Raw genomic sequence first — 57671 nt, forward strand, 5'->3', positions numbered from 1 at the left:
AGATCGAGACATCCCGCGAGATTCGTCTGATTCCACAGAAACGTATTCGACCGATCAATGATAACACGGCCAGTAACGTTGTAGCGTGCCGGTGAATGTCCAACCTGTCCATAGCTCTCGTACGTCGATTTGCCCGCAAGCTGCTGCCAGCCGGGGAGTCGGCCGAGCTCAAATTCCATATCGAGACGCTCTGCTTGCCGGTAGAGCGCCGGGATGAGGTCGCTCGTGTTTAGCATGAGCACGTCCGGATCAGTACGTGCAAGCCGATCAGCAATCGTTTCGAGCACTGCTCTCCCGCTCCCCGAGACGTGCTCGTCGTCGATCGTACATGCGGTAATGGTACCACTAGCGAGATCCGTTTCCACGACGGAGAGCTGGAGACACGTAAGATTGCGCTGAGGAACCGGCTTCACATCGGTTTCGAGACAATAGCGAAATTCACGGGAGAGATCGACGTTGTAGCAACGATACGTCCCCGGATCACCCCATTGGCGAACGATTCGGGCGATGCCTGTAACCGCATCCAAATCGACGACATCCACCTGAAGGACAGATTCGGGGTCATGACGGAATGATACGCGTTCCTCGACGACGCTCACGTGTGCGACGTCAGGGTGATCACCGAGCACGGACCGAACCTCGGCCAGTGAGCCATTCGCATGACCGGAAACGTAGAGCGTGGGCGTATAGGCGTCATCGATCGTGTACACTGCGCCATCGTCGGTGAGTGACCACCGGAGCACGTCGCCATCGTGGTAGTCTATTTTGTAGATGGTCGGCTCACTCATGTGTGTTGATCGTCGCTTTACGTATCGGGGTTCAGATCGGTTTCGAGGTGATCAAGCCGGTCGTCCAAATCATCGATTAGCAGCTGTTGTTCCAGCACAATGGACAGGAGGACGGTCTCTTCGATCGATGGATGGTTCTGCATCCCGCCTGCATCAGCGTGTGCCCGAGCGTGTTCGAACAGCCGGTCGAACGCCGCTTGGTCATCACGCCGGAGTGTCCGCCGATAGGCTGCCCACCGTTCCTCCATTGCCTGCACGAGATCGCGATACGTCCGGTTAGTTCGCCCCATGCGTGCTCACCTCTGGTGTTATAGTGAGTGGTGGGCGGTGAGTCGTGAGCACGCGCTGCCAATACGTCAGCACCGTCTGAACGGGGGCGAGCAAGTGCAACTCTCCGATCGAGTGGCTGTCTCCTTGACGGAAGATGAATTCTAGACCAAGCGTCGATCGTTCCGGTTGCGTTGGTTGTTCCATCATCACATGCTGACTAGTCACGACTGACTGCCATAGCCACGACCGAGTCGATTCCAAAAATTCCGAAACGAGGAATCAACGTAGACAGCACGTCTGGGTGTGATGTTTTTCGTCGGCGTGACTGAAGCGATGTTGGGATACCGTCATGGACGATGGTGATCGCATCGCAATTGCAGTTCCACTGATCAGCCTGTCGTGGGACGTTTCTGCGGCAACTGCTAGCGATATGTGCCTCCCCTGTTGTCACAGTAACAATCAGTTGGAGTACTAGTGTTCCGATACCGGATTCCGATAGTCCTCACTATGCTCGCGCTTGGTGGATCGTAAGACGTTCGTCGAACGGACATTTCCCGAAAGCGTGTCAATTTCGGTGGCATCGTGATGCGATTAATCCTTATGTAACAAAGTGGTCGAACACACCAGCAACTGTTACACAAGGCTCAAATGGACACAGTCGGCGCCCAATAGGCAGATATCAGCGTGCCTTTACCACGAAAGTACCGAAAACGGAGCGTTCGCGGCAATCAGGACAGGTATGGTCGCTCAATCCAGTGTGTGGCGCCGATAACGCCGAATCGCGTATCGATACGACCAGTATGACACGCCCACTGTCAGCAGGAGATACACGCCGAATCCGACACTGAACACAGCTGTTACGACGAGGTGGCCGGTGAGTGCGTACCATGTCATGAGTAGTCCGATAACTGTGCCGCCACCGACCACAAACTGATAGACCATCATCACGAGTGTCGACGGTACGACTGTCTCGGTTCCCCAAAACTCACGCTCTTCGTAGATAGGGTACGCCGATCCGAGTCCGACTGCGAAGTGGGCTGCGGCGAGACACATCCCGATGCCGACCGCTGCGAACGCAAGCCCGGACAACGGAGTCGTCCCAAGGAGTACCGAAATGAGTGGGACGAGCACTGCAACAGGTACTCCGACCGCACAGCCCGCGAGTAGCCGGCCTCGAATGATGGTTCGAGGCTCCGTTTCAGTGAGCAGGAGGAGGGGCAGCTGCGGCTGATCGTCACCGAGCGGATTCAGTCCAAAGGTCGCACCAGCAAGGTACGTCCCGAGCCCGACACCGATTCCGGCAACGAGTGGTCCGAGCGCGTCACCCGACGCCGACACGACGGTCGGGCCGAGCGGACCGATAAAAAACAAGATCATCACGAGGTGACTGAGTTCCTGCGGTTGTCGGACACCGCGGACAAGGAATCCCCAAGCGATTCGTCCAGATCTTGTCCATACGAATGGCCGCGGCGCGGTGAATCCACCAGTTGATATTTTCGTCCCTTGTGTTCCGTCACGACTTTCGACATCGGTGAACCAGAGTTTTGACGCCTGCCGTGCTGCGATGACGAGCCCAACGGGTGTGAGTGTAACCAGCGCTGTAAGAATTCCCAATGCATATGCCGATATTGGCTGTGCGAGTGGCGTCCCAACGAAGGCGAGAGCGATGTAGTCAGCGAGGGGTGCGAACGTAAGCGACGAGAGAAACGCCTGTATCGATAGGCCCTCCTCAGCGATGAAGTGACCGACGAACTGGGATGCCACGATGAGGCCAAGCATCGCGAGAACCCACCCTACTTTTAGAGCCCGATGGATGCCGGGCAGTCGCCGCAGAACACGGAGGACACCGATACCGCAGGCATACCCCCAGACAGCGGCCCAACAAATCAGAGGAAGCGTCACAATCCCAGTTGTTATGAGAAATGATGGAGACCCGAGCCCAAGTGTGAACGCGGCAGCGAACGCTACTAGCGGGACACCGAACCACGCCGCTAACCGACCAACCTCCGCACCAATGAGGCCGACGACAATAGCTCGTGGGTGAACACTCATCAAGAGGAGATCCTCGGCTTCGATGCTGCCGATGCGTTCGAGCGTTCGGAATGTTGCCAGAAACACGAGCATGACAGGTACCGCAGTTGCGCCAACGCCGAAGAACGGAATCGAAGCGACAGAGCGCGCAGTTCGGCCGATGGCGTACGCAGTTGGGAGCGCAAAGAAGAGATTCGCGCCGAAGAACAAGACGACAACACCGAGACCAATGAGTCGGCGTTCGTCTTGGATGGCTCTTCGAACACTACGGGTGAACTCGGCACGCCCGATACGCACGCCGATACACACGTCTCGCTGCAGACTCATTCTGTCTCAGCAGCCGCAGCTATTTCGCTCCCACTAGTGAGAGCGAGGAAGGCATCTTCGAGCGAGTCGCTTTCCCCGGTTTCCACGCGGGATGTCACCCCTGCAGGCGTTCCTTCGGTGACCAGTTTCCCATCGAACAAAACACCGAGCTCGTCGGCGACAGCCTCGACGACCGGGAGAATATGCGTCGAGAGAAAGACGGTCATTCCTGACTCGGCGAAGTCCGTGATCGCTTCACGGATACGGCGTGCAGCACGTGGATCAAGTCCCGATGTCGGTTCGTCCAAAAAGAGGACATCTGGGTCGTGCAGAACGCTCTGGATGAATGCAGCTTTCTGCTGCATCCCCTTCGAGTACGTACTGATGCGTTTGTCAGCATCGTCGGCAAGATCGAGTCGTTCGAGGTACTCATCGATGCGCTCGGTGGCTGTCTCTGTCGGAATTTCGCGGAGGTCTGCAACGTAGTCGAGGTGTTCGCGGGCGCTGAACTCCTCGTACAGCGGCGGGGTCTCCGGGAGGTAACCGACGTGCGAGGCGATCGCCCGTCGGTCATCGACGGGAGTGCCACAGACGCGGGCAGTACCAGCTGTTGGCTGTGTAAGTCCGGTCAGGAGACGCATCGTGGTTGTCTTCCCCGCGCCGTTCGGCCCGAGAAATCCGTATACCGTTCCCGTCGAAATCGAGAGCGACATATCATCGAGCGCAACTTCTGAGCCATACGTCTTCCGGAGATTCGTCGCATCAATGGCAGCGACATCTCGGTCTGTGGAGGGCATATATCAATGAATTTTCAGAGGATACTGCCTAACAGTTTCGGACTTGAGTCGGGAAGTTGTGTATATGAGATCTATTAGATAGTGTTTATTCGATCTCCTCCACCCGGAAGTACCACATTGTAGTTGAGCAACGGTCAGCTTGTCCTTAACTCCAGAACGCTGAATCTACATGCGATCGTTCATCCACCGAATTTCGGCCAGAAGACGAATCCACGAGTAACTTTATGGGAAACTGATACCCTCCGTGATGTCCGGAGCTTGTTTCAATTCCCGTCGGACACCCTCCACCATGTCCGAAGCTTTTCAGGGGACAGTGGTTCGGTCATTAATCCAAAAACCGATCAAACGGAGATCCGGTACATCCGAAGCTCGACGATCGAACCACTCCCAATACCCTCACCGGGCGGAGTTTGACGAGCAGTAGCTTAGTCAACAGACGGTGGCCACTCACAATCAGTATCTTTGGGTAGGGTGACGTGTCGATCCACTCTCTGCTCTTAGGCGACTGATTTCCTCTAAGAACCATCTTCCCGATTGTCAAGGTTTTCCCGCTTGGATTTCGGGGGAGTCCCCCTCCACTACGTCCGGAGCTTTCCCGAAAGAGTGGCTGACGAGACGATGGAAGATCACGGTAGAGACGAAAACCACCACACAGAACGACGATACTCAAAGTAAGGCAACAATGCCTAGATAAGTGACTATTGTTTGTCACTTTTTCTTTGGAACTACTACGGGTATGGTTGTCTGTGTTAAGACTTAGTTCTTTCTCTTATCTAGTATTGGTTTTGCCAACCTTCTACAGGAACAACGGGAAGCATCGGTCAGAGTGGAGGGGGTGTGTACTTAAATGAAACAAGCTCCGGACGCAGAGGTATATAAAACCGATTCGCTTGGGACGCATCGGATGCTCCGGACAGGTGGGTTTTAAGAGACTTGCGTGAGAGTGCCCGACCATGGGGATGTTCGAACGGACCGCGTCAGTATTCGACGACGCGATGGTCCTTGATGAAGAATACCAACCCGACAAAATCCGCGAACGGGACGAAGAACTCGAACAGTACCGCCAAGCCCTCCAACCCATCATTGACAACCGTCCGTTATCCAACATCTTCGTCTACGGGAAGACAGGAACTGGCAAGACCGTTGCGACCCGGTATATGATCGACCATCTTCAGGAAGACGCAGAACACTACGACGATGTCGCCCTCTCGATCACCTGGGTCGGATGTGAAAACCTCTCCTCGTCATATCAGGTGGCTGTTGCACTCGTGAACGAGCTTCGCTCCTCAGACCATCAGATTAGCACGACTGGTCACAGCCAACAGGCGGTTTTCAACATGCTCTACACCGAGCTCGACAAGATCGGCGGAACGGTCCTCATCGTGCTGGACGAGATCGACAACATCGGATCCGACGACGACATCCTCTATGGCCTTCCTCGGGCACGGGCGAACGGATATATCGAGGATGCCCGCCCGCTCGTTATCGGGATCTCAAACGACTTTCAGTTCAAAGAAAATCTCTCACCCAAAGTTCGTGATACACTGTGTGAAGCAGAAATTCTATTCCCACCCTACGATGCTACCGAACTCAATAGCATCCTCTATCCACGTGCTGAAAAAGCGTTTTACGACGATGTACTTGCGGACGACGTCGTTCCACTGTGTTCGGCATTTGCCGCTCAGGATACTGGCAGCGCTCGACAGGCACTCCGTCTTCTCTACCTTGCCGGAAAACGAGTCGCTGATAACGGCGAAACGAACGTCACCGGGGACCACGTTCGAGGAGCGAAAGAGGAGTTACACCAGTCTAAGGTTATCGAAGGAATGCAGAAGCTCACCACTCAGGGACACGCTGTGTTACTGACGCTAGCGAGCCATACAGCGAACAGTGAGACACCGGTGCGAACCCGAGACCTTTATGATCGCTACAAGACAGTTACCGAGAAAATCGACGCAGACACGATCGTTGAACGCCGTGTCCGGGCCCATCTCTCTGATTTGACAATGCTTGGACTCGTTACAGTCCATGAACGAAATGAGGGATTGAATGCTGGTCGATACCATGAATACGAACTTTCGGTACAGCTCGACAGTGTACTTGAGGTCCTTTCCGAAGAACAACGATTCGATGACATCGTAGAGATCGTCAAACAGCAAGTCCATGGTATGGACAGAACGTGAACATACTCGTCTTTCTATAGTTCGATTGAACCATGCTTGAAATAACAATCGAGAGGCTGACTCGCTCGATAGCTTCGGACGGGATGGAGGGTCTCCCGGCTTCCTTACCGTGTAGATGGATAAATTGAGTAACGTAGGTGGTGAGGATGCCATCTCTGAGGAGACCGGATCTGACGATGAAACCGCTGTGTCCGTTGCTCATTGATTTGCCGAAGATCAACGGATAAGTCTCTGTCTCCCTCGAAAGCTTCGGACAGGGTGGAGGGTCTTATACGGATTCACGCCTCTTTCATTTGAACAGGGAGTTGGAGCATGGCCTTGATTTGTGTTTGTACCTTCTGTACGATCGACGTTCTCCCCTCTATGGATACCACGCTATGCCCATCAGTTCATCTGGGTGTGAGTCGTATCATCTACTATGAACACTATCCACCGGTTCACGTTGGCAGTGGGATTTGTCGTACTCTCGGGTGTCTTGAGTCTCCTCGCTGCTCCGTCACTTCCTGCCGAGCTCATCACGAACTGGAATGCAGCCGGTGAGCCAAACGGAACGATGCCGAAACTACTCGTACTCTGGTTATTTCCCGGTCTAGCGGCAGGGATTCTCGTCGTGTTCGCCCTTATCCCACGGATCGATCCGCTTCGAGAGAACATCGCTGAGTTCCGGGCATACTACGACTGGTTCGTCGTCATCTTCACGGGATACATGTTCTCCGTTCACGCCGGAACCGTCGCGTTCAATCTCGGCTACGAATTCGACTTCACGGTCTTGATCTTGATCGCAATGGCTGGCCTGTTCTACTACGTCGGTGTCCTCCTCACACATGCTGAACAAAATTGGTTTGTGGGCATTCGGACGCCGTGGACGCTCAGCAATGAGGAAGTCTGGGAACGAACGCACGCGCTCGGAGGACGACTGTTCAAACTCACCGCAGTACTCACACTGATTGGGTTGTTGTTTGGCGACGATGCACTCTACTTTCTCCTCGTTCCGACGCTTCTAACAGTTGGCCTCACGATCGTCTACTCGTACTACCTGTACGAACGAATTGAGCGAGGATCAGATACCGCCTCCGGGTCGAATATATGAGACGCTGACTCTCGGTGGCTATCACTCTCCTCGTTCGATTACTATCCCATAATGATCAGAGAAAACGGCAGCTCTCTGAACACCGAGCTGATTTGGCCTTATGTAACAATCAGTCTTTGAATAAGGGCAATTTGTTACCTAAGGCAATAGTGAAAATGCCCGAGACTTCTGTAATATGATGGACTTCTTTTCCAAGCGCAATTTTGATTATCCTGGGAGTTTGCAAATTATGATATCGAACATTTTCCAAAAATGGCCGACTCTGCCGATGTTGTCAGTGTTCTCGTCGCGCTTGAATTCGTTGTGATGTCCTTAGTATTACTTCTCTTGGGGCCCATCGACAAGGTGTTCTCAGTCATTCCGCTTTTCGTAGTCTTCCTAATCGCTCTTTTGCTGTACCATATGTGAGTCAGTCAAATCTCAGTCGATATCAAGAAGAGAAAGATGAGGGATGCATCAACTAGTCCTCACTAACCTGTTGTACCTCATACGTTAGAACTGCAAAAACATCGCCATACTGTTGCACGTTAGCCAGTTTCAGAGGTGGAGCAGTAATCTTGCGTGGTAATAGTGGCGCACCTGAAGCGAGCGTAACAGGAGCAACGCTGAGGATAATTTCATCGAGGAGTGCATGATCATAGAATTGTCCGATAAGATCACCACCACCGACAAGCCAGATGTTCTTGCCGTCAGCGGCCGTTGCCATCTCCGCATGGACAGGCGCAACATCCCCTTGCGCAAAATGAATGTTCGCACCATCGACTATTGGTAATTCTCGACTGCTAAACACCCAAACTGGAACCTCATACGGCCAATTGTCCGGGTTCTCCAGTAAATTTTCATGTTCGATCATCCACTCGTATGTCGTCGAGCCCATGGCCGCAGCGCCAACCTGTTCTATGAACTGCGCCTGGTCGTCCTCCATCCCCTCGATCGCTCCGAACTGAAAGAGCCAGTCGAGTGAGTTATCTTCATCAGCGAGATACCCGTCGATACTCGTTGCTGTGTAGTATTGGGTTTTCATCCGTTCAACCACCGCTGAAGAAGCATTCTGACGGTATAAGTGTTGCACACGACTATCCTATCATACGCCATCTTCTACCCGTGGCTTCTATTTCGAACCACCGTACGTGTACAGTGGGATGGCATGGATAACAGCAGACAGCGGACTACCGACAATACTACCCTGAAAAGTGTTTGTTGCCGAGAATATCAAACAGAGGCACAAATTCTTAGGAAATATACAGTCAGAATGACAGTTGACCCGTTCTTTGGCGTATCGGGACTTTGTTTTCCTGTTTTCAGTCCGATAGTGATTAGGATTCGGTCCATAGAGTCCGCTAGTTGCACATCTGTAGTTCGGTTTCAAAATCACAAATCGCTTCAAGAGATTCGTGACTGACTGTCGTCAGCAGAACTGACCGCTTGGAAATGGACTACAGAGCCTCAGTAGCACGATATACCGAGATCGAGGTAACGCTTGTTTACAGAGAAGGTATTGTCTTCTGGCCAGAATGTTCATCACGGCACGCTAGCATCGTCATGTATGAGTCGGCGCGTACCCCTGTCGCTTGGTCTTGTCTGTCTGCTCGTACTGGCTGGCTGCAGCGGGTTCGGCGGATCGTTGAGGACGTCGCCCTCGCCCACCATCTCACCAGCTGACGTCCCAACTGATCGGACACCAACGACGCCACAGAACCAACTTGCACCAGGCGTACTTCCGTCTGGTGTCTACAATGCGAGCGCACTCGCTGCTGCCCACAACCGGACCCTTACGAACACTTCGTTCACAATACGTACAAACGTGACGGTGACCTCTCCCAACGGCACAGTCGTTACCTCATATCGGTCTGTCTCACGCATCAATACCACTCGACCGAGACGGGACGTCGGACAAACCCGATATCGAACCGCGCCAGTCTACGTGCAGGGGGTTCCCCCGGTCACTACTGAAACGTGGGCGGGCCCAAACGTCTCGCTGCAACGGTATACGTTCGCCAACAACACCACCGCGATTGAAGAACGTCACTGGCAAGCTAACACGGGTGCAGCATTCATCGAGACCAGCTTCAGAGACGCCCAGTCAACGGTACAGCGCGTTGGAGAACGTAACGGGACAGTGCTGTACCGCATCACTGCTCCCATCTCGCCAAAGACATCTGTGCCGCTAATAGATAATGACACAGTCAATTCTTCCCAAACACTGCTCGTTGACGAACACGGTCTCGTTCATAATCAACAGCTACAGTACTCAATTAGGGTGTCACGGAATTCGTCTAAGGAATCGGATACAACGATGCTCACCCGGCACATAAATTCCAGCTTCCTGAAGATCGGTACGTCGTCGGTCGAACAACCTGCTTGGGTGAAACAATGGAATTCGACGAACGAGACATCAACCAATTCACGCCTCGAGAGCATCATCTTCTATCGATTCCCATCCTCGTCCGTGTCGATTTCGGGGAGCAGTGACTCGGGATTGAGCGTCGCTAACGCGAAGCGACCTCGTCAGACGTGATCATCTGGTGGCTCGGATCGATCTCCGACACTAAGCCAGAGAATGCCAGTACCGTCCGAAAGGCACACGTCTGAAACCACTCGGTCAGACTGGCTAGATTATGAAACCATCGCCCTATTACAACATTCAACAGCAGATGTTATCTGTCAGTTAAATTTTTACCCCATTTTCTTCGAGTACAATTATGAATATTATCCAGTGCGATGTTCAAGGTACCGTCCGTTGGTCCGTGCTTCGTCAGACTCGCGATTGGCGAACATTCATCTCACGACGAGCGACCACATGTCTGAGGTGGTATTGATGCCGTCATTCATTAGCCGGCTTGCAGACGGGTGGAACGGCATGAAAGCGCATCTCCCGCTTGCGCTTGTGCCAGTGATTACGGCAGTACTCAATACGGATGCGATCACCAATGCACTCGCCGTTGATGGGTGGTACGTTGGCTTACGGCTCGGGTTGCCTGCCACAATCGTTGATCTCTGGCAGTTCGTGAGCGTTCCTACTAACGGTATGAATATCGGTCTAATAGGCCCCGACACATTTCCTCTTGTGCTCTTTGTACTGCCGTTCGCCCTTGTTATCCGTGCCGGGTTGGCCGCTGGGTATTTCGGAAGCATTCATGATGCCCTCGAAACCAGTTCGTATGCCTTCGTGGCGAATAGCCGTCGATACTTCGTTCCATTCTTGCTGTACACGCTTATCTCGATCCTTTTCTTGCTTCCACTCGTTCTGTTGGGAGGGGACGAGACGTCTGGAGTACTCGGATTAATTGTCGTCGTTCTGCTCCCCATCAGTTTCGGTCTCATGTATCTCTTCTATGCGACACCATACCTCATCGTCCTCAGAGAGACCGATCTCGTGACAGCACTTCAAGCCTCCTCTACGCTCGCTCTCACTGGTGGCCCCTATCTGCATTTCGCAGTCGGATTTGCGGCATTCGTTTTCCTTAGTTCAGTACTTGTCACTGTTATTGTCGTGAATCTCGGTTCCGTTGGTATTGCGATTGGTGTAGTCACCGTGGCCCCTATCGGACTCACAGCCAATATGACCGCGATGCGGTTCATCGCCGACATTGATCCCGAATCGCCATCACTCGGAGCATGGAGCGTAGATACTGCTACTTCCGATGGCTCGTCGTGAGGCCAGCGACGATCTCATCCGGCGTGAATAGCGTAACCGCATCACGCCTTTCCGCAAGTTGTTTGAGATCCTCCGAGAATCCGGAGCGACAGAAACAGCAGTAGTGATACGTGGGATCACTATCATCAGGTGGTGTCCACTCGATGGTAGCTGCTGTCCGCTCAAGCCGTGCAAGATCGCCTTCGGTCATATGACGAGATGTGTACTTACACTCGCCAGCGACGATTGTGCCATCGTCAGCGAGTCCAACGACATCCAATTCATGCTGTTTGTGCCACCAGTATCCAATTCCATGGTAGGTTTTCGGAATAAGCTGTGGGAGCGCACGTTGACAGGCGCTCTCAAAGAGTGCGCCCATGTAGTCGGTGAATTCCGGAGCAACGAGTTGTTCGTACGCCGTTTCACCGAGTTGAGCGATCTTGCCTTCTTGGCCGTAGACGAAGCGAAACCAAAACCGAAAGAGTGGTTCACTCAACCGATAGCGACTTTTCCGAGTGGCATTCGGATTCTCGGTGACTGGGATATCACGGACGACAAGGCGGAGCCGCCGAAGCTTCGTCAGATACGATCCGAGACTGTTTGAGTCAACTCCGGCAAAGCCTGCGATTTCATTTGCTTCGCGTTTCCCCTGCGCGAGGGCCCGAAGAATGGTGTAGTAGGTCTGTGGCTCGCGAATGCCAAACTCCGTTCGTACGAGAAACTCGGGTTCGTTATGTAACACACCGTGTTCCGAGAGAATGAGCGACTGGATGTTCTCGGCTAACGAGTCTGTCCGATCGATTGCACGGAGGTAATAGGGCGTCCCGCCGAAGACGCCCCACGACTGTAGAATCGTATCCGCATCATCAGCCGGATAGAAGTGGACAGCATCACCAACCTGAAGTGGTGGAAGATCGATCGAATGAGTTCGGCGTCCGTAGAGTGGACTGCCGCCTCCGAGAACCTTCTCCTCCATAATACTGATCGACGATCCGACGAGAACGAGTGTCATCGACGTCTCCTCTAAGTCAGTGTCCCAGACACGTTGAATCTTCGAAGGAAGCGCGTCATCTGATTGGATGAGGTACGGAAACTCGTCAAGGATAACTACCGCGTCTTCTCGCCCAAGCGCTCGCAGGAGTGGCTCCCAGTCGTGGCGAATATCCACGACGTGTGGATACGTTTCGCTAGCTGCGGTCACAAAATCCGCGAGTTGCACGTCCGGCGTTTCCTCAGTCGCCTGCCAGTAGACCGCATCATCACGATTACGGATAGACTCACGCACGAGTGCGCTCTTGCCCAGTCGGCGGCGGCCATACATCACGATACAGTCTGCTCGGTTGCGTTCGTAGCGAGAGCGAAGCTCGTCGAGGTGATTTTCGCGATTGACGAACGTCCAGTCGGTGTTGACCATATAGTGATCTACACACGCATCAGATAAAGTGTACCCGATAGCAAAATCGTGATTTTACTAATTACGATTTTACTAATTACGATTTTTGAGCTGGCTCGCTCCCGAACCGACCTGTGAGTCATTCGTCTCGGAAGCATATGCACGCGTCTTCACACCGACGGGACTGAAGCGTCCCCGGGTCTGCCCGCATTGTCCAGACAAACTCCGTGACGGCGCAGAGATCCGACACGCGCGCGCGCCGCGCACGAACTGAGGGTGCACTTCGAGCTGTCGGAAATCGTCGGACGCACGCCACCGTTGAGATCACTGCTAAGAAAGATCGCTATTTCCACGATGCGCTTTCGGTCGTCAAACAGGGTCGTCCAACTGCGGCTCCGAACCCCGCACTGCACGAATGGGCGGTGATATATCTGGCAGCCTAAGAGTGATCAGGTCTGCGTCGTCAGTCGTGCTCGGGCCTGAATGACCACGAGGACGCAGGACCGTACAGTCGATCGTCGGTCTCATCAGCATACGGCATCCGATCGGGTGCTTCGAGGAGTTCGAGATACAACCCCCATTCCACCCGACAGAAGACGTACGTGAGACTCTCTGTCGGTCCGTCATCATTTGTCTGAGGAGCATCAAGCACCGTGGCGTCGTCACGGCCAGCCAATCGGTCCACTGCCGTGTCGATCTCTTCGACGTGGAGTCTGAGATGCATCCCCCCGAGATCGGAGTTCTTTGTTGGGGTCTCGTCTTTATCAGGCGCGTCCCATTCGAACAGTTCGAAATTCGTCGTCGGACCGCATCGCAACATCGCAAGGGACGCCGTTGTGTCCGGGTGCACGTCGAGACAACGTTCCATCGAGTCACCATCAGAATCGCCGAATGGGTCTTTTCGGTACAGTTCTTCACAGTCGAGGACATCGACGAAGAACGCAACGGCGTCGAGGTCCGGAACGGTCAGCCCCATGTGATGAACGTTGCGTGCCGTCAACGGGTGGCTGGATGTCGGTCGTGTTACGCTGGTCGGTCGCCGTTGTTGTTCTCTCTGTTATCGACACTATTCTCACCCGTCCGAATCAGTTCGACTGCATCTTGTGCGAAGATACTCACGAATGGCAAATCGAACTCGGATCGGATCGATCGGCAGATCCGGACAGAGCGTCGTTTTGCGCGGAACGCTCGCCCCGAGTCGTAGCCAGAATCATCGAGCGTCACATCGCATTCCGAGAGCGCAAATTCGTGCGCTTGGCGTGCTGTGAGACGGTTCTCAACTCGCTATTCGCAAAAGCGGCTCACGCTCCGCCAACACGTCTATCCGTTCTGTCTCAAAGTGAAGATGACGACTGTGTACTGCCTGAATTAATGATGTGAACAGTATGCAGGATGTCAATCATCTCTTCGCCTTGCAATGGTCCCCATGGTTTCGTAACCAACGGCTACTGTCCCAGCAATTGCGACACCCAGTGCACCGAATCGTAAGAATCTCGTGAAGTCGGATCCCGTCGGTTGCTGTTGATGCTGAGTGTGGTCCATCTGATCGGTACTACTGTTGGTCGAAGAGACGTTGATCGTATGATGGTCGCTCACGTACGTCCCATTGATCCAAGTATTGACTCGGAGTTCCCACGTGCCGTTCCGTGGGATCATTCCTACTGTCGAATACATACCATGACCGGTCCGATTGAGCTCCATCTGCGGCAATGATGTGTCCTGTTCTGATTGCTGCAATAGAATCGTTACCGGTTCGTCAGCGGAGACTCGCTCACCGTCCTGCGTGAGTTGAATGTCGAAGACGTTAGGGCCCACCTGTCCTGGGACTACTCGTAGCGTGGCTGTTACATTGTTCGTGACCGACTCGTAGACGATCTCGTTCGTCGACTCGTCTTGGTCGATCGCATTCGCTGCCGTCGGAATCGATGTTATTACACCGGAGAGCAGCACGACGACGACTAAAATGACCAGTTCGATTCGTACGGCGCGGACGAATGTCTGGACGACCTCACAGGCCGAGGAAGTACTGTGAAAGCCCGGAGTCGGTAACGGTACGAACATCGCTCGGACGATGCTACGATCCTCGTGTCGGTGCTTTGGTGTGCGCAGACGTCGATGGAGAATGAATCGATTGAATCCGCCCAGTCCGATTGCGACGAGGACAAGAGCAACTTTAACTGAGAGCGTACTTCCATAACGCGTCGCGCTCAGTGAGTTCACGGTCGGGACGTGCCAGGCCGCGATTGTGAGCCCGGTTGCAACCGATATCGTCACTCCCGCGGTTGCCAGAACTGTGAAGCGACGAATGAGCTGCGCCGCTAGCTGAGCTACATCGTCACTCACACGATGCAGGAGAGTCGGAACGACCATCGCCAGAACGACGAGCCCGCCTATCCAGAGTGCAGCACCGAGCAAGTGAGCGAAATCAGCGACAATCCCCACGACTCCGTCAGTCACGGCTGCCGAATGGCTCGTCCAACTAACCGTCGCTTGCATGAGGAGGCCGCCAGCGACAACTGCTCCGAGCCAGTCGCGGGTCGAGAGCCGCTCGTTCTGCACCATACCGAACACCGTAACGAGCCCGAGGAATATCGCCACGCCGGTTTGGACAAGCCATGCGTGACCTAGGGCTGTCGAGGCAAACTGCTGGAGTACGTCGATGGACAGCGATTCCGTTGCCGTCATTCGAATGACGGCGAGCGCAGTCGTCGACAGGAGTACTGCGAGAATCCCGCCCCCGACGAGATAACGAGTCTTCCGATCGATAGCCGCGGTGTCGACGTTTCGTTTCCGGGCGAGCGGGTACACCGCAAATCCGAGCGTCAGTGGAGCCCCTACAAGGACAATCAATGCTCCGAGTAATCCCGTTCTGAACACGGGCTCGATGGGGTTTACTGACGGGTCGTCATCATCCCTCGCATAGGTGCTCAGGAGTTGCTCACGTGTCGGCAGTTCATCGCCGACAGCGAAGAAAAACGATCCGCTCGTCGTATGACCGTCTGCTGCCAACACTTCCCACTTCACGATGTACGTCCCATTCTCGACACCGTCGAGTGGGACGTGGACAACTGACTGATCATTGGAATCGACACGGAAACCGTCGTCAACGCGGTCACCGCTGGCAGACTCGACCGAAATCTCCGCCTGTTGGACGCCTTCCGTATACTGGAGCGTGAGTTCATCCGGCGTCTCTGCGATTTGCTCGCCGTTGCCGGGTGTGGACTCGGCAAGGCTCGCATGGGCGCTCACGATCGGGACGGAGACCAGCCCGATCACGACGGCAACGAGGACCACAGTCCCAAAGATGCGTTGACCGGCGATACGACGAGGGAGACGAAGCGTCATTGAACCGTAAGATAGAGAGAGTTACTTGAAGCTCCCAACATACGCCACCTTCTCGGTACCCTCAGCCACCTCGACCTTTTTGTGAAGTTCGCGTGCCGACGCATCGACGATCGAGACGACGTTGTCGCCTGACGCCGGGGTAACGAACCAATCGTCGGCTGTGAGGCCACTTCGGTGGAGAAACGGTGCGTCTTCCGGACGATGGATGTCTCCTACCTCGACTGTATCGACGACTTCCAGTTGGTCGAAGTCCACGACGGCGGCCTTGGAGTTCTGCGTGTTCGCCGTAAAGCCGTAGACGGTGTCACCCTCTTCGTGAAAGAAAATCTTATCCGATCCTCCCTCAACCGAAATCTCTGCGACGAACTCTCCCTGTTCGGCGTCGAGGACGCTCACACCCTGCTCTTCGTGGACCCACACGACGTACTTGTCGTTCGGGGTGTTGAAGATTTGCCCCACTAAGTCGTAATGTGTCTCGACGGATCCCTTATCAGGGTTTACAACGGCCGTTCGCGCGTCGCCAGTACCCTCTACGTAGAGGCGGTTACTCACTGGGTTGTACTTCTCGGCGTGCGTCCCGCCTTCATTGTGGGTTTCGATGAAACCGGTGTTCTCTTTCGCTTCCAGGTCGATGACGTGAATACCGGGATCGTTCGTATTCGTTGCGTAACCCGTGGTACCGAGCTGCTCGTGATATGCCAATTTCCCGTGAGCAGTGTTCTCCTGAGCGGCGATGACCTTATCTATCACTGACAGATCGGTCATGTCGATGATGTAGAAGGCCCCTTCTTCGTCCGAGTGCGTCCAGACTTCGTTGTTGAGCGGCTGGTAGATGTGAGCCGGATCCGGACCGACATCAAGGCGCGTCTCGATTTGCTGCTCTTCAGTGTTGATTACAATGACCTGCGCATTGGTCCCATCGTTGACAAAGAGCCGCCGGTTGTCCGGACGCAGGAGGGGATCACCCCAGCCAGTGTCATCGAGGTCCTCGGTGATTTCGGCGACTACCTCGGCGTTCTGTGGTTCGATGATCGATATTCGACCGGAAGAGAATGAGTAAATAACATTCTCCATCGTGCCATTGTTTTGTTGTTCGGTGGACGTCACGTTCTCATCAGTCGAAGTGTTTTCCGTTGATGTTTGGCCCTGATCCTGTCCGAGGTCATCGTCTGATTGGCCAGAACACCCTGCAAGGCTAACGATTGTTGCAGCAGTTGCTGTCGTGATAAACGTCCGACGAGAAATTCGATTCGCTGCCATTGATGTCGTTCGACTCAATACGGGGTGTTTAAGTAGGCATTCTGGTCCAATAGCCGAATCGTACAGCCGAATCTCTAGCGTTTTTTCCACTATTCGAGTGGCGGATTGGAACTGATATTCCAGATAAGTGGTGAGGTGCGTGTGGAGAATCGAGGCGTTCCTTCGTAGTAGGGTTGGTTGGTGAGCACTGTAACACTCGCTTCGGTCGATCGTGTCCTAATGGACTGAGAGTTCGACCAATCTGGTATCGCGCTCAGAAGCCGTACAATCCGCGGAAGACGGCCTGAACTGCCGCCGAGAGCCCGCTCGGTTCGAGTTCGTCGAGTCGGTAGTAGCTCGCACTCATCTCGTCGGCCAATCGCCGAACGTGACCCATCCGAACCGGCCCCGTCTCCGCGTCGAAACAGATGACAGGAACGTCCTCGTTCCTGATTCGCGTCGTCTGATTCATGGCTGCCTGGATGGGCGATGTCTCAACACGGACGTAGTTCGACCGGCCGTCGGTGACGAGGACGAGGAGCGTCGTTCGCCCGCTCTGTCAAATGTGAGGGATCGTTTACGTGGACGGCGTCCGAATCATCCTCGATCGTGAAGTACTGCTGTGATCTGCATTCCAGCCACGGTGAACGGGATGTCATCGTCGTCGAGTGACCCCGCTTGCGGAATGGACGCCGCTGCTTGGTCACCAGAAACAGACCACCCCCAACCGACGACAATGCCCACTGTCTCACGGAGTTAGTCGATGGCTGACGACACAGCGTCCTGGAGCTCAAGACAGTCCTGGATGCACTCGGTGATCCCGAGTGCCGGGCTCTCTATGTAATCCCAACAAAACCATGCGAGTTTCGTCTAGACATCTTATCTGCCCATCATCACGTGCCATAAGAACATAATAAATTATTGAGGGTCAGGTGCCATTATCAAATATCAGGGGCAGTTATCGCCATCCTGATTCTGGTCAGTCGAATCAGTGTCACCGGACTCATCGGATGGTGCTGATTTCTCACCATCTTCCTCGGTGTCCGTTTCCTCGCTGGTATCTTCGGAGTCATCGGAGTCGGTCTCGTCAGTACCGGAGTCGTCCTGAGATTCATCGTTCCCTGGTTCGGTCTCTTCGAGTTCGTCCGATTCCGGGGAATAGAGAACGAGGGAGAGATACGCATCCTCTCCATCGATCGTGACCTCTTTTTCCTTGGTACGCCAGGTTTCGTCGTTAATTTCGCTTGTTCCCGAGGCGGTGTACGTCCCATTCTCGAGTTCGAATTCCGCTTGAATACGAGCAGGATCACCGTTGAGAGGTATTGTGGTCTTTGTTTGCTCGCCGACAGTCACCTCTCCACTGACAATCCCAGCGTTACTCGAATCAATGAGAGCAACGGTGAGAGTGTGAGTCTCAGAATCGTCTCCAGTAGCGTCTGTTTCATTCGTATCACCCCCCTGAACGATTCCCGTTGCTCCGCTACTGGCTCCGATAGCTGAGATAGCGAGACCCGTTTTGAGAATGCTTCGCCGCGTGACACTCGGTTCTGCGTCGTCGGTACGGTTCGATAACATATATTACACACATGGCTACCAGCGACTTAGGCCACCACTCACGATATTAGGTCTTTTGGCGGGGGTTTCAGAGGGAGGAGTCTCTAAAAAATATCCTATGGATGATATGATTGGTTTTTATAATACCTCCACGATGGCTTCTATGATGGATTCATTTGAGACGACTAATGGATACGTACGAATTATTGATGATACAATTCAGATAGAAAGTAACTTCTCCTCTAGCATTCGTCGACTATTCAGACAGAGTAAAATCGTGTTTATCATTACGTTTGGTCCGATCGTCTGGGCACTCATCTCACTCGTGATTGACCATTGGTTGTTTCCGGCTAGTCTTGGATGGTTCATTCTCCTCATTTTTTTCATCTCGCTATTTTTCGCACTAAGTATCATCAAGCTAACAGTCATGCTTCCAACAGGAATAACGAATGCTAAGCAGATCTCGGTTAATAGCGTTGATACTGTTGTATTTTCGGACAAACGACTCCGTCCTACACAGGTCACTATCCACTATGACGATGGTGATGGTACAAAAAAGCGGCAGCTCAAATTATCGTGGGGATATACCAACGGAGAGATTGAAGCGAGTCGTCGTGTCTTTGAGGTCCACGGTATTGACACAGATCGTACGTAATAATCCATTTCTATTGGAATATACCAACGCCGTCCCTTGTTACGCTCATGCTCCGATTAGGACCGCTTCTTGGCGCAATTAGTCTTGTGACACTCGCTGGATTCCTCTTCCTCGCTACTGAGAGTCGATAAACGAAATATGTCTATTGGATTATTTGACCGTATCTCGCTGCTCCTACCGAGGAGAACAGCATCGATTCGATGAGTATTGCTGCGCTGTGAACGATTCGAACAATCTCACAATTCTTCACTCCATCTCAAGTACAAGATACATATAGGACTGTTTAGAAAACCAACTACTCGTGATCCATGAGATCCATTGAGGTTGGGGCAGGTGTAGTGACGATTACAGACGAGACCATACAGCTTGATCTTGGGCTATTCGGTGGGATAAAACGGTTTCATGAACAAAGTAAATACATCATCCCAATCCTTATAATCGCAACAATATCGACAGTACATGAAGCAGTGTTTGGTTCATCACCGCTCCGTGAGTTCTCACAATTTGCCATCATTCTTGGTATTTTGACCTTCACATTCTATACGCTCGATCGTCTCCTGCCGAGGATTTGGAACAATATCGGGTTGGCAACGGAACTCCGCCGCACGGACGTCAAGCAGGTCGAGTATACGGCTGGCGGGCGACTGCTCCCCCGAAGACTGCGGATTATTGTTGATGACGGCAAGACAACAGGCGTTCGGCTGGTCTCGTTATCCTACCGGCAGCTTGGAGAGCAGCAATTGGCGGATGCAAAACAGGCCTTCGAGGACGCCGGGATCACCATCGTTCCGGCTCCAGAAGAGAACTAGCGGTCTCTCGTACGACCGCCAACGACTGGGACACTGTGTGTGGATCTCGATTTTGAACAGTCAGAGGGCTCGATCTTCGAACCAGTGTCGGAGATTCAGCAGTCTCAGACATGAACGACCGTTTCAGAACGGTGGATCTCTGAAACATCCATAAGAGATGATATGATATTCCAATAGCCAAATTACGCCTTAGGTGACAATCAGCCCTTTCTCAGGGAAACGGTGGTAACCAAGGTCGGCAGTTGGGGACCATCCCTCACTGCACCCATCGAAGAGAATATTGTTGATTCGATAAGCACCACTGCGCTGTGAACACCTGGGTCGATTCGTCATGCATAGTCCTATGTGGAATTTAGACCACTAATTTACTCTATCAGCTATCGAGTATGAGAAAACCTCTTGACTGACTTTAGCATACCGCGAATAGCAAACGCAGGGGCGCTTGCCGGACTTTTATTTTTATTGGCTACATAGCATCAGTCAATAGAATTACACCTCATGCCCAGCAACGACGCGATATATGTCGAGATTCCTATGGATGCGTCCATCCAAGAGGTATGGGAGCCGACGCAGAACCCCAACCTTCACCAGCGATGGGACCTTCGCTTCTCCGAGATTGAGTACCTCCCACGCGACTCCGGAGAGTCTCAGCAATTCACCTACTCTACTGGTATTGGCGCGTTCGCTGTCGAGGGGGTCGGTGAGTCCGTCGCGGATGCGACTCCTACCGATCACGAACCCACCTCCGCACTCCAATTTTGGAGCGACGATCCGAAGTCACTCATCGAACATGGACGGGGGTACTGGCGATACGTACCTAGTGAAGAAGAGCTTCGATTCATCACCGAATACAATTACGACACTCGGTTCGGCGTACTCGGCCGCTTGGTCGACCGTCTCGCCTTCCGACCGCTCATCGGTTGGGCAACAGCATGGGGCTTCGACGCGCTTCGGCTGTGGGTCGAGGACGACCTCCCGCCCGAGGTCACGACCCGAAACGCCGCAATTCACGCACTCTCCCGGGTCACGCTCGCGTTCGTCTGGATTTTCCTTGGTCTCGTCCCGAAGCTCTTGGTCAGGCATCCAACCGAGCGCGCGCTCACGGCGGCGACTGTCCCAGCCAGTCTCGTTGATCCGGCGCTGACCGCCCTCGGTAGTGCAGAGATCGGGTTCGGTCTCTTCTTGTTACTGTCGTGGCGGTGGCGCTGGCCACTGGTACTCTCGGCGATCCTGCCACCAGTTCTCACCTTCGGTGCGCTCGCTGCAAGACCGGGAGTCTTCGTTGGTCCGTTCAGTCCGCTCGTTTCTACCCTTGCGCTGATGGTACTGGCGCTAACGGGCTATCTTGCTGGTGCGGCGATGCCGACCGCGCGCAACTGCTTGAGAACACGTCCCCAGCGGGAGTCCCGCGACAACCGAGAAACGACCGAGGAGAATGGGCCAGCCGCGATCGAAGAGTCGAATATCGGAGAGACGACGGGAGCGGAACCGACTGAATGACCTCAGTCTACGAGCGAGCGCTTGGCAAGGACTTCGAGCATCTTCATCCCCGGCTCCGCGAACGCTACGGCTTCGACAGCACCGACAGGATGATCTGTGTCGGGACAGGCCGTATGGAGCGGATCGATAACAACGCGCTTGCCCGCCCTGTACTGACGGTACTTGCCCCTAGGGACCTCCCATTTCCTGAAACTGGGCAGGACATTCCGCTTACTATCCGTACTTACGCAGTTGAGAACCGTAGCCGCGAAGAGATTGTCTTTCGTCGATCCTTCGACGTACGGGATGACTCGCCACGCCGGTTCGACGCGCGGATGAGTTACGACCCGGGCCGCGAGTGCATCGTCGACGCACTCGGCCGCGGCGGACGACTCGTTTCTGAACTGCACCCGTCGGTCACTGACGGCGGCGGACTGTACATCGGTTCAGGCCGTCAGTACGTTCGCACTCCCGCGGGTACCATCCGCATCCCCGAGCCGCTCCGTGCTGAAGTCGGTGTCTACGAACGATACGACGAGGGCGCAGAGCGGTTCCGCATCCGGGTAACCGTTACTAATCGGCTACTTGGGTTCGTCTTCGGCTACGCAGGCCACTTTACGATTGAGTGGAGAGACTGCGCATCCGTTCCAACAGCTGTTCGCCACGTGGGTGGTGGGAGCATACCGTGACCACGCTGTTTGAGCGGGCCCCCGGTAATGAGTGGTCAGATCTCCATTCGGCAATCCGCGAGCGGCACGACCTAATATTCGAGTATTACGAGTTATTCGACCTCGGCGAAAACAGGGTGACGAACGCGACATCCCACGTGCTCAAGCGAGTTCCGCTCGCGGGAAAGAGTGGATGACTGAGTTTCCTATGTGATCTATTCGGCCACACCTATCTGGGGAGGGGACAACAATGCACCAGGAACGGATTCTCCCTTTGAATATCCTCAGGCCATCAATTATGAGGGAACGGCGTATGACTATGGTCTTGACGAGACTAAATATGCAGATAATGTTGACGTGTTCCGATTCAACGGCTACGTAGCGGTGCCTGACACGACCGGTACTTCGTATACTGTGGAAGACTTGTAAAGACGTATCTGTCACTACTAGCAGACTCGGACCGGTTGGTCCTCTGCTAGTTCACGTCGCGAACGTTCTCTTACCGTAAGGATTCGGGAGTGAGCAATCACGTAGTCAGGAGTTCGGAACGATAGTCTGTATGCGTGAGACGCGCGGCTATCCGTGGCAGACGTCTATCCACGGGGGCTGTCGTATATTCTGATACAACCGACATTCTGATGGCAATTGGCGGGTGGTGGCACCGAAAACGACCGTTCTGAGGGATTGGATGAGATCAAAGTGGTGGTCAGTGTCCGACTTGACAGGAGTCTCAGACATTCCATGAACCACGTAGCGGTCCCTATGAGTGGATGAATAGTCGTCCCTGCGAGGACGGCATCCAAAAGTGATCATCTCTTGCTCACCGTAGCGTGAGAACGATCCTCTGAGTGAGATGCCGCCACACACTGGCAAAGTGAGGGTGACCACGTTCATGAGGGGTCGTGTGATGGCGGCCTACTAACTTGCAACTCGATTAATCGTCGCCCAATCGGCAACAAGCGACGGCCACCAACGGGGGTGCAAAAGTCGTTCGGGAACATGTAAGCCTGATTTGATCACGATCGTAGCGATCTATCACTCTCGGTCGGGAGGAGTCGCCCCGACCAAGGAGGCCCTCTGCTGCTCGCTGCTGCACTCTGAACACCATCTTTATTGTACCGCATGCGTAATACAAGCGTATGGCAAAAGCTGATACAGACACCGAGAACATCAACATTCGCCTTACAGCCAAACTCCTTGAGGATCTTGACGACACCTGGCAGGATCGGGGATTCAATAGTCGATCGGAGTTCATTCGGCAGGCGATCCGGGACTCCGTCCACCAGACGCAACTCTCACCAGCAGCACTCCAAGCGCTCCTCGAAAGCAGCCAGCAAGCCCGCCGCGGCGAGTTTGTCTCAAGCGACGAGATTCGCGAGGAGTTCCTGAATGAATGATGCGGAGGACTGGGACTATCGGCTGACGCCACGCGCTCGGGATGATCTCCGTGCCCTTGATGCCGACATCGCTGAGCGTATCGTCCACAAACTTGACGATGTCGTCTCCTCGGAATTTCGCGCCCCGCCGGACTGGCTCGAACCACTTCAGGGGACTGAATACCAGAAACTCGTCATCGGCGATTATCGCACCCTCTTACTCGTGCGCTACATTGAGCACATGCTTGAGGTCCACCACGTGGGAGACCGGCGCAACATCTACGATCGCGTGCTGTGAGAACAACGTCCTCGCACTCACTAGTAGATTAGTCACATTTGAGACCTTTCCCTGCGGTTCCTTTCCAGTATTGTGGAAGGAATCCGATCCTCGACGAATCGGCGCGAATTGCGAATATTTCCCAGAAACAGGCCTTATAGAATCTATTTGATTGCAAAGTCGGGTTATGGATCTCGGAACAATCAAATCGATTGTGCGCTGTCTCTCGGTTCCTCAGAGAAAATGTCTCCCGAAGAATGTTACCAAGAACGTACTTCACAAGATACTCTGAAGAGAGTAGGAACGCCGAACAGCGACAACACAACCGCCACGATCGCGAGAAGAACAAAGACGGATCCCACTCGGATAAGCAATCCTCATGCCACTGACTGGTGAGTGTGTAGAGGTTTGTCACACGTCATAGCTCGATTGTTCTCTTATCTCTTGCCAGGTCGAGATCGTGGTTTCGAATGCACTTGCCCAAAGGATGAACGCACAACCGACACCAACAATCGTCTCTCTGAGAGCAACAGACCCCCCCGCGTTGAGGGTTACGTGAACGGGCAGTCCGAGTGAGATCACCCCAACAAGGCACATTGCACCGCCAATCGCTACGAACCGATGCGCATCGAACGCGTGGACGAGTCCGAAGAAATGGAGTCCGACAATAATTGCTATAACCGATATGAGAGCGTCCTCACCACCGATCGTTCTCAAAATGACACCCGCAATCGGAAACGCAAGCACCATGAGCAGGACCGAGATTCCGTAGGCACGGGTCCGAAATGGATTGGCTATGTTCTCGCTGTCTGCCAATGGAAGCCGTCTCGCAAGACGGACGAAGCCGAAAGCGATGGCGAACAATGTAAGAGAAATAATACAAATAAGACCAAGCCCCAGAAGTTCGAACGGTGGTGGCAAGCCAGCGGTACCAGTGAATCCCCAGAACAACCCGAAGATAGCGGCAATGATAGTGGTGAACGCTATTCCCCGAACGGATTGGGATGACGGGGTGACGGTCGGCATGAGTATGACAGTACCATCAGACCTGTGATAAACTTTAATGGGAAAGTGATACTATCTGTAAGCAATGGCGTGCCATCGCCACCGTGCTCGTGATCGTACTGATACTCGGTGGCTTTTTTCTACTCAGTCGACGAGTGACACAAGGAAATTAGAATAGAAAAATACCAAGTAGCGAGAACACAGCGCTTAGCACTGCAAGGACGCCGAGGGCGAGACAGCCCCGTATCAGTAACTCGGTTATCGTAGGCTAGTGGTGAGATTCTGACCTTCCGTCAAGATTATCGAATCACGTCGCAAACGGAGGCCTGTAAGTTAGTGGCGTTTTACCTGAATTGCCCCCATCGCGGCTCCGATCAAAATGCCGTAGATGATTCCGAGTCCCACATCACCCATTACCGCGCCGATTGCGACGCCAACCGCCACCCCGATTCCCATCCATAGTCCCGTCGACGTTATGTCAGTCTCATTATCTCCGGCAACAGGCACGTCTCCGCCGTCTTCCGAGTGGCGTGTCATGTTACGTAATGGGCCGCTACGGAGAAATGACTGCCGTCCTCTGTGAGCAACGGCTAGTTCGAGCGAACGAGATCACGCATCGTCATCAGCACTAAGTCGCCACCAGACAGCCCGTCTGGCGATCTCTCGGCTGGTGATTCGGCCATCCTCGGCCAGACGCTCCAACGTTCGATGCGCTATTGAGGCCGAGTAATCGACCTCGCGGACAACCCGATCGCGACTGCGGTGATCTGACAGAGAGGATCACCCGACAAAGCTTATGCCGCTCCGGCGGGCACGAGCATTTGGTTGTCCGTTCACGGGACTGGACAACAAGTGGATAGATGGTTCTCATCCACTCAATAGCACACAACCGGTTTCGATGCCCATTCTGAATCACCGGGTATCACTCATCCACTCCACCCGATTGCGCGAGGAATCGAACACGCACATTGCCAATGAACTGGCTACGCACACGGGCTGTCATTGGTGGCAATTGCACTACGTGCGTGCTCGAGCGCAATCGGTGATTTCGCATACATCAATAGAGGGCACGGCTACCGAAAGCATTTATTCACGTTGATCTACGTCTACCCAGTCACTTCCTTGGCAGAGAGCACGTGGAGAAGGTCCGTGGCAATACCCACTCTTTACCATCAGATCAACCCTCAATATTCTCCCGAATATATTAAATTCCGATTCCAGAATGCATACAGAAAATTCACGCGCCAGTAGATCTCTGGGTTTATTTTACTAAACGTCCAAAGACAGCACGTGTCTGACGAAGAAGCCGGCCAGATAGATTCGAATAAGATGGCTCTAGGGATTGCGTTCGGACCGCTACTCGGATTTGCTCTCGGGCTTGCACTGAATAACATTGGGATAGGTATTGCGGTTGGTATGGGTCTTGGTACTGCGGTTGGTATGGGTCTCGGTACCATTCTCGGTGTAGTGTGGGGCCTAACGTAGTGAACGACCACGCGTGAACTTGGACAGTTAATATTCTCGTATACGAACTCCGCGTTGCGTCGATCATCGTACCACATCCGGCACCGTCGCTGAAATGCGCGCCAGGAAGCTCCCCGGTATCCCTTGACTTCACACCGCACTGCATCCCGCCGAAGTTTCACTCCTTCCTCGCGCGTGATCGGCTACAAGCGACCGCTACCAACGTATGCGAGACCGAGGCTACCAAGAAGAACGAAGCTGCTAAATACGATCTCTGGAAGTGAGAAAATCTGCTCACCGAATGCTCCGACAGCTACAAGAGTGACAGCGACTGTTGTTGGGAACGGATTCGCAGCCAATTGTTGGATAAAGACTCGGAGTGACCAGTATATCATATCCACATTCGACGTGAGAACAGTTCTGAGTGGCAGATTCCCATCCGGGTTCTCTGTCAGAGTGAGACTCTCGAGTTCTTCGAGGGAGGTAGTCACGATCTCACCAGTGTATGCCCGTCGTTCGTCAACATCAGCTACACGGAGCAACGTTACCGTCGCCTCACCGTCCCTCCCGACGACGCGGTATATGCCGTCTGGAACGTCGAAACCCTCTGATTTGAAGTGTTCGTACAGCTTGGGATGATTCATCATCGAACGTAGACGACGGTCACTCTTAGTGATAGACTATTGTGATAGTAGTTCCCAGCCGCGACAGTCAGAACGAGATTGCTATCTCATATAGGTCACGATGCGTCGGCTGCTAGCCCCGACGATGAATGCGCCAATCCCCCCACCGAGTGAAAATGCAGTGATGATCAGAAGGACGATGCCCGCCTGCACGTATGAGTTGTAACCGAACGCCCCAAGACCGATGGCGAGAATGGCTGTGAGCACCCAGCCAACTGGCAACGCGATAGCGATCAACGTACTTACGAACAGTCCATCATTGAGGTAGGCATTGATCATTGCCCCACCGAATGCTACTGCCACCAGTACGTACACAAATTGCCAGACGAATGGCACACCAGGAATTAACGATATAGAGCTGAACGCACTGGCTCCGATAGAGACCGCCACAGCGAAAAGGAGAAATTGTTGCGTACGACGATGATCACGACCGATGAGCAGCGGGGAATCTATGACATCCATAGCAACTCCACGTGGTTCATCCACAAATAACCACACCCGCTCCGTCACGGACACCCACTATTCGACCTAACCGAGGCAGTGACGAGTACCAGATCGCACTGACTTGCATCAGCTCCGAGACGACGGATACGCGTGGCGCGAACTGACAACACCGACATGAGCAAACATGTCGTCAGACGGATTTATGACCGATGGAAGCGGTAGTGCCTGACGAGGAGGTACAACGCCGTATCAATCTCTGCTATACAGGCGCACTGTTTCAGTGGAGCCTGAACAGATTTCTCACAGTGGTTTCTGTGAGTATCAGAGACAGGATCGTTACCGGTTCGCCGCCAGGTGCTTACCATGTTTGATACCGATAAATAGCGTCAGTATACCAAATACAAGCAGACCTCCAAGCACCATCATTACCGTACTTGTCGTCATCGGACTCATGAACGTACCGCTAGCGATAATGGCAAACAGCACACCGAATACGCCAATGGTCTTCGATCGATTGAATTCCATACCGGATCGTGGACGGATCTGAAAATAAACATTGAGCCATATCCCAGTTTGTGGGAATGCACTCAGCACTTTTGCTGGAGCGTGTCGTGATCGTCGACATCCACCTGACCACGCCCCTACTTGCGCTGTCCATCACTGTTTCGACCAAGATGACTGTCATCATTCAGTGAGCGCTGCTGTGCTGTAAATGCTGGAAAAATGTCCTCAATACCGTCGTGTTTCTGCACCTTGCCGACCGAAACGATGTCAAGCATACAACCTCGTCGGCACCCTGAAATAATCCTGACAGACAGCCAGGCGACGAAAAAACCAACAACAGGGGTACACCCTGGTAGTCCGACAGCGTCCTACTCAACCTCCGTAGAGCCAGAGAGAAGGTTGGACAGTCCGTCATGTGAGCGAGGGCCAGTATATGGTTCCCGCCCAAAGAGCGACTGCCAACAGGAAGAGAAGTGCGTCCCATTAGTGCTCTCCGACCATGAATGGGTAGAAAACCGTCCAAATAATCACTTATGTTGACCATTTGTGGTGTCACCATTGGATACTGACTTGCATCAGCAAGTACAGCGTTTCATGACACAACTCAACGACCAGCTCAGGCGACGATCGGCTGTGGGGCTCATCCGACTATTGCACCCATACTAACCGATATGAGCAACAGTGTCTAGTCTTCCTGCTGATGTCTACTCGTTGGTGTACACCGTCTCCATCACTTCCCATGGGAATGCCGGCAGGCAATTGCGGCCAAACCGTTCATATGATTCATTGCTGTAGCGCCGTCTCGTGGCGCCCACCGGGGCTCACCCGGGGCAGACATCCGAGTCCGACGCTTTATCAGTACTACCTTAGCGGACGACACCAACCCAATGCTATCCCGGACAACTCATGCGGTGAGCACGGTGGGCCCACATTACAGCTCTCCTGCCGACTGTCTCCAATCGCTATACATCGCTGATCGGCAGCGCTCAATCGGTATCCTATTCATGTCCGACAGGGACGGTTACAGGTCGCTGTCAGCTGCCAGCTCGCGCAGGCGATCGACCCGGTCACGGATCTCCTCAATCTCTCCTGATTCGCGTTTGTCGTCGACGTGGCTGTACATCAGCCCCATGCGGTGGATACTCCGCAGTGGCTCTTCGTTTCGGTCGAGGAACTGCCAGTAGAGGGCATTGAACGGACAGGCTTCCTCGCCAACGTTCGCCGACGAGTCGTATCGACAGTCCTCGCAGTAATTGGACATCCGATCAATGTAGTTGGCCGAGGAGACGTATGGTTTCGTTGCGAAGACCCCGTGGCCGTACTGCCCCATTTCGATTACGTTCGGCGTCGTGACCCAGTGGTATGCGTCGACATAAGTGGCGTGAAACCACTCGTTGAGTTCTTGTGGCTCAACGCCCCACAGCGTCGCAAAGTTCGCCAAGATCATCAGCCGCTGGATGTGGTGGGAGTACCCACGTGCGTGGACATCCCCGACGGTCTCGGCGAGACAGTGCATGTCCGTCTCGTCCGACCAGTACAACGTCGGTAGCGAGTGTGTTGCATTCAACTGGTTTGCAGTCGCCAGTTCAGGCATTGTGTGTCGGTAGATGTGCCGCATGAATTCCCGCCAGCCGAGTATCTGCCTAACATAGCCCTCCGCTGATGGGAGGTCGACCTCGTCGCTGTGGTAGGCATCAGTAACGGCTTCGATCACTTCCAGGGGGTGTAGTAGGCCGATGTTCACTGAGGCACCCAGCAACGAGTGTGCCATCGCCCAGTCCGCGCTGCGCATCGCGTCCTGGTAGGGTCCGAACACCGGCAAACGGTGGGTGACGAAATGGTTTAGATAGTCTCGGGCCTGCTGGCGGGTCACCGGCCAGTGAAATCCTTCCGGACTGCCCCAGGTGTCGAAGGCAGACGAGACCCATGCAGCCGTCTCCTCGGTCAGAGCATCGGATTCGGGCGTGGGGACTGACGGAGCTTCCCACTCCTCGGGCGGGAATTCGCGGTTCTCCGTGTCGTAGTTCCACTCGCCGCCGATTGGGTCGTCGCCGTCCATCAACACTCCTGTCTGTTTTCGCATCCACCGGTAGAAGCGCTCGTGTCTGAATTCCCTGTCGCCGTTGATCCATTCGTCGAAGGCCTGGCGTGTGCTGACGAATAGTTCGTTCTCGACGACCCGCAGATCGCCTCCGACCTCGGCGACGAGATCACGGAACTGGCGCTCGGAACCGTGGCTCGGTGATCGCATCGTCACCAGCGTGGTGTCTGGGTTGTCTGCGAAGAACGTCTCGAAAGCGTCGGCGAACGTATCTGTCTGAATGTACGTTACGTCGTAGCCGGCCTCACGCAGCCGGTCGCGGGCGTGTCGCATGGCGGCGAACACCAGTGTGAGTTTGTGATGGTGATAGGGCATCCGGCGGGCGAAGTCGTGGGCCTCGATGAGCAGCACTTGACTTTCTTCGGGCGCGCGAGCCAGTGGCCCACACTGCTCGGTGAGGTGCGTGCCAAGAAGCCAGGGCACGTCGTCTGCTCCGATTGTGTACTCGGGAGGTGTGCCGACTGTCGGCTGGCGCATACTATCATCACGGGCTGAACATGCATAATTCCCCGTCGCCTCTCGCTGAGATGCCTAATATCGACTCTACGACCCGTTTTCCGGTGTTCCGACATTTCGACGGTCTCGATGTCCATCCGTGTAAAGCGCTCTTTTCGAAGTATCTCGTCCGAACGGTTCGGACGATGCATGATTTGAGCTATAGACAGTATTACAATATAATATATTAATATATATTTATACTAGCATTTATAGTATTTTGCGATGATTTCTTGTATGTACCATGGTGTGGCGACGGAAAGAAACTGTACACCACGCACGGATCTGAACTGTGGCAGAAGTAGTCACTACTGTTGGTCGTCCGGAGGACCATGGTATAACGACTTATGAAAACGATCCCATCACAACGAATCGGCGCATGCATCGCTTTGCTAATTACTGCCTTCGGAAGCTCTGGGTCAGTGCCCACAACGCCTGAAGACGTATCTATCGTCAGATCTGCAGGTAAATGTAACTGTGGGGATAATTGTGATTGTGGTGGCGATTGTGGCGGCAACTGTACCTGCTGAGTGCGTTGATAGGTCGATTGAATCGGTATGGTAGCTCAACGCCCTTCCACCATTAGTCAAAGATAATGTAGATATTTCCATCTCTCTATTTTATCTTGAATGTTTCTTTCTCTAGTCGCTCGTATGATATCTTATTAACAATCAATAAACATCTAAACATTAAATTTAAAAAGAACCGCTGTATTGCGGTTCGGGTTGGACCATTAGCACGCACCATGCAGAGAGGACAGTACCCTGCATGATGGCCTGTCAAAGCGTGGGCGATTATCTAAATGATACCGCCCATCTATCGTATCAGTAGATTATATAAAAATATGTTGATTTATTCCTATAATAATTATTGATAAATTAATATACTAGTTAACATCGGATTTCATATAGCATTTTGGGGACAGCTATCGAGGAGACCTCTTATTCGAAACTGCCCCTCCACCGTTATTACCATATTGATATGATTTCTATATTATAACTCACCGTAAATATACACTATTCATCATACTAGAGATCGAGTCAGTTTCGGATGTTACTCTAGTGAGTGTCGTTTGAATACTCTCTGAATCGTCTGGTTTAACTCCAATTACTGCCGTTTGTTGTAGGGTACGGGAAAGAGCGACTGAACGATCGTCAGTAGAAATGATCTTTCTGCCACTGTGTTCATTTCCGATTTGTCTATCTAAATCGATAATACCAAACTGAGCAGCAACAAACTGCAGCCATGGTATAAGACTGACATCTTGCTTGTGTTTGTTAGGGATATTGAGTGGCCAGCCCTCACAGTCATTCAGAGAGAAATCAGTTGTATTTGTGACTGTCTTCAAAATATCACGAAGCCACGACTCTCTACTGATTCTAAGTGGATGATCCTCATCCTGTGATACCGTCGATGAATCTGGTGTCCACTCTGGTTCGAGATGTGCAGTCCACTTCCGTCGTCCTTCAACAGTGTGCGGTTCAATGATTGCGAGGGCTGCCAGCTCGTCGATGTACCGATCATAGGACGACGAAGAGATACCAGCACGTTCGCAGATCTCATTTCGCCCGATCGGTATATCGGTCTGTAGGAGAACTTGTACAACCTTCGTTGCAGATGGTGCAAGCGACGGTAGAAGACGATCTGCGGGTAAGTGAGCCAGCCCGTACGCTATCTCTGATACAGAGAGTGGTTCGGTTTTTGCTGTTTGCGAACAGTGCAGTAGTGCTTCAGCGACATCAAATGGCGAGACCGATCCCGGCTGTTCTGATGTGGAGAGACAGGCTGTTAACACTCGGATACAGCGCTCCAGTGGTCGGCGGTCATGAATACCTCGCTCAAGTAGATCGGCTCGATCGGTGACGTATCCCTTTTGATCAGCAAAATGAGCGACTGTGGCTTTGATCGTAGGATACGTCATTCCGGACATGACAGGAATTTCGAGTAATGGTGCCTTTTCGTTCCCCTCTTGAACTTCCTCACGAATCGTAGCTGCGCGAGATTGAATTGCTTGGTAGACGTCAGTTCTGAATTCGGTTGCGTCAGGACCTGAAACGACCCATGAAACCGTACAACGGGCGTATGGAGCTGTGACATCGATATTGTAGTCGAGACGAGATTCTAGCTTCTGGTCGCGGTCTTCAAGAACTTCCCGGTAACCCGAATGTACGCCGATATCAGACTCGTAGACGGTGTGTTTGGGTACTGTATGACCGAAGAACTTCAGAAAAGACTGGTAGCGTTGGTTGCCGCGCTGGAGTTGTTCAGTGTCGGGAATTCGGAGCTGGATCGTCACATCGAAGCCAGCTGCATCGTATAGCTGTGTTGTTGAGGCAAACAAGCCGTGCAAATCACGGAAGAGATCGCTGTACTCTTCGGTCTTATTTGATCTCAGAACGTTCGGAAGCTGCTTGAGACAAATATTTCGTATCTTTCGATACCGGTCTTTGAATTGACTGTATTCGTGTTCATTCTTTCCAAACCAGCCGATTTGTGCACCTTTCACGAGAATACGGTCTACGTTTTCCTTGAATTCGTCGTAGAGATTTTCGAACCTCTTACCGAGTGCATCTGGTGTCAGCAGTCGTGAAAATGCATGATCGGAGAGTAAAGTTGCTGTACAGCGGGCCAGTGTGGGGAGTGGACCTCCCCACTGGACGACAGCCTGTACGTCATCTTCAAAGCAGGAGAGATACGTCATCCGACCGTCGTCGAACGGTTCTATCTTGTGATCAACGAGTGTGACACCATCAGACCGCTGGGCTGCACTAAGACGTTGGTGCATTCCACGGCTGTCGAGTGTATTTGTAGGTCCGTCTAACCATGCTGTATACCCATTCGTATCTGCACTGCCTGTCTCAGCCAACCACGCTTCAGCGGTTGATGGACCTTTGTCCTCTCTGTCATGTTGCTGAGTGCAGTACACTCTACTTGTGGAATCGTGAGGGGTTGGCACAAAGTCCTGATCGAGCGTTGATTGATGAGGCGAACGGAGGGTGTAATTATCCACGATGTAGTCTTGAGCAATTTCTCCAGCTGCTGTTAATGAGACGCGATTGTGTGTCCGTCCCAATGAGTCAACGGCGACGAGCCCCGCAGCGGTGAGATCACCAAGATAGTTCGAAATAGTCGATTCAGCCAGATCTATCCCCGGATCTTCGACAAGCATGCGCTGTTCTCGATATCCGTCATCAGGGAGCGAAGCGAGGAGTCGTACACGCCCACCCTGTTCGTCGAGATTAGCGAGAGCGGTGAATGCAGTGGTGCGTATCTCAATTTCATCAGCGTTGGCACTGAGTTTTTTTTGCTGACTGGGAATCCCGTGCTCAGCAAAGTCGAACTCGCTGAGATGCTCGTCAACCCACTCCAGATGGTGACGGCGAAGATCACGCAGGAGGCGGGGTGAGGAGAGAACGAGCGCAACATCGAACACTTCTCCTAGAGCAGCAAGCGTCGCAAGCGATGTTGCGGCTGTCCGTTGGTCGCTCACGTTGTCCCATGCTTGAGCGTCAAGCGTGACCCAGACGGTATTGGGTGTAGGATCTTGACGATGAATCGCAAGTGGGCCACGGGTAAGAGCGTCAATATCTCGAGTAAATGGACCGCTTCCAGTCCCGAATTGTGTCAGGAATCGTTTAAGATCGTCGTGGTGGTTTTGATGATGTTCGGGGAGTTTATCGCGCTCTGCTGGCTCAAACTTCAAAGCATACTCCGTGAGCGCGCTCGCGTAATGGGTAGCGAGTGCGTCAGCCCCATGCACCTCACAGAGATATTCGTAGACAAATGGACCTGGCCGGCGTGTCTCGATAATATTTGTGCCATAGGCATCATCGTAGCGTGCAGCGAGCGTTCGTAGTGAGGCAGCCGTGGTTGGAAGTAGGTTTTCAAGCAGCTCTGGAAGCCACTTGCTGACTTGTGGCGGGATACGGTTGATAGCCGCTGCAGGAATACTGCGCTGTGTGGTCTGCCCGGGGAGCACAGGCCGAATACCACACTCATTGGGTAAACCCACCAACTGTGGATTGGTCATGGTTAGGTCCCCACAGCGGTTGCCCTACCCAGCGGGGTCTGGAGCTGCCTGTCGTAGTGATTCCTGTAACAATCACCGTTTCTGAACCCTCCAGAAACGAGTTTACTATTGTGATCTAGACGACTCACAATAGTAAACTGCATCGTGCTTCTGTCAGCTCCAACCGTCAGTACACCGGACTCAGTGGTGTCTGCTAGTAGCGGTGTGACTGAGTTAGTGGATAATTCTTCCCTTCTATTTTTTATCTTATCTACGTAGTCAATTGTACAAAATAAATATTCGTATAGTATCCGATTGGCTATGGCTCCCAACGCACGATGATTGTCAGTGCGATACTGGTCGGCTGAATTACTCTTCGTGTCGCGACGTCGTCTCTTCTGATTCATGTATGTCTATTGGAATTTTTGATCGTTCCCGAGAATGCTCTGTAGATCCAGATGAACTGGATCTAATAAGCTCTGTCATTTGGCCCAAACGACTAAGTTGACGGAGCAGAAATCGCTGAGTGATAGGGATCCACTGGGGAAATTGGGTGCCTTATCACCCTTCAAACTCCGGAGGGCATTCTTTCATTTTTACCTACATTTTGAGTAACTTCTCCGTGATTTTGTCTCTTTGAAGCCATCTCGTCTGAGGTATTATAAAAACATGGGACTGTACACCGATTTGCTAGTCATGCGCTTGACAGTCTCTATCCTGTGATTTATTGATTATCTCCTTCAGCACACCCTTATATTATCTTAATGCCAACAACTTGTTGGTGTTTCGTCCAGACATGTATACACGTCTGTGCCTACACGATTGCACAATAATAACATCGACTCTGTACTATCTGGTAGAATTTCACGGTAGACACAACGACTGAATAGGGTTGTGATCTATTGGATAATTCAGAGCCAGTGGCCATACAGCATAGAGTAGAGCTTCGTGCTTTCCCAACTGGTTCGAAATAGTGTGATGGATCCTCGGTCAATCAATAATCAATTGTTCAATTTGTTCACGATGCGGACCGTCACCGTCGACATGACCAGGCCGAATGTAGTACGTGACACCGAGCTTCTCGACGACGAGTTCTTCGCTCTCATCGTCGAATTGAACATCAAGTCCGTATTGGGTGAGACGATCTTGCAATGTAGTTAGATCGGCAGTGAATGTGTTATTCACGCCATTTTTGTCACTGTCTATAGACTGGCTGATATCTGTTGTGTCGCTATTCGCAGTAGTCTCGCTGGCTACTGAAACATCAATCGATGGCTGTGCTATACTTACTACCATCTGCCCGCGTATTACGAGTAATTCATCTCGTGAGCCGGTAGTCTGATCGTCCGTCGCAGTGGCCATCGGACAGTCGTCGACTCCTGTGAGTGTTATATTTAGATGTTGATCATAGCCTGCAAGTGTGCCATGAACCGCCTCTCCGGTTTTCACCATTACTGTTACTTCATTGCCAATAGTAATATCGAGAATATCGAACGGCGTAATAGGCATTGAATCGCTCATAGTTATCAAAGTAGCAAATTTTGACATAAAACTATCGACTGACAAATGTTGTTAGTAGCACTGGTCAATTGACTACTATATCATATTATGATCTCAGAGGCGGTGGTAATGTCATTTGGTTGGATTTATAGGAATTCATGGATTACGGGATGAAAATGCTAGGGATGTAATCGCCTTCCTCCAACTCGTCGGCTGAGGACACTGGTAGATAGTACAAAACGGGAGTGACAAATTGGATTGGAAAGAAAAGAGTCGAGACTCATTTTCAGTAGCAGGAAATCTGATTGTTGAATAATATTATTTGTTAACAACACAAGATTATTTTTTATACTCCGGTATTGATTTAGACTGTGTTGTTAACAACGATGCATTCTATCGATACTAGCGAAATCAATTCTGCTTATGATGAACAGGATGGATACGAAGGTCAGTATCCACCGGATTGGAAAGCTCGTAAAGAAATTATTCACAAACGTAATGACTACGCGTGCACGGAATGTGGGGCTCAGGTAGAAGACCAGAAAAAACTACATACGCATCACATCCAGAGTCTTCCTGATGGTGGTTCAAATCGACTTTCGAATCTCACCTCCGTCTGCGTAGATTGTTACGATAGGCAGCATGCGGACAATCGACATAACCACGATGTCAGGCAAGAGTTGGAAGGTACGAGTCAGTCGTTTGGCGAACTGGGGTGGTGGCTCTATCGATTGATGTATTACAGCATTGGGGGGATGGGTATCTTCATTCTTCATATCGTTGGCTTCTACGTGCTGTTAACGCAACCTGTTGAGGAGTCTGTCTGGATGGCGGGTGGTGGCTACGTTGTGCTTCTCACGATTGCGGTGGGCCTCTATCCAGAGTCGATCGCTGTTCTGTACGGTGTTGCCGGAATTATTATGGCTGCGATCATGCAGATCGTGGCGGTAAACGAAATCGGTACTATAAGCGCAAATATCATAGTCCTCAGCACGTGGCTCCCTGCCCTGCTCGCTTGTGGTTGGTGGTGGCGACAGCGATGAATAATATCCACATTGAGTGGACAGACGACAAATATCGAACTTCAGTGCCATCGGATGATATTATCACGCATATAATTGATTTCTGTTATTAACTCCAATCATCTGGAAGTTTATATTAGTTGAAAGCAGTGGTGTATTGCGCTCTTAGCTATTCATAGATGGAACAAATAACCATATGATGTTTGAGGGGTATTATATACGATACTGTCGTTAGCAGATAATATGTCGGCGACACTGTCAGACGACAGCGAACCAGGCATTGCATCCGAATTGACCGCGTTCCAACAGCGGATCCTCGCGATTCTCTCAGAAGAGAAACGCTATGGGCTGGCAGTTAAGCGTGAACTTGAGGAATACTACGGTGAGGAAATCAACCATGGACGGCTCTACCCGAATCTCGATGACCTCGTTGAGATGGGTCTCGTCGAAAAAAGCGCACTCGATAAACGGACAAATGAATATGCACTGACCGAGGCTGGCCACGATGCCATTGTGACACAACTCTCGTGGGTCTTCTCGTGGTTTGTGACATCAGATGAACGCGCTGCAGAGGTTGAAGCCCTCGTCGACAACGTCCAATAGCTGGACATCTTTCTTTTGTAGGCCATAGATTGATATGTTGTGTAGTACCCTTCGCGTAGTGAAAATGTTGTAAATTATCGATGAATATTGGGATTTATCGAATGAATATCCATATAATATTCACATTCTTATAAATAACCACAATACTTTTTTGGTACAATAATACATTACTGAATATGGGTTGGACAATGAAAAACAGAACCGATTATGTGAAATACAAGCTTTTGGGAGAGCACATATCTTTAATTGATAGAAGTGGTGTCATTATCGAACACACAGTCGTGCCTGATCATGGGGACACTAGTGGTCGCAGGAATTGTGTGTCTCACCGGCAGTCAGAAGATGGGGCTACCAAATAATGATGGCAGAAAAGAACACTGATGGGTCAGACAACGGATGCCAGCCTACTCTTGATAATGAGGTAGAATGGCAGGCCATCGTACACCGATCGTTCGAGCCAGAGGAGGATGTCGATATCGTAATGGAGATTGTTGAGGCTGTTGCCGCCGCCGAGGGTGTCGAAACTACGTCACTCGGCACTTCCTTGTTCAGTGTCGTCAACATCACTGCTATTCGGGCCGTGTTCTTTGATCAGACAGTTCTGGGGCAACAACGCTACTGTACCGGACAAATACATTTTCAGTACCGTGGATTTCGTGTGACTATATCTGGTGATGGACTGGTTACTGTTGCAGAACCGGTCTGTCGAGACAGACCTAGGTAGGTTAGTGGTGAGTCTCACTAGAGGTCGAAACCTCTCCTTGGTTATTGGTGTGAACCACCTTTCGCTTGTATCATCGCGTCTAGCCGATAGTACTAATTGGAAGAATATGATCTGTTTCGTTGTTCAGCTCTATCCTAGATTCATTTATTTCATATGAATTGGCTATTATCGAATGAATTCTTTTACTTGGTGGTACGTTGAATCTCGGCCCGCAACTAACACGATCTCATCGTACGCTGGCGCATACACTGTCATCTCACGTCCCTTTTTTGAATAGCTAGTTCCAACTGGCTCAATAAGTTCCCCTTTCTCCAGTTTTTGGAGATGGTAGTGGACGTTCTGTAAAGATGTATCAATCTCATCACGAATCTCACTGGGTAGTGAGGGTTGTTCATAGATGATAGATAGGACTGTTCGTGTTGTCTCGGATGTTAGCGTTTCGAGTGCCACATCCGCTTCGGCGCTGTTGAGTTCGAGAATACGAGACTCGGTCGAGAGGTCCCGTGATCCCTCACGCTGCGGCAGTAAAGCCATTGTCTACGTCTTCAACGCTATTCCCATTGATATTGTGATGCCTCAAACTGTGGTTGTATCTGAAATCGGGTTAGATACAGTTATTCCTCCTATTAATGGTGAGAGTGTTTTTTGCTTCTCAATATCTGTTTCATGGATGAAAATATGAACGGATAGAACATCTATATGATAAGGGAATGAAGTATAGTTTGTATTTATTCTTTGTATATGTGTGGTTCCACATATGTGTTCTGAAGTCCATTTAGTGCGGTATCTGCCCATGTACAGGCATCACCAATGTGTAGGCCATCCTGTAATATCTGAATAACTTCCAAAGATAAGCATGATATTTTAAGTATTTGTCCTACGTATGACCCATATATGTCAGGGGCACGACTTGGTCGACGAGCAGTACTACAAGCAGCGGCAGCAGTTAGCATAGGAACTACACAGTTGGGAACCGCTCAAGCATCTGACGGGTCCAATAATGCATGTACCCGTCAAGATAACGGTACACCAACACAAACAATCAATCCTCCCGCAGATAGTCCACCTAACGGTGGGGAGGATTCTACACTTACATCGCTTGAAGTGGAAATTCCTCCACTGAATCAATCGCTTGCGGTCACAGCTGTCGATAGCAAGACAACCGGACCAACAGCGCTCATCGTTGGAGGTATTCACGGTGACGAAGTGGCTGGCTATCGCGCTGCTACGCAACTTTTGGATTGGAGTCCAACTGCCGGTCAGTTGGCGATACTGCCAAAGGCGAATCCGGGTGCCATTGCCCGCGGATCTCGGTCAACAGAGTATGGAAATCTGAACCGGCACTTTCCCACGAAGCGTACCCCGTCATCACCGGTGGCACGCGCAGTGTGGAACGTTATCGAGCGAGTTGACCCAGACATACTTCTCACTCTGCACGAGTCAAGAGGGATCTACAAGGAGGATTCTTCGGGGGTCGGCCAGACCGTTTTTCACTCGCCGACCGAGGTTGCTCACGATGCTGCTCGCATGGGAGTTCGTCGGGCAAATCGAACAATCGGAAGCCAAAGACTCAAACTAAAAACAGGCCACATTAGTCACCCAAGTATTGCTCCAACAGGTCTCCTCGCCGAAAAAACGGCATACGACGTTGAAATCCCCTCATTTATTATTGAAACGTACGAAGGAGTAAATCTTAATGCTCGTATCAGCTGGCAGAAGGCGATTGTTCGTGGAGTATTAGATTACTTCGATCTCACCGACTAAGTCATCATTGCTAGTGTCGGTGCTTTGTAAGATGAAATCGGTAGAAAGAGAGAGAAAATAGCAGCTCCCCTCGAGCGTAGTTAGATATAAGATGAAAGAAGATGCCCGGTTATGCCTTCCCCCACATTCTGCGGTCCACATCGGTTTGTAGCAACTCTTCCGCCACAGTGATGAGCTCCCAGTGCCCCGTAAGTCTCACTCATGATGCAGCCCGCATTGGATTGTTGGTCATGATAGTTTAAGACTTACAGGGATCATGCAAGTGTCTCCGGTAGATTAGTTATCCGATAGTACACTTACAATATACTTGTTCGACAACCAACGTTATTTCTATATCTTAGGTTAATAGACCTACTCGGTGCTAAGATCTGTATTTTCATAATATAATTTTTTATATGGTATTCCAGTATTAGCTATTATTAGATCAAACTATTTTTCTGATATGATGCACTGGGGGAAGTCCGAATACAGTGTATATACAGTGGGTGCTGACCCCTTCCAATTGATCTCTTCTCATAGCTTTCCCGTGATATTCCCCCCCCCTCTGCATTTTTGTACGATGAAAACATGTTGGAAGCTTTCGAGGAGGAAACCTTGCTTTAGAATAGAAGAATGCGAAACACTGGCAACAATCGCAAACCACGCTCGCATTCGTTAGTATATGAAATTAGATCATATATTTGCTCTCTATTGTAGGTACCTCTGCCTACAGCTGGTGGGGAGATCGATACGTAAACTCTTCTATAAATGATCTCGACGCTGCCTCTAGTGTCAAAGTACGATGCGATGACGATAGTATCTTGATCATGGACTCTAGACACTATTTAGCCAATATCCATGACAGATGATGTTAATTCGCCACAACGTCTTGGACAGTTACAAAATGCAATTGAAGATATGTCACAAGAACAACTAGCATCGATTAATTCGAAAATTCGATTTTGGTATTTGTCTACTACTGCTCACGTATTTCGTGTAGAGGAAAAAGAAACGTTCTGCGGTCGTCAAATAGATCTGAGTGCTGGAAGAATTGTAACGCAGCAATCAAATAATGGGGCAGAGACCATTTCACCTCAAATAGAAGATATTTGTGAGAAATGTTTCAATCGAGTGCTTCAGATATACGAACAGAATGGACAAAAACTGGTTTCGACTGAGTCACAGAGTCATGAAGAAAATCAGTTGCAGACTACATCTGAAATCACGAAAACAGTAACAAGACACCTTGAAAGTGAAGATTTCCATGCGACAGTAGATATTACGATTGAAGGGAAGGATGAGTTGGCACTCAAAAAAGCTCAGGAGATCGAGGAATCCGTACAGGAAATACTTGGATATAAGTAATTATAATGCAGTGATGTAGAATGAATATCCGATAACAGCTATATTTTATATAGGCATTAGATTATTGTCAGATGTTACACTCTCTGACTGGCACTATATGTTGTTGAAATATAAGCTATGAGACTAATTGGAAATTTTTATATTGTATCTTCATGAGATACATGAGTACGGGGAAGCAGAATAAAATATCAATCGGGAATTACAATACGTTATCATGTATATGGCGCCCAAAGAAGTGTCAGATGTAGATGTTTAAATAACTACGTGAGTGGTTGGATGGCATCAATAAGGATCTACTCCCTGACATTAACAGACATGGTCAATTGGGCCACATCATGTATAATGTTATCCTGATATATTTATTCTCCCCCTGATAACATAAAAATGTCAAGAAAAATTCAGATTTCGTTGACGGCAATGTTGATTCTCGCCCTTGTCGGTGGTGGATTTGGTGCTGCAGCAGCTAAGCAGTGTGACACCGATGACGGTGGTAATACCACAGTGATCAATGACGACGATGTTGTTGATGTTGATAACGCTCTCAACGACATCAACTCCAACGTTCTAGGAATCACGAATCAGGACAGTCCTGTGGACATCGCCTCATCTTAGAGGAAATTCAATAATTTTTGCTGTATTACATAACTCTGAATAGTGTCTTCTTTTTGAATATATAACGATATTAAAATGGCAGAAAATCTATGACATAGTAACCATCCTTAAAATGATATTATACAAATATGAATTTTCTCTATATGAGCTCAATCGTTCGTCAGTCACATACGGTCTATTATTAGCAGATATATCAAAAATATATTCTTTGTGAGGGATGGAAAACGGGCGTTTTTGACACTCTATATGATTCATCTGCCGATATCATTTTTCACAATGCAATTCTATCTGAGTTTCAGTAATTATAAAATATCTTTTGATTCTTACACGCACCAAAATCTTTATAGTGGCTCCATCCATGGAATCTGATGTTGGGATGGACGAATACATTGGAACACACTAATATAATATATCTGATCATAATCCACCTCATCGGTGTCAGAACAAACATCATATAGAGGATTGGAATAGATACAGTTGGATATATTATATTTTCCAATGTAGAATATCCCCACATAACCAAAGGATGACCCGAAATTTCCAAATCGCACTGACTGTAGTACTACTCGTGGCTCTCATCGGTGGCGGTGCTGGCGCAGCAGCAGCCGGCACATCCGATGTTTCCAGTACCACTGACAACGTCGTCGTCGTCAACGATGATGATCTCGTAGATGTCGATGACAGCATTAATGACATCAACTCCAACGTTCTGGGGATCGCAAATCAGGATAGTCCTGTCGAGCTGCTCTGATCGGCGTATAGAATCACAAAGGATTCTCCCGGATCCTTAACGCGATAAGATAAGTTGGAGACCGTCACTGACGTTGGAAACTCATCTATTGTCAACTAAGTATCTTCCTTAGTAGATAACCTACATCTACGTCTTTTTTATGCCGGTGTCAAAAATCACGCTCGATGACTATGCTGGACATTAACCTATACTATGAAGTGTAGCTTGACCGTCGCTTGCACAATTGAGTGCTCATCCATCTCGCTATTCGTATTACGATCGAAGCTCCCAAGGCTAGGATCTCTGTTCGATTTGTAGATATAGTCCCACTCATCGAGCCGATCACATCTTCCGCTACACTGAAACCACAACATGTGGACTGAACTACGATGTATAATACCAATTGTGAGATTACGTCATAGCAAGCGAACAGCAACGCAGGGTGAATACCATTTGTCACCTCAATTATGTGGAGAGTCTGTCTTCGAATCGATAGTCGATAATATATTACGAGACAGGAACGTTCTTGATACTGATCTCGAATGTCGCGAGTCTGGCTACTAACCAGAATACTTGCGTTCTGGTGCTAGACACAACCCGCCGGAAACTGAGTGTGAAACCTGTACGGACAACGACCTCCGGTTGGGATGGAACCACAGCAACTGATTTAGTAGCCGAACCCTTCGTACGGGGAACTTCCATGACCCCATGTCAGGGTGTGTCAATGAACAAGTACTTATAGGATGCTCGTCAACGAATTATCAATGGTATTGTGAAGGTACAATTGTATGGTTATAATATGTACCCAGGTCATTTCTAGAATATTATAAGAAATTAAGTATTACGACTGTACGTTTGTAACTATCTCGGAGTATATTTATACAAATGGCGTAATCGGTTCTGGAATTACATCCAGAATATCATAGTATAATTAGTTAACACCATAGTCAGTACCGAAATCGAATAAAGTTGATAAATTGCTGTAATAACGCCTCTAAGAATACAGTGAATCAAGACGAATTATCCGACGGTTTCATACGTCGATGAATTATTCCAACGCTTCGGGCTACTTCTTCTCTCGGTCTCCTTCTATTCGTACACACTACAGCTTTCAGGCTCTAATGACCACTCCGTTATTATAACCGAATATCGATTGAATAGGTGACTTCAAGAGACGAAATTAAAGAATTTCATCAAGTGTATCGATTGGATCTGATCCGTTTTCTTGTTCAGAATGAGTCGCCTCTTCCACTTGCTCAGCTGTATCAAGAACAAGAGTAACGTTTTCTCCGTGCTCGAATACCATCGGTGGATCTTGTACACGGAATAGGCACACGTCGCCGCCAGCGTCTATAACGCTTGCCTGACATTTCTGACCATCAACTATCGACTCAATATAGTTGATCTGCTCACGGAGTGATGCCAGCGATGTGTTGATCGATGCTGTCTGTATTTCCGCTGTGCGAGTAGTATCGTCACTATTACCGTCATCAACACCAGCTGGATCGCCATTTGGAAGAGACCGTCGCCACGATCCATCGGGTGATTCAGCCGGCAGGAGTCGCTCTTGGATCACCTCGACGTCGAGCCCTTCGGCTGCAAAGTCGATCGTGCCCGTCCGCACAGGCAGCGGCAGCGAGAGCTCGTACTCACTCGGGGTAGGCTCGTCGTGGTAAGCTGTCGCGCGCTGGCGGATGTGTTGGGCTGCATCCGGATCGATTTCGGCCGGCGCAACCCAGTTCGTGCCGTCATAGAGAGTGTAGACCAGATCGTCGTCGATCGACCAGACGAAGCTGTCGGGGAGATGGATCCCCTCCGCCTCTGGCGTGGGTCGCTCTGCGAGCACCACCTGCACCGGAGCGAGCGCCTCGACGACCGTTGCGAGGGTTTCGGGGTCGGGATAGTTGTGCCACGGGAACGATTGGACCATGCATTGAGCGGCAGTAATCGGCGTGGCCACCCCACGCGTGAGCCGAAGAACGGCTGCCTCCGGATCGTCCGCGAGTGCCTCGAACAGCTGTCCGGCGGGGCCTTGCACGGGGGCGTCCGGCTCCGCGATCGCAACCGTGCCCGGCGTGAGTACCTTCTCCGGCGGGGCGTCTGGCAGGCGGGTCACGTTCGGAATCGAGTAGCCCAGCTGTTCACATAGCGTTGCGGTCCGCCCGGTGACGGTGATCGGAAACGGCGATCCGAGTCGCTTGCCGAGATGGCCCAGCAGATACGCGGCGTGGATTCCTGTTGGCTCGTCCGCCGTGACGAGTACCGTCGCGTCCTCACGCGCGCGCTCGCAGACGATCGAGAGCGTCTCGGTCAGCGCGGGGGCGAACGGATCGGCCGTGGCACCCGAGAGCACCAGCGAATCGATCGCCACCGGGAGATCGAGGCCGATACCAGAATAGCCCGCCGCCCGCCTGATCGTACACTCATCCGCAACGAACAACGTATGTGCATCTGTCCCGTCAGGAATCTCGAGGAGGAAGCCCGCCGCGCCTGGTGCGTGACCAACCGGCAGCGGGTGCAGCTGCATCCCACGGACGAGTTGGGTCCAGGTATCGACTGAGACGAGTTGTTCGAGAATAGCGTCGGAGTACTCGATATCGCGCAGGGGAGCACTGCACGCTTCGGCGAGGATCGTTGCGGTATCGGGCGCGGCATAGATCGGTGTCTCCTCGCGTACGTTCTCACCGAGCGTACAGTAGTACTCCGGATGGGCGTTATTGACGATGATTCCCGCCAGATACTCACCACGGGACTCATCCAGCAGCTCGTCAACGGAAACGCCGCGACCAGAATTCACCAGCAAACACGCTACTCGGTTGGGACATAACCCCTCAAATCGTAAGAGGAGAGATTCGCCACCAACATCCGGGTTGGCACGCTGATAATGCAGCCTCATCTACTTCAAGTATTGGACCAAAAATATATAATGATATCCCATAGATAAGTGGAATGTAATTTTGTATCGGTAATGAATATGAAGTGTATATATAAGGAATATAGATGATAGTTCAGAAAATCGTTATAATCTCTATTGATACCGTATCTATATCTATGAATTAGACGTTAGCTGTGTCCAAAAGCTGAAATGTAATCACACCATCGATCTTTGAAGATGTAACTATATTGGCTCGATATTCTTCACACGGTATTATTGGTTCACAGCTACCGTCGAAACACGTTATAGATAGTATCAGAATATAATATAAATATATATCAAAGTTGGGGAACATTAAGGTTACTACCACACCATGGTTGGTAACATATGGGGACGTATATTGTCCGCAGAGGGAATTCACTACAGTCGGTGTTGAATAGTACGTCGAGGGGTGATGCCGTGGTCGTGACGGACGGATACGATGCAACGAACGATTCGTGGCCGGTGACGATCGATACGGAGGTTCGCATCGAATCAAATCCCCACAACCGGATCGCCGTTCCTAGCGAAAAACAAGCCTCGTTCATTCTCGATCTGAACGGATCGAACCGGCCGCCAGGTATTACCTTGGTGAATATGTACGTCGATGCGAACGGTGCCGATTCGGCCTTTCGAGTCCAGAACGCTCGGTTTTGCAACTTCGTCGGCTGTCTCGCAGAAAATGCATCCGAGTGCGGATATCTGGTGCTCGATCACGACCATCCACCGAACAGTAACCGGTTTTTCTACTGTGACGCGCACTCGAATCAAGGCGACGGATTCTTCATCGACGATCGCGCGCACAGCACAACGTTCGTTGGCTGTCGGGCGGTCGGGAACGACGGTCGGGGGGTCTGGTCACAGAATAATTACGCGAGTTCGTGGATCGGGGGCGGATTAGAGCGCAACGGCGATCAGGGTGCCTATATCGACGGGAGTGAGGTGTTCACCCTCTCGGAGGCCTATATCGAGGGGAACGCCCAGAATACCTCTGATCAGGTCCTCTTTGCCAAGGCACAGACGGCGACGCTTGCCGAGACGTATATCAACGGCTATGACGCCCCCGAGACGAACGGCGTCCGCTTTCTGGAGTCGAACAACTGCTCGCTCCGGAATATCGAATATCGAGACCTGAGCGGACTGGTCGTGAACGACGACTCGCTCAATACGGATCTCCACCGCGATAGCCACTTTTCGCTCGACAGCACACCGTTTCTCGTCGCCGATACCGGCGAGCAGACGCGAAATTACGGCGTGCTCGAACCGACGGACCTCTCTGAAGTCACCGGTCGCTACGAAGGCGAGCGCGGCATCAACAACGGCACCACCGGTCCTTTCGGACTCGCGATCTGGAACGGCTCTGCGTGGGTGAGCATGCTGAACGGCATCGCTATCTGAGTGAGTGGCTCTTTTTTCACGTCAGGATGAACAATAGCGTCTCGCTCGTCTCAGAGTCGTCCGGTGATCGCGCGCAGTGAGGTTCCCCCGACGTAGACGGTTTCGTCGGCCACTGCGGGTGGGGCGAATGCGTTCGTCAGATCGTCGGTCGGCGCATCCAGCCGCCAGCGGATGCGCCCGTCAGCGAGGGCAAGCGCAGCGCCGCCTGTATAGAGGGTGCCATCGGCAATGGCTGGCGTCTGGACGGTGACGCGGCTGTCGTTGAACACCCGCTGCCACTGGACGGTCCCCGTCTCGGCCCCGAGCGCGAGCACGCGGGCGCGGCCCTCTGGCTGTGGCGTGCGGTCGTTAAAGCCGATGTAGACGGTCGCATCATCCACCGCAGCGCCGGTCCACACCCCCGTTTGTGCACCACGGTAGCCTGTGGCAGTGTGCTGGGCCGGCTGCACGGTGTGGGTCCAGACGCGTGCGCCGTCGGTGCGTCGCCGTGCTTCGACCGTCGTCGCCGCTTCGGTTCCATGGCCGACGTAGATGTAGTCGTCACCGACTGCTGGCGTGTTCTGACCCGTCGCCCGGTAGGTTACGCCCGCATCGACTGCCCAGCGGACATCGCCGGTCGTTGCTTCGAGCGCGGCTAGTTCATCGCCGGCGAGATAGACGGTCTCGTTTTCGACTGCCACCGGGGGTGCTTCGTAGCCGTTGATGCCAGAACGGCCCGTCTCGTGCGTCCAGAGGAGTGCACCGGTTGCGCTGTCGAGTGCATAGAGCCGGCCAACGGTGCCAGCCCCGAAGTTTCGCCCGATAATATACACGATATCGCCAGCGACTGTCGGTGCGCAAAAGGCCGCCGCCTGGCGGTCCGGCTCGAACCGCCACACCTCAGTCCCGGTCGCTGCTTCGAGCGCCACCACTGAACTGTGCCAGTGATCATCGTTACTCGCGCGCTCGCGCGTAGTTTGCGTGCAACCCACGTAGACGAGCGTCTCCGCCACGGCGGGCGTGCTCACGGATGTGAGGTCGCTATCGGCCATTCGCCACCGCTCCGCTCCGTCCTCAGCGGCGAGCGCGATGAGGCTGGTGCGGTCGCTCGCGTACACGGTCGAATCGGCCACAACGACCCCCGAGATCCGGGCGGCCGCCTCGTGCTGCCAGCGGAATGCGACGCTCGATTTCGGTCCCTTTGCCCCTCGTCGATAGCCCGTTTTGGTCGCGGTTCCCCCGGGTTGTGGCCACGTTCGTGGGGCTGTCTCAACTGCCGAGTGGCCGCCAGCGTCTGCCTGATTGGACGGCTCCGTGCTGCTGGCGGCTCCTCGTCCCACCAGGTTGGCACCTGTAACCATGCCAATCCCCTTCATGACGCCCCGGCGGCTGACGTCGTCTCTACTCATATTGGTTGTTTTCTCATTCCATCCATATAGATATACCCATACATTGAATTATTACATTTTTAATTCGAATTTCGCATACGGATGCATGTTTAGTAATATGAATGTAGAATTTTAAGAACTTCTCCGTTGACCATCTTATCTGTATCAGATACAGTGCAGCAAACTATTAGAAGTGGTATCCAAAGTTTGCCAATCGGTAGAGACCGGTCCCAAAGACCGTATTCTTTCCCGAATCCTCGTAATTCATGAAGCTTATGAGCCAACACTTGTTGCTGTTGTTCGGTGCCTCGTGAAAACTGATTGCGCCACTGTCGCCTCTTTTGAGCTTGTTATTCGAGTTGCTTTTGTGCACGACAGTGTAGGGTTTCGGGACACAGCCGGGGGCCGTGTAGATCGTATTCGCTATTGATTGAATCCGGGCGAATGTCGTCCGGCACGTCGATTGCCCCACTTTCTGTGTCTTCACGTTGTGGCTTTTGAGATAGCCAATGCCATCGGATGAATAGTGGCCGGCAATCCCGTTGTATCCAGAGTACCGGATCGATCGCTCGATATGATAGTTCGAATTGAGTCGCACCATCGCAAAATCCTCTCTGCATTTGGCTGCCTCCACGGTCCCGAGAGCAGTGCCGTCTGGATGCTTGAGTGTTTTGCCCGAGGCATTCGATCCAGCGAAGATGTGCTGTGTGGTGGCGAGATATCGCCGGCCGTTTTTGAACGCGGGAGCACCAACGCTCCCAATTGGCGTTGAGTTGTCCCCGCTGATCGCGTAGCCACCGTAGATCGACGACTGAGAGGCATTCCAGCCTTGAAGACGCTGTCTACAACTGAGTGGTGTTATCTCGTCAATAGCTTCGACGGTAACCGCAACACCACCGATATGAACCGGAATCTCGCCCAACATAGAGTCGAACAACGTATGTTGTATCCGGACGAGCAGTTTGGCGTTCTCTCCGCCGCGATCCCCCGGAATCACGCCAATACTGACGATTCCCGACAGTCCACGCAGCAGCTTCGTCAGGCGATCTTTCATCTGTGTTGCGTGACGAAAATCGTTGTACCAATCAGCTGGGACGTATCGTTTGATTGGCGTTCGCTGTGAGGATGGCGTCTCACTATGAAATCCAACGACGATCGGAACCTCATCGGAAGCAGCAGTATCAATATCAGCTTTCGTCAGATAACTCGCTGTGGATTGCGTGAAGCCAGCACCAAGCAGTGATGATAACAATCGCCGCCGGCTCATTCCAGGATACGTTTTAGTATGGATCTTGTTGGTCAACGGACGTGTAGAATTGTTTAGCAACATCTGATTCAAAATAATATTACGTTCGTATTATAGGTTGTCGAATATCATTATACATAAGATGTAAATCAATATCACATTCATTTTGGATAACTATGTAGTATAATATCATTATAATCGTGTATAAGCTACACGTAGATTCATGTTATTCATTGTATAATTGACAGTATGGACACAATTGTTCTCGACTGTGGAATCAACGCAAAAACCACGGTTGCATGTTGGAACGGCAAATAAGATGTGTTTTGTAGAAACCACATCAAGTGGTCGGTTAGCAGTGCGATCATCATCCTGCTAACTGATCGGCGTCGGACGCTTAGGATGGATCTCCATCAAACGCTGTCGCAAGCTGTTTGCGCATGGATTCTCGTCTAAGTTTTCTGCGCCGCTCTGCTGAGAGATAATTATCAAGAACGACCGATGCACTGGAACTCCCCTGTTCAGCAGCGATCTCGCCAACTTCATCAAGTATCTGTTCGTGAGTCGCTGTGTACGCATCATACCAGAAACGGCGTCCCATTTGTGGGACAGGCTTGTGACCTTCGATTCGCTCATCGAGATTCGCTTGCTCGGCGAGCGTATCGAATCGGTTCAGCACCGTCCGCCTGGAAATATGACCCGAGTTAGACCGCTGAGACGGAAAAAGATAGCCGTTCCAGTCGCCTTGCTCTGCGAGTTCCCGGCAGCGTGATATGGCCACGTCCTGTCCAAAGAGAACAGACACCTCGCCGGGCCCGTTCTTGCGCTCATCAAATGCCACATAAGGAAGATCACCGTCTTCGCCAAAAACTAGCTGGGAGCGATGGAGTGTAGCAACTTCTCCTGATCGTAATCCCCATGCACAGAGAGCGATGACTAACATTCGTTCGGCAGTTGTCTCGACCGCACGGGAGAGCGCCTGAACATGGGCAGCGCTCAGAGCAGGATTTGTTGGTGTGTCGGCACTGCTGCCATCTTCATTTTCGGTCTGTCGTGACCAACGATACTCTTCTTCAAGCCCAGAGACGGGGTTGACAGTCACTCGCTTCCGCCGAACGAGATGAGCGTACCATGCCTCGACAGCCTCATGAACCCGACGCATCGTTTGGGGGGCCAACTTGCCATCCAGTCGATCGATCGCTGCCCATGCAGCGTCAACGGCTTCGTGGGCAGGGATATTGGTGTTACGGGAAACCGGTAACACGAGATTAGGAGTCGCGTTCGCGGTCGCGTAGGCACGCACGTAGGAGGCCAGCCGATAGCGTAGGGTATCTTCTGAGGACGGGCTGAGACTGCCACGCTCGCGGCGACTGTCGAGATACGACTCAAGAAGAGCGATTGTCTCTTCGTGATCGATACCCCACTCGTATCCTTCGTCCTGATTGAGCTGAAGATCGTCGGCCCAGAACTCACCAAACGTTCGGTCGTGATATTCTCGTAATGCATAGACGAGCCCGCGAAACCCGTTATCTGATAGCCACGCGTGGGTCGGACGCTCCGCCTCGGGATCGTGGCCGGCACGCTCGAACGCTGGGGCAATCACGTCCCAGTAGACCTCAACGAGCTCGTCGAGACTAAGTAGCGTCCAGCGAATTTCGTTGAGTTCCCGGTCGTGCTGTTCTACTGATGCAGCAGGTGAGTTGGTAGTGGTCATGCAGTGAGGTCGGCAATAAGGTCGAACGCATCGATGACATCGTTCAGATCCGGAAAACCATTCGCCTCGACAGCGACGCCAGCGAGGGCTGTGTCTGCTTTTTCGATATACTCCTCTGAACGATTCGAAGCATATGCAATATAGCTACGAATGCCGTCCATAACGGTTGTGACTGTCGAATTCGTGGAATTGAGAATGACTAGAATGAGCTCGTTCTGCTGACGACCACGGGCGATGAAGATGCCTGTATCGGCGACCCATATGATATATTTGTGAAAGGATCGGCCGCTATGACTCATCCATCTCACGTTGGTTGGTTCTTTCGTCTAACGGATGCTCACGTGCCGTATGAATCTGATCGAGATACGGATCGTGGCCTCGCATCTCGCGGAGGGGGTCTGTAAAAAGACAGGCGAGGCGGGGACGGTCAATTAATTGAGCTACAAAAATGATGCCATAGACCGCCCGTTCTAGATCACCAGCAGTTTCCGGCATACAGTTCGTAATTTGTGTATTACGTAATAGCCCCTGGGGAGTATCATCCAGTGAGATGATGATTGTCAATTGACACAATCCGTTCTTAGATTCCAATGCTTTCCTTCAAATTCTACTGTCCCTGGTAATTCACTCATAGATCGCGTTTCTTGTTTCACCAGCATCTTCAACGAAGGAGTAGCTGTCGTACTGCGGTTCGAGGGGATTCTAAGTCAATCATTCTGTGATGGTAGGCCAATTTTACCATTTGTAGGATAAGTATTGTGACTTCTCAGACCACATCAGTCAGGGAACTCAACGGTGTAGGAGCACAAGATATGCACATCGGAAATAAACTACATAGCGCTATACCAAATGTGGCATAGGAAAACGGAGCGGGACGGTGAAGACGTCGCAGTTGAGTGTGGAAAAATGGAAGTCAGGTGATGAGAGCCTCGAGATTCTCTTAGATGAGCAGTTCCGTCCGGTTGTCAGTGTGACTCATCACTTCGTCGAGAATCAACACCTCAACCCCTCAAAAACCGTGCCGAATGTTCACAAGAGGCTCGGAGGCTAGAGTTCAGCCCCAGAAGCACACTACTCTTTTATTCCCTCGATCAAGACGTTGAATATGGTTGACTCGACCCCTTCGGTATGGAACGAACTGCCAGACTTTTTCGTACAGGATTATCAGAACGTGGTCGTATACGCTGATTTCGAGCAAGAGACGATTCTACACGAAGGAAAAATTCGTCTTCTTGCAAACGGGTGGGTTGAATTGCCGACCGGTCGCCTTCTTTCGCCGAAAGCTGTTCATCATATCGACACACAATAGCACCGATGGCGACGACTGTGGCTGATACTCACAAACAGTCTCAATGCTCGCTGATGTGATCTCTTGAAGTTGGTCTTTTCGACCGGATCGGCGATCCGTGCCCCAATATCCGGCATGTTGAGAGGGGCATTTATTTGATGGGTTTGTTGTCGTCCATATCCACCTGCGCATCGATTACATCGAGGTTGAGATCGTTCTGAACATCGACTCCACATCGACGATGGTTTCACAGAACTCTTCGAGGATGGTTTCAGCTCAAGCACTGAGTATTCTGGTTTGTAAGACTCTGTGGAGCGCTGTGATCAAACGCATCTTATAGATAATTGAAACAATCATCTGTAGCAGACGTCTGTAACTGCTATCTGTAACCGTTGTTTGTAACCAGTGTTGATAGCTATTGCCTGCTGCAGCCTTCTGTAGCTGGTTCCTGTGATTGGTAGCTGTAGCGTGAAGCTGTTCCGTAGAATAGCGCCAGACATCTACAACAGATATCTGTAGCTAGTATCTGTAATAGATATCTGTAACTATCGTCTGTAACGTCTAACTGTAACAGACATCTGTAACTGGCATCTATAATAGATATCTGGAACAGATTTATGGCATAGTGGATCGTGACTGTAGGTGTATGATAGCAATCGTAATCTATTCTGAATCTGGTGGTACGTATAAAACAACAATGACAGCCAATTTGGCTGTTGCACTGGAACGAATGGATCAAGATGTCCTCGTTCTCGACCTCGATCCACAAGAAGGAAATCTGACGAGTCTATTCGACGTCGGTGAACACAGGAGTGATCCAGAAGCCGATAATCTGGTCAAGCATATCTTGGAGATGCCGGATGGGGACTTTCACGACTTAATCGAGACATCCTCGGAAGGAGTTGATATTATCCCAAGTCACGATATGCTTGGCGACTTTACCTCAAATCTGGAGCAGAAGATCTCCTATGAGACTGGAATGAAGAACATGAACCGAGACGAATATCCACGATATGAACTCCTCTACAATCTATTGTGGGAACAACAAAAGCTCCAGAATGAATATGATGCGGTACTAATTGATCCGAATGCGAGAGCAGAGGATCTCCTCTACAATGCTATCTATGCACTTCGAACGCTCGTTGCTCCCGTTAAACCAGCTGGCAAAGGGAATCTGAGCTTGAACGGACTGGAGGGACTCGTAAAGAACATGGAAAGTCAACTAGAGATAGAAATTGGGCTTTCGTGTGTCGTTCCTTCGGGAGTCGGCCGAACGAACGCTCACCAGCAGTATCGGAAACAATTTGAAAACGCGTTCTCAACGCCAGTCACTATTGGTGAGCGACAAAGTCTGATGGACGCCATGTGGGAGGCTCAGGGATCTGCGTTTAAGGTCGTCGAAGAACGGTGGAAAACGTTCGAACAAGACGATGAGATGGTAAGCGCACCAGAAAAACGACGAGTACACGACCGAGAAATCGAAACGCTACAGAAACTGTATGAACTCGCCGGATTCATCGCGGCAGACACCTTCGACGCTGAGATTAACCCAGTGCTGGAACTTGAGATCACCGATTACGAGAATGAGGTCATTGATCTACGGAAGATCACTGAAACGGAGGCTCCGACAGTATGAGTAGCTTCAAATCAGGATCAGGCAACCTCAACTTCGGAGAGGCTGAAAGCGACGAAGAAGAGACATCCACGGAAACCACTGAATCGGAGACATCATCACACAGACCCAGTGAACAATCGACATCGAGCTCATCGCAAGCGTCTCCATCACAATCGGAGCAATCCTCCGACCAATCGGATACAACAGCGAAGTATCCGTATTTTGTCCGGCGAGGAACCGTCGGAGATGAACGAGAGAATCGCCTTGAGCTCTTCGTCCGAGACAAAGTCGCAGAACAAGAAGCGACGTTCCGGAACGAGCTCGCAGAGGAGTTAGGAGTGGATGAAATTGCAAAGACGGACGCACGTGAGTTCGCCCTCCTTGCTGCGTATCAAAACCCCAAACATATCGCTGAGTGTATGCGAGAGGAAGGTTTCGGAGAGCTCAACTAACACTTTTCTATACGGTTGGAGATCTTTGGTGACGTTGTTGTCTCAACCGTTGGAATTGAACAGCCTGTGATGCGCTTCAAGCCACGATACATCGTGATGCGTCACATCGTCGATGACGGCATCGGGGGCGAGGTCCCGTCTTTCAGTTGTTGAACACGGGGTAATTTCGATACAGGAGCTGTGGTCATGAACGCAGTCGACCCCAGATTGCCTGGGGAAACGACACCAAATCTGTGGATACCGACTCTGAAGTGATCACGGACATTCCCACTCATTCGGACAGGACTCTCCCATCTGCAAATGCAGTCGTCCCGAACCGACACGTGACAATCTCATACAGTTGCGATCGGAGCTACGTCCCCCCGCACTACAACTTCATTGCGTGACGAAAATATATTAGTCATATAATACTGATAATAATTCACTATCTGTTACTCAGAAGTGGCAGACAGTATTGCGATTAAACGTCTCTATCAATATATCCTATTCACAGTATTTCATACTATATCTAAAAGAAGAGATACTTTTTATACAATAGCGATCCCAATGACCAGATATGCTGGGACGGTGTTCCCTTGTTGATCGGCGATCCGGTCTGCGGTCCTCAGGAAGGGACACCACTTCCAGTGAGTAATTCCAACTATGAGACGAAGTATCCAACTCACGTTGACCGCGTTCATGATCATCGGTATGGTTGCAGGTGCGTGTGGACCTGCCGCCGCGATGTCATACGATAAAAAGCACGACCGCAAAAAGACGGTCAAAAAAGTCGATATTACGAAAAAAGCGAACCTGAACTCGGATGATAATTCCGACACCACGACGAACAACCCTGTGATAGTGGTGGGCAACGAGAACAACAACGCAAATAATAACAACCTCGAAAACACCAACACCAACGCCAACCAGAACGAGGCGAACGCAAACGCAAACGCCAGTTCAAGTGGTATCGGTATCGGTGTTGAACTTCTGTAAAACCGTTACAGTTTGCGGTCAATTGGGAAAAAGCCTTGCGTCGGGGGCACTAGCCTGCTACGCTCACGGCGGTGAGTGTGCGGTGATCGATGCGACACCTGCTGCAAGGACAGTAATCACCAGCACCTTTTATTAGAAATCACAGCCATACCGGTGGGAAGTTCTCCCAAACAACATAGTGATGATACATCGCCTTATCTCGTCCCCATACGTTAACATTCATTTATTTGTTCATTACAACAGTAGCACCGTAATGGATGATGCTACGCCATAGTAATCATACGACTCGGTGCACTCCTGTTAGAGTATCTCATCGATACTGTGACAAAGTAGAACTCAGTGAGGAGCCACACCATCGTCATTCAGCAAATAGGACCACGATCATGTACCCACTGACTTATCTCATAATTGCGAGACTGCACAGTCTGTGCATTGTCAGCAATAGAACGCAGTGTCGATCAGACTCCGCAAACGCCTCTCATTCAGCCCTTCCCACGCCCGTATCGTCGTAGAGACCACAGTCTGTGGCGGACGGCAATAATGAACACACCGTAAAAACGCTCGCACGATGATTACAACCGACACAACCGGCCACAAAAGCTATTATATACTTATCGAGATATCGAGATGCTTCCGAGGGACTCCCGTTATTTCATGGTCAGCGGCAGGTCTCTCGACGGAAGCATACTACTATAATTGGAAAACGACTTTCGAACAGTTTGTTGATCGCAGCACTGACATTTCCGTCGTCGGGACTGGTGTAACGACAACGATGATGGCGAGCGATGGTGGTAACAATGGCGATACTCGGAGTGAAGCCACAGCGATCACCCCCGGAAGTATCGAGGCTGGGACTGTCGCCGAGGGTGACATCGATTGGTATGCATTCGACGCGGATGCGGGTGATCGGCTCTACGTAGAACTCACCGCTATCACGACGGGCTACGACCAACTCAGGCTCTCTCTTCACAATCCTGCTGGAGAGAAGTTTGGGGAGTCTTCGGATGTTCCAAATTCGTATACGCTCGATCGGGATCCAGCGGGTGACCAGCCACCGTCTGGAATGGTGATCGACGGTAACACGACCATCTCAGGGATGATGAGCAGTCAGAACGTGGACACGTACGCGGTCGAACTCAACAAAGGAGAGACGATCAACGCGACGATCGATCACGAATATTCGTTCGACATGCATGTTCAGCTGGTGAGTCCTGAAACACCAGACACGAGGCACTCGCGCTACAACCACGAGTACAACGGTTCGGAGTGACTGCGCGATGGGTTCACCGCTACCGTAAACGAGAGCGACATCTACTACGTTCGCGTCTATCCAGTGGAAAATACCATTACGTCTCTCTTCGAGGCAGGACCGTACAACCTGACGACAACCGTCACTGACGACGACACGACTGTTGATTCGAACGAATCATCCGACATACCGAACGGTAAATCACCTCCAGACGACTCGGAGATCGACGATTTTTCCCTATCGAATTGAGAGCGAAAGCGTCGAAGCGATTTTTCTGTACGGGAAATCGCTGTTCCGAATGATGCTCAGGAGAAACGTGCTAGCAACTATTACATCAGGACTCAACCGTAGCACGTCATCAGCACCTGTATTGTGGACGACCTCATCAACCAGTGTTGTTTTCTTGGATCTGCTATATTCGTACTATCGAGCAGCCATACTAAGTCCACATGCTCGATTTTGAAAGACGTTTATTCGACTGTATTGAAAGATGGAGTTCCCTATATTCGGTATAACTACCCTCGTAGATTTTCGAATTTGTCGAAATGGGCA

Annotated in this window: 58 protein-coding genes and 2 pseudogenes (1 of these 60 running past the window's edge); 29 read left to right on the forward strand and 31 right to left on the reverse strand. The window is 51.4% G+C overall.

Going from position 1 to position 57671, the window contains the following annotated elements; genetic code table 11:
• The 5 genes and pseudogenes from MW898_RS24690 to MW898_RS24710 all read right to left on the reverse strand — a co-directional run.
• Window positions 1-788, reverse strand: a pseudogene (locus MW898_RS24690) (type B DNA-directed DNA polymerase); the annotation flags it as partial.
• 17 nt (window positions 789-805) lie between these two features.
• A complete protein-coding gene (locus MW898_RS24695; protein ID WP_248910962.1) occupies window positions 806-1078 on the reverse strand; it encodes a DUF8156 family protein in 273 nt (90 codons plus the stop codon).
• Entirely contained in the window at window positions 1065-1265 is a 201-nt protein-coding gene (locus MW898_RS24700; protein ID WP_248910963.1) for a hypothetical protein, read from the reverse strand. The genes MW898_RS24695 and MW898_RS24700 overlap by 14 nt, the downstream gene beginning before the upstream one ends.
• A gap of 540 nt (window positions 1266-1805) precedes the next feature.
• Window positions 1806-3416, reverse strand: coding sequence for a hypothetical protein (locus MW898_RS24705; RefSeq protein ID WP_248910964.1), 1611 nt, complete (start codon window positions 3414-3416; stop codon window positions 1806-1808).
• The gene (locus MW898_RS24710; protein ID WP_248910965.1) at window positions 3413-4192 is read right to left on the reverse strand and encodes an ABC transporter ATP-binding protein; all 780 of its coding nucleotides are present in this window, start codon (window positions 4190-4192) and stop codon (window positions 3413-3415) included. Before MW898_RS24710 ends, MW898_RS24705 begins: the two co-directional genes overlap by 4 nt.
• A gap of 953 nt (window positions 4193-5145) precedes the next feature.
• Between MW898_RS24710 and MW898_RS24715 the strand changes: the two genes are divergently transcribed.
• Together MW898_RS24715 and MW898_RS24720 are read left to right on the forward strand one after the other, a co-directional pair.
• The gene (locus MW898_RS24715; RefSeq protein WP_248910966.1) at window positions 5146-6375 is read left to right on the forward strand and encodes an orc1/cdc6 family replication initiation protein; all 1230 of its coding nucleotides are present in this window, start codon (window positions 5146-5148) and stop codon (window positions 6373-6375) included.
• A 418-nt stretch (window positions 6376-6793) separates the two neighbouring features.
• Window positions 6794-7465 carry an SdpI family protein gene (locus MW898_RS24720; RefSeq protein WP_248910967.1) on the forward strand — a complete coding sequence of 224 codons (672 nt, stop codon included), beginning with the start codon at window positions 6794-6796 and terminating at the stop codon, window positions 7463-7465.
• Window positions 7466-7925: 460 nt separating this feature from the next.
• Here the strand turns inward: MW898_RS24720 and MW898_RS24725 are convergent, their stop codons facing one another.
• The gene (locus MW898_RS24725) at window positions 7926-8501 is read right to left on the reverse strand and encodes a dihydrofolate reductase family protein (protein ID WP_248910968.1); all 576 of its coding nucleotides are present in this window, start codon (window positions 8499-8501) and stop codon (window positions 7926-7928) included.
• Window positions 8502-9011: 510 nt separating this feature from the next.
• Here MW898_RS24725 and MW898_RS24730 point away from each other — a divergent pair.
• Both MW898_RS24730 and MW898_RS24735 read left to right on the forward strand, forming a co-directional pair.
• Window positions 9012-9983 carry a DUF3558 domain-containing protein gene (locus tag MW898_RS24730; RefSeq protein ID WP_248910969.1) on the forward strand — a complete coding sequence of 324 codons (972 nt, stop codon included), beginning with the start codon at window positions 9012-9014 and terminating at the stop codon, window positions 9981-9983.
• A 300-nt stretch (window positions 9984-10283) separates the two neighbouring features.
• The gene (locus MW898_RS24735) at window positions 10284-11123 is read left to right on the forward strand and encodes a hypothetical protein (protein WP_248910970.1); all 840 of its coding nucleotides are present in this window, start codon (window positions 10284-10286) and stop codon (window positions 11121-11123) included.
• Here the strand turns inward: MW898_RS24735 and MW898_RS24740 are convergent.
• On the reverse strand, window positions 11101-12516 hold the full coding sequence (locus MW898_RS24740) for an ATP-binding protein (protein WP_248910971.1): 1416 nt from the start codon (window positions 12514-12516) through the stop codon (window positions 11101-11103). The genes MW898_RS24735 and MW898_RS24740 overlap by 23 nt on opposite strands.
• An 85-nt stretch (window positions 12517-12601) precedes the next feature.
• On the opposite strand from MW898_RS24740, the gene MW898_RS26550 reads away from it, so the two are divergent.
• Together MW898_RS26550 and MW898_RS24745 are read left to right on the forward strand one after the other, a co-directional pair.
• Window positions 12602-12769, forward strand: a complete 168-nt coding sequence (locus tag MW898_RS26550) for a DUF7563 family protein (protein ID WP_444881628.1) — start codon at window positions 12602-12604, stop codon at window positions 12767-12769.
• Window positions 12723-12938, forward strand: coding sequence for a hypothetical protein (locus MW898_RS24745; protein ID WP_248910972.1), 216 nt, complete (start codon window positions 12723-12725; stop codon window positions 12936-12938). The genes MW898_RS26550 and MW898_RS24745 overlap by 47 nt, the downstream gene beginning before the upstream one ends.
• Before the next feature lie 20 nt (window positions 12939-12958).
• On the opposite strand, the gene MW898_RS24750 is transcribed toward MW898_RS24745, so the two are convergent.
• From MW898_RS24750 to MW898_RS24780, 7 genes are all read right to left on the reverse strand, one after another.
• A complete protein-coding gene (locus MW898_RS24750; RefSeq protein ID WP_248910973.1) occupies window positions 12959-13471 on the reverse strand; it encodes a VOC family protein in 513 nt (170 codons plus the stop codon).
• A gap of 47 nt (window positions 13472-13518) precedes the next feature.
• A complete protein-coding gene (locus MW898_RS24755) occupies window positions 13519-13719 on the reverse strand; it encodes a hypothetical protein (protein ID WP_248910974.1) in 201 nt (66 codons plus the stop codon).
• Between the two features lie 171 nt (window positions 13720-13890).
• On the reverse strand, window positions 13891-15840 hold the full coding sequence (locus MW898_RS24760; RefSeq protein WP_248910975.1) for a copper resistance CopC/CopD family protein: 1950 nt from the start codon (window positions 15838-15840) through the stop codon (window positions 13891-13893).
• Between the two features lie 21 nt (window positions 15841-15861).
• Window positions 15862-17100: a YncE family protein gene (locus tag MW898_RS24765; RefSeq protein ID WP_248910976.1), complete on the reverse strand. Its 1239-nt coding sequence runs from the start codon at window positions 17098-17100 to the stop codon at window positions 15862-15864.
• Between the two features lie 253 nt (window positions 17101-17353).
• The gene (locus MW898_RS24770) at window positions 17354-17551 is read right to left on the reverse strand and encodes a vWA domain-containing protein (protein ID WP_248910977.1); all 198 of its coding nucleotides are present in this window, start codon (window positions 17549-17551) and stop codon (window positions 17354-17356) included.
• 125 nt (window positions 17552-17676) lie between these two features.
• Window positions 17677-17823 (reverse strand): hypothetical protein, encoded by a 147-nt coding sequence (locus MW898_RS24775; protein ID WP_248910978.1) that lies wholly within the window; start codon window positions 17821-17823, stop codon window positions 17677-17679.
• 204 nt (window positions 17824-18027) lie between these two features.
• On the reverse strand, window positions 18028-18654 hold the full coding sequence (locus MW898_RS24780) for a DUF3324 domain-containing protein (protein ID WP_248910979.1): 627 nt from the start codon (window positions 18652-18654) through the stop codon (window positions 18028-18030).
• Between the two features lie 55 nt (window positions 18655-18709).
• Between MW898_RS24780 and MW898_RS24785 the strand changes: the two genes are divergently transcribed.
• From MW898_RS24785 to MW898_RS24815, 7 genes are all read left to right on the forward strand, one after another.
• Window positions 18710-19288 (forward strand): hypothetical protein, encoded by a 579-nt coding sequence (locus MW898_RS24785; protein ID WP_248910980.1) that lies wholly within the window; start codon window positions 18710-18712, stop codon window positions 19286-19288.
• A 308-nt stretch (window positions 19289-19596) separates the two neighbouring features.
• A complete protein-coding gene (locus tag MW898_RS24790; protein ID WP_248910981.1) occupies window positions 19597-20097 on the forward strand; it encodes a hypothetical protein in 501 nt (166 codons plus the stop codon).
• Window positions 20098-20631: 534 nt separating this feature from the next.
• Window positions 20632-21597 (forward strand): DoxX-like family protein, encoded by a 966-nt coding sequence (locus tag MW898_RS24795; protein ID WP_248910982.1) that lies wholly within the window; start codon window positions 20632-20634, stop codon window positions 21595-21597.
• Window positions 21594-22265 carry a DUF4166 domain-containing protein gene (locus tag MW898_RS24800; protein ID WP_248910983.1) on the forward strand — a complete coding sequence of 224 codons (672 nt, stop codon included), beginning with the start codon at window positions 21594-21596 and terminating at the stop codon, window positions 22263-22265. Before MW898_RS24795 ends, MW898_RS24800 begins: the two co-directional genes overlap by 4 nt.
• Window positions 22262-22441, forward strand: coding sequence for a hypothetical protein (locus MW898_RS24805; protein WP_248910984.1), 180 nt, complete (start codon window positions 22262-22264; stop codon window positions 22439-22441). Before MW898_RS24800 ends, MW898_RS24805 begins: the two co-directional genes overlap by 4 nt.
• A 942-nt stretch (window positions 22442-23383) precedes the next feature.
• Window positions 23384-23641 (forward strand): ribbon-helix-helix domain-containing protein, encoded by a 258-nt coding sequence (locus MW898_RS24810; RefSeq protein ID WP_248910985.1) that lies wholly within the window; start codon window positions 23384-23386, stop codon window positions 23639-23641.
• On the forward strand, window positions 23634-23918 hold the full coding sequence (locus MW898_RS24815; protein ID WP_248910986.1) for a type II toxin-antitoxin system RelE family toxin: 285 nt from the start codon (window positions 23634-23636) through the stop codon (window positions 23916-23918). Before MW898_RS24810 ends, MW898_RS24815 begins: the two co-directional genes overlap by 8 nt.
• A 390-nt stretch (window positions 23919-24308) precedes the next feature.
• Here the strand turns inward: MW898_RS24815 and MW898_RS24820 are convergent, their stop codons facing one another.
• The gene (locus tag MW898_RS24820) at window positions 24309-24923 is read right to left on the reverse strand and encodes a hypothetical protein (RefSeq protein WP_248910987.1); all 615 of its coding nucleotides are present in this window, start codon (window positions 24921-24923) and stop codon (window positions 24309-24311) included.
• Between the two features lie 312 nt (window positions 24924-25235).
• Complete coding sequence (locus tag MW898_RS24825; protein ID WP_248910988.1) at window positions 25236-25439, reverse strand: hypothetical protein; 204 nt, start codon at window positions 25437-25439, stop codon at window positions 25236-25238.
• A 753-nt stretch (window positions 25440-26192) separates the two neighbouring features.
• Between MW898_RS24825 and MW898_RS24830 the strand changes: the two genes are divergently transcribed.
• On the forward strand, window positions 26193-26387 hold the full coding sequence (locus MW898_RS24830; RefSeq protein WP_248910989.1) for a hypothetical protein: 195 nt from the start codon (window positions 26193-26195) through the stop codon (window positions 26385-26387).
• Between the two features lie 182 nt (window positions 26388-26569).
• Here the strand turns inward: MW898_RS24830 and MW898_RS24835 are convergent, their stop codons facing one another.
• The 7 genes from MW898_RS24835 to MW898_RS24865 form a co-directional block, all read right to left on the reverse strand.
• A complete protein-coding gene (locus tag MW898_RS24835; protein ID WP_248910990.1) occupies window positions 26570-27010 on the reverse strand; it encodes a hypothetical protein in 441 nt (146 codons plus the stop codon).
• A gap of 81 nt (window positions 27011-27091) precedes the next feature.
• Complete coding sequence (locus MW898_RS24840; RefSeq protein ID WP_248910991.1) at window positions 27092-27511, reverse strand: hypothetical protein; 420 nt, start codon at window positions 27509-27511, stop codon at window positions 27092-27094.
• A 318-nt stretch (window positions 27512-27829) separates the two neighbouring features.
• Entirely contained in the window at window positions 27830-28018 is a 189-nt protein-coding gene (locus MW898_RS24845) for a DUF7333 family protein (protein ID WP_248910992.1), read from the reverse strand.
• A gap of 116 nt (window positions 28019-28134) precedes the next feature.
• Window positions 28135-28272: a hypothetical protein gene (locus tag MW898_RS24850; RefSeq protein ID WP_248910993.1), complete on the reverse strand. Its 138-nt coding sequence runs from the start codon at window positions 28270-28272 to the stop codon at window positions 28135-28137.
• 746 nt (window positions 28273-29018) lie between these two features.
• Complete coding sequence (locus MW898_RS24855; protein WP_248910994.1) at window positions 29019-30575, reverse strand: cryptochrome/photolyase family protein; 1557 nt, start codon at window positions 30573-30575, stop codon at window positions 29019-29021.
• A gap of 1018 nt (window positions 30576-31593) precedes the next feature.
• On the reverse strand, window positions 31594-34623 hold the full coding sequence (locus MW898_RS24860) for a plasmid replication protein RepH (RefSeq protein WP_248910995.1): 3030 nt from the start codon (window positions 34621-34623) through the stop codon (window positions 31594-31596).
• A 969-nt stretch (window positions 34624-35592) separates the two neighbouring features.
• A complete protein-coding gene (locus tag MW898_RS24865; RefSeq protein WP_248910996.1) occupies window positions 35593-36150 on the reverse strand; it encodes an LSM domain-containing protein in 558 nt (185 codons plus the stop codon).
• 338 nt (window positions 36151-36488) lie between these two features.
• Here MW898_RS24865 and MW898_RS26475 point away from each other — a divergent pair.
• From MW898_RS26475 to MW898_RS24880, 4 genes and pseudogenes are all read left to right on the forward strand, one after another.
• A pseudogene (locus MW898_RS26475) lies at window positions 36489-36737 on the forward strand (HNH endonuclease); the annotation flags it as partial.
• A gap of 45 nt (window positions 36738-36782) precedes the next feature.
• Window positions 36783-37145, forward strand: coding sequence for a hypothetical protein (locus MW898_RS24870; protein ID WP_248910997.1), 363 nt, complete (start codon window positions 36783-36785; stop codon window positions 37143-37145).
• Window positions 37146-37367: 222 nt separating this feature from the next.
• A complete protein-coding gene (locus tag MW898_RS24875; RefSeq protein WP_248910998.1) occupies window positions 37368-37727 on the forward strand; it encodes a PadR family transcriptional regulator in 360 nt (119 codons plus the stop codon).
• A gap of 361 nt (window positions 37728-38088) precedes the next feature.
• The gene (locus tag MW898_RS24880) at window positions 38089-38451 is read left to right on the forward strand and encodes a HalOD1 output domain-containing protein (protein WP_248910999.1); all 363 of its coding nucleotides are present in this window, start codon (window positions 38089-38091) and stop codon (window positions 38449-38451) included.
• 165 nt (window positions 38452-38616) lie between these two features.
• Here the strand turns inward: MW898_RS24880 and MW898_RS24885 are convergent, their stop codons facing one another.
• Complete coding sequence (locus MW898_RS24885; RefSeq protein WP_248911000.1) at window positions 38617-38985, reverse strand: ArsR/SmtB family transcription factor; 369 nt, start codon at window positions 38983-38985, stop codon at window positions 38617-38619.
• 360 nt (window positions 38986-39345) lie between these two features.
• Between MW898_RS24885 and MW898_RS24890 the strand changes: the two genes are divergently transcribed.
• The 4 genes from MW898_RS24890 (at window position 39346) to MW898_RS24905 (ending at window position 42922) form a co-directional block, all read left to right on the forward strand.
• Window positions 39346-40215 carry a M99 family carboxypeptidase catalytic domain-containing protein gene (locus MW898_RS24890; RefSeq protein ID WP_248911001.1) on the forward strand — a complete coding sequence of 290 codons (870 nt, stop codon included), beginning with the start codon at window positions 39346-39348 and terminating at the stop codon, window positions 40213-40215.
• Between the two features lie 837 nt (window positions 40216-41052).
• Window positions 41053-41559, forward strand: coding sequence for a hypothetical protein (locus tag MW898_RS24895; protein ID WP_248911002.1), 507 nt, complete (start codon window positions 41053-41055; stop codon window positions 41557-41559).
• Between the two features lie 384 nt (window positions 41560-41943).
• The gene (locus MW898_RS24900; protein WP_248911003.1) at window positions 41944-42171 is read left to right on the forward strand and encodes a hypothetical protein; all 228 of its coding nucleotides are present in this window, start codon (window positions 41944-41946) and stop codon (window positions 42169-42171) included.
• A gap of 526 nt (window positions 42172-42697) precedes the next feature.
• Window positions 42698-42922, forward strand: coding sequence for a hypothetical protein (locus MW898_RS24905; protein WP_248911004.1), 225 nt, complete (start codon window positions 42698-42700; stop codon window positions 42920-42922).
• Between the two features lie 1159 nt (window positions 42923-44081).
• Here MW898_RS24905 and MW898_RS24910 read toward each other — a convergent pair.
• On the reverse strand, window positions 44082-45698 hold the full coding sequence (locus MW898_RS24910; protein ID WP_248911005.1) for an MBL fold metallo-hydrolase: 1617 nt from the start codon (window positions 45696-45698) through the stop codon (window positions 44082-44084).
• Between the two features lie 537 nt (window positions 45699-46235).
• Between MW898_RS24910 and MW898_RS24915 the strand changes: the two genes are divergently transcribed.
• Window positions 46236-47213 (forward strand): right-handed parallel beta-helix repeat-containing protein, encoded by a 978-nt coding sequence (locus MW898_RS24915; RefSeq protein WP_248911006.1) that lies wholly within the window; start codon window positions 46236-46238, stop codon window positions 47211-47213.
• 50 nt (window positions 47214-47263) lie between these two features.
• On the opposite strand, the gene MW898_RS24920 is transcribed toward MW898_RS24915, so the two are convergent.
• The 5 genes from MW898_RS24920 to MW898_RS24940 all read right to left on the reverse strand — a co-directional run bounded on the left by MW898_RS24920 (window position 47264) and on the right by MW898_RS24940 (window position 52035).
• The gene (locus MW898_RS24920) at window positions 47264-48601 is read right to left on the reverse strand and encodes an outer membrane protein assembly factor BamB (RefSeq protein ID WP_248911007.1); all 1338 of its coding nucleotides are present in this window, start codon (window positions 48599-48601) and stop codon (window positions 47264-47266) included.
• A gap of 166 nt (window positions 48602-48767) precedes the next feature.
• A complete protein-coding gene (locus MW898_RS24925) occupies window positions 48768-49847 on the reverse strand; it encodes a hypothetical protein (protein WP_248911008.1) in 1080 nt (359 codons plus the stop codon).
• Window positions 49848-50223: 376 nt separating this feature from the next.
• Entirely contained in the window at window positions 50224-51540 is a 1317-nt protein-coding gene (locus MW898_RS24930; protein WP_248911009.1) for a site-specific integrase, read from the reverse strand.
• Complete coding sequence (locus MW898_RS24935) at window positions 51537-51839, reverse strand: PIN domain-containing protein (protein WP_248911010.1); 303 nt, start codon at window positions 51837-51839, stop codon at window positions 51537-51539. The genes MW898_RS24930 and MW898_RS24935 overlap by 4 nt, the downstream gene beginning before the upstream one ends.
• The gene (locus tag MW898_RS24940) at window positions 51829-52035 is read right to left on the reverse strand and encodes a hypothetical protein (protein ID WP_248911011.1); all 207 of its coding nucleotides are present in this window, start codon (window positions 52033-52035) and stop codon (window positions 51829-51831) included. The genes MW898_RS24935 and MW898_RS24940 overlap by 11 nt, the downstream gene beginning before the upstream one ends.
• A gap of 610 nt (window positions 52036-52645) precedes the next feature.
• On the opposite strand from MW898_RS24940, the gene MW898_RS24945 reads away from it, so the two are divergent.
• From MW898_RS24945 to MW898_RS24970, 6 genes are all read left to right on the forward strand, one after another.
• Window positions 52646-52849 carry a hypothetical protein gene (locus MW898_RS24945; RefSeq protein WP_248911012.1) on the forward strand — a complete coding sequence of 68 codons (204 nt, stop codon included), beginning with the start codon at window positions 52646-52648 and terminating at the stop codon, window positions 52847-52849.
• A gap of 625 nt (window positions 52850-53474) precedes the next feature.
• Complete coding sequence (locus tag MW898_RS24950) at window positions 53475-54464, forward strand: ParA family protein (protein WP_278000027.1); 990 nt, start codon at window positions 53475-53477, stop codon at window positions 54462-54464.
• Window positions 54461-54895, forward strand: coding sequence for a DUF7970 domain-containing protein (locus tag MW898_RS24955; RefSeq protein WP_248911014.1), 435 nt, complete (start codon window positions 54461-54463; stop codon window positions 54893-54895). The genes MW898_RS24950 and MW898_RS24955 overlap by 4 nt, the downstream gene beginning before the upstream one ends.
• A gap of 642 nt (window positions 54896-55537) precedes the next feature.
• Window positions 55538-55870: a hypothetical protein gene (locus MW898_RS24960; RefSeq protein ID WP_248911015.1), complete on the forward strand. Its 333-nt coding sequence runs from the start codon at window positions 55538-55540 to the stop codon at window positions 55868-55870.
• 772 nt (window positions 55871-56642) lie between these two features.
• Complete coding sequence (locus MW898_RS24965) at window positions 56643-57140, forward strand: hypothetical protein (protein WP_248911016.1); 498 nt, start codon at window positions 56643-56645, stop codon at window positions 57138-57140.
• A 63-nt stretch (window positions 57141-57203) separates the two neighbouring features.
• The gene (locus MW898_RS24970) at window positions 57204-57368 is read left to right on the forward strand and encodes a hypothetical protein (protein ID WP_248911017.1); all 165 of its coding nucleotides are present in this window, start codon (window positions 57204-57206) and stop codon (window positions 57366-57368) included.
• A gap of 266 nt (window positions 57369-57634) precedes the next feature.
• Here MW898_RS24970 and MW898_RS24975 read toward each other — a convergent pair whose 3' ends face one another.
• Window positions 57635-57671: the end of a twin-arginine translocation signal domain-containing protein gene (locus MW898_RS24975; protein WP_248911018.1), read on the reverse strand. It continues 569 nt past the right edge of the window; only the last 37 of its 606 coding nucleotides appear in the window; its start codon lies off the right edge, out of view; it ends in the stop codon at window positions 57635-57637.

The organism is Halocatena marina, assembly GCF_023276375.1.
In the GTDB taxonomy this organism is placed as follows: Archaea; Halobacteriota; Halobacteria; order Halobacteriales; family Haloarculaceae; genus Halocatena; species Halocatena marina.

Bases quoted from the DNA above. Each gene is read 5' to 3' on its own strand.
- MW898_RS24695 (WP_248910962.1), bottom strand. From the start codon at position 1,078: ATGGGGCGAACTAACCGGACGTATCGCGATCTCGTGCAGGCAATGGAG.
- MW898_RS24700 (WP_248910963.1), bottom strand. From the start codon at position 1,265: ATGATGGAACAACCAACGCAACCGGAACGATCGACGCTTGGTCTAGAA.
- MW898_RS24705 (WP_248910964.1), bottom strand. From the start codon at position 3,416: ATGAGTCTGCAGCGAGACGTGTGTATCGGCGTGCGTATCGGGCGTGCC.
- MW898_RS24710 (WP_248910965.1), bottom strand. From the start codon at position 4,192: ATGCCCTCCACAGACCGAGATGTCGCTGCCATTGATGCGACGAATCTC.
- MW898_RS24715 (WP_248910966.1), top strand. From the start codon at position 5,146: ATGGGGATGTTCGAACGGACCGCGTCAGTATTCGACGACGCGATGGTC.
- MW898_RS24720 (WP_248910967.1), top strand. From the start codon at position 6,794: ATGAACACTATCCACCGGTTCACGTTGGCAGTGGGATTTGTCGTACTC.
- MW898_RS24730 (WP_248910969.1), top strand. From the start codon at position 9,012: ATGAGTCGGCGCGTACCCCTGTCGCTTGGTCTTGTCTGTCTGCTCGTA.
- MW898_RS24735 (WP_248910970.1), top strand. From the start codon at position 10,284: ATGCCGTCATTCATTAGCCGGCTTGCAGACGGGTGGAACGGCATGAAA.
- MW898_RS24740 (WP_248910971.1), bottom strand. From the start codon at position 12,516: ATGGTCAACACCGACTGGACGTTCGTCAATCGCGAAAATCACCTCGAC.
- MW898_RS24750 (WP_248910973.1), bottom strand. From the start codon at position 13,471: ATGGGGCTGACCGTTCCGGACCTCGACGCCGTTGCGTTCTTCGTCGAT.
- MW898_RS24760 (WP_248910975.1), bottom strand. From the start codon at position 15,840: ATGACGCTTCGTCTCCCTCGTCGTATCGCCGGTCAACGCATCTTTGGG.
- MW898_RS24765 (WP_248910976.1), bottom strand. From the start codon at position 17,100: ATGGCAGCGAATCGAATTTCTCGTCGGACGTTTATCACGACAGCAACT.
- MW898_RS24770 (WP_248910977.1), bottom strand. From the start codon at position 17,551: ATGAATCAGACGACGCGAATCAGGAACGAGGACGTTCCTGTCATCTGT.
- MW898_RS24780 (WP_248910979.1), bottom strand. From the start codon at position 18,654: ATGTTATCGAACCGTACCGACGACGCAGAACCGAGTGTCACGCGGCGA.
- MW898_RS24790 (WP_248910981.1), top strand. From the start codon at position 19,597: ATGAGATCCATTGAGGTTGGGGCAGGTGTAGTGACGATTACAGACGAG.
- MW898_RS24795 (WP_248910982.1), top strand. From the start codon at position 20,632: ATGGATGCGTCCATCCAAGAGGTATGGGAGCCGACGCAGAACCCCAAC.
- MW898_RS24800 (WP_248910983.1), top strand. From the start codon at position 21,594: ATGACCTCAGTCTACGAGCGAGCGCTTGGCAAGGACTTCGAGCATCTT.
- MW898_RS24810 (WP_248910985.1), top strand. From the start codon at position 23,384: ATGGCAAAAGCTGATACAGACACCGAGAACATCAACATTCGCCTTACA.
- MW898_RS24815 (WP_248910986.1), top strand. From the start codon at position 23,634: ATGAATGATGCGGAGGACTGGGACTATCGGCTGACGCCACGCGCTCGG.
- MW898_RS24820 (WP_248910987.1), bottom strand. From the start codon at position 24,923: ATGCCGACCGTCACCCCGTCATCCCAATCCGTTCGGGGAATAGCGTTC.
- MW898_RS24825 (WP_248910988.1), bottom strand. From the start codon at position 25,439: ATGACACGCCACTCGGAAGACGGCGGAGACGTGCCTGTTGCCGGAGAT.
- MW898_RS24835 (WP_248910990.1), bottom strand. From the start codon at position 27,010: ATGAATCATCCCAAGCTGTACGAACACTTCAAATCAGAGGGTTTCGAC.
- MW898_RS24840 (WP_248910991.1), bottom strand. From the start codon at position 27,511: ATGGATGTCATAGATTCCCCGCTGCTCATCGGTCGTGATCATCGTCGT.
- MW898_RS24845 (WP_248910992.1), bottom strand. From the start codon at position 28,018: ATGGAATTCAATCGATCGAAGACCATTGGCGTATTCGGTGTGCTGTTT.
- MW898_RS24850 (WP_248910993.1), bottom strand. From the start codon at position 28,272: ATGCTTGACATCGTTTCGGTCGGCAAGGTGCAGAAACACGACGGTATT.
- MW898_RS24855 (WP_248910994.1), bottom strand. From the start codon at position 30,575: ATGCGCCAGCCGACAGTCGGCACACCTCCCGAGTACACAATCGGAGCA.
- MW898_RS24860 (WP_248910995.1), bottom strand. From the start codon at position 34,623: ATGACCAATCCACAGTTGGTGGGTTTACCCAATGAGTGTGGTATTCGG.
- MW898_RS24865 (WP_248910996.1), bottom strand. From the start codon at position 36,150: ATGTCAAAATTTGCTACTTTGATAACTATGAGCGATTCAATGCCTATT.
- MW898_RS24875 (WP_248910998.1), top strand. From the start codon at position 37,368: ATGTCGGCGACACTGTCAGACGACAGCGAACCAGGCATTGCATCCGAA.
- MW898_RS24880 (WP_248910999.1), top strand. From the start codon at position 38,089: ATGGCAGAAAAGAACACTGATGGGTCAGACAACGGATGCCAGCCTACT.
- MW898_RS24885 (WP_248911000.1), bottom strand. From the start codon at position 38,985: ATGGCTTTACTGCCGCAGCGTGAGGGATCACGGGACCTCTCGACCGAG.
- MW898_RS24890 (WP_248911001.1), top strand. From the start codon at position 39,346: ATGTCAGGGGCACGACTTGGTCGACGAGCAGTACTACAAGCAGCGGCA.
- MW898_RS24895 (WP_248911002.1), top strand. From the start codon at position 41,053: ATGACAGATGATGTTAATTCGCCACAACGTCTTGGACAGTTACAAAAT.
- MW898_RS24900 (WP_248911003.1), top strand. From the start codon at position 41,944: ATGTCAAGAAAAATTCAGATTTCGTTGACGGCAATGTTGATTCTCGCC.
- MW898_RS24905 (WP_248911004.1), top strand. From the start codon at position 42,698: ATGACCCGAAATTTCCAAATCGCACTGACTGTAGTACTACTCGTGGCT.
- MW898_RS24920 (WP_248911007.1), bottom strand. From the start codon at position 48,601: ATGAGTAGAGACGACGTCAGCCGCCGGGGCGTCATGAAGGGGATTGGC.
- MW898_RS24925 (WP_248911008.1), bottom strand. From the start codon at position 49,847: ATGAGCCGGCGGCGATTGTTATCATCACTGCTTGGTGCTGGCTTCACG.
- MW898_RS24930 (WP_248911009.1), bottom strand. From the start codon at position 51,540: ATGACCACTACCAACTCACCTGCTGCATCAGTAGAACAGCACGACCGG.
- MW898_RS24935 (WP_248911010.1), bottom strand. From the start codon at position 51,839: ATGAGTCATAGCGGCCGATCCTTTCACAAATATATCATATGGGTCGCC.
- MW898_RS24940 (WP_248911011.1), bottom strand. From the start codon at position 52,035: ATGCCGGAAACTGCTGGTGATCTAGAACGGGCGGTCTATGGCATCATT.
- MW898_RS24945 (WP_248911012.1), top strand. From the start codon at position 52,646: ATGGTTGACTCGACCCCTTCGGTATGGAACGAACTGCCAGACTTTTTC.
- MW898_RS24950 (WP_278000027.1), top strand. From the start codon at position 53,475: ATGATAGCAATCGTAATCTATTCTGAATCTGGTGGTACGTATAAAACA.
- MW898_RS24955 (WP_248911014.1), top strand. From the start codon at position 54,461: ATGAGTAGCTTCAAATCAGGATCAGGCAACCTCAACTTCGGAGAGGCT.
- MW898_RS24960 (WP_248911015.1), top strand. From the start codon at position 55,538: ATGAGACGAAGTATCCAACTCACGTTGACCGCGTTCATGATCATCGGT.
- MW898_RS24965 (WP_248911016.1), top strand. From the start codon at position 56,643: ATGATGGCGAGCGATGGTGGTAACAATGGCGATACTCGGAGTGAAGCC.